The organism is Algoriphagus sp. 4150, from assembly GCF_031457395.1.
Lineage (GTDB): Bacteria > Bacteroidota > Bacteroidia > Cytophagales > Cyclobacteriaceae > Algoriphagus.
Window position 1 is genome coordinate 57,672 of record NZ_JAVDWS010000015.1, and the last position, 57,671, is coordinate 115,342.

At 42.8% G+C, this 57,671-nt stretch carries 46 protein-coding genes (2 of these 46 cut by a window edge); 18 read left to right on the forward strand and 28 right to left on the reverse strand.

Translation table 11 applies throughout. The features are described from left to right. Together J2X69_RS17460 and J2X69_RS17465 are read left to right on the forward strand one after the other, a co-directional pair. Window positions 1–1,383, forward strand: the final stretch of a protein-coding gene (locus tag J2X69_RS17460) for an efflux RND transporter permease subunit (RefSeq protein ID WP_310106194.1). It extends 2,022 nt beyond the left edge of the window; the window shows 1,383 of its 3,405 coding nt (coding positions 2,023–3,405); its start codon lies off the left edge, out of view; its stop codon occupies window positions 1,381–1,383. Between the two features lie 137 nt (window positions 1,384–1,520). After that, the gene (locus tag J2X69_RS17465) at window positions 1,521–2,021 is read left to right on the forward strand and encodes a UpxY family transcription antiterminator (RefSeq protein WP_310106196.1); all 501 of its coding nucleotides are present in this window, start codon (window positions 1,521–1,523) and stop codon (window positions 2,019–2,021) included. Window positions 2,022–2,388: 367 nt separating this feature from the next. On the opposite strand, the gene J2X69_RS17470 is transcribed toward J2X69_RS17465, so the two are convergent. The 7 genes from J2X69_RS17470 to J2X69_RS17500 form a co-directional block, all read right to left on the reverse strand. Further along, window positions 2,389–3,189, reverse strand: coding sequence for a hypothetical protein (locus J2X69_RS17470; protein ID WP_310106198.1), 801 nt, complete (start codon window positions 3,187–3,189; stop codon window positions 2,389–2,391). Window positions 3,190–3,234: 45 nt separating this feature from the next. Then, window positions 3,235–3,423 (reverse strand): exodeoxyribonuclease VII small subunit, encoded by a 189-nt coding sequence (gene xseB, locus J2X69_RS17475; RefSeq protein ID WP_310106200.1) that lies wholly within the window; start codon window positions 3,421–3,423, stop codon window positions 3,235–3,237. Beyond that, a complete protein-coding gene (gene xseA / locus J2X69_RS17480) occupies window positions 3,420–4,730 on the reverse strand; it encodes an exodeoxyribonuclease VII large subunit (protein ID WP_310106202.1) in 1,311 nt (436 codons plus the stop codon). Before xseA ends, xseB begins: the two co-directional genes overlap by 4 nt. A gap of 2 nt (window positions 4,731–4,732) precedes the next feature. After that, the gene (gene dapA, locus J2X69_RS17485; protein ID WP_310106204.1) at window positions 4,733–5,596 is read right to left on the reverse strand and encodes a 4-hydroxy-tetrahydrodipicolinate synthase; all 864 of its coding nucleotides are present in this window, start codon (window positions 5,594–5,596) and stop codon (window positions 4,733–4,735) included. Between the two features lie 144 nt (window positions 5,597–5,740). Beyond that, complete coding sequence (gene ligA, locus J2X69_RS17490) at window positions 5,741–8,191, reverse strand: NAD-dependent DNA ligase LigA (RefSeq protein ID WP_310106206.1); 2,451 nt, start codon at window positions 8,189–8,191, stop codon at window positions 5,741–5,743. A gap of 785 nt (window positions 8,192–8,976) precedes the next feature. Further along, window positions 8,977–9,261 carry an addiction module antidote protein gene (locus J2X69_RS17495; RefSeq protein ID WP_310106209.1) on the reverse strand — a complete coding sequence of 95 codons (285 nt, stop codon included), beginning with the start codon at window positions 9,259–9,261 and terminating at the stop codon, window positions 8,977–8,979. Window positions 9,262–9,265: 4 nt separating this feature from the next. Next, entirely contained in the window at window positions 9,266–9,565 is a 300-nt protein-coding gene (locus J2X69_RS17500) for a type II toxin-antitoxin system RelE/ParE family toxin (RefSeq protein ID WP_310106212.1), read from the reverse strand. A 261-nt stretch (window positions 9,566–9,826) separates the two neighbouring features. On the opposite strand from J2X69_RS17500, the gene J2X69_RS17505 reads away from it, so the two are divergent. The 3 genes from J2X69_RS17505 to metG all read left to right on the forward strand — a co-directional run bounded on the left by J2X69_RS17505 (window position 9,827) and on the right by metG (window position 13,204). Further along, entirely contained in the window at window positions 9,827–10,459 is a 633-nt protein-coding gene (locus tag J2X69_RS17505) for a TetR/AcrR family transcriptional regulator (protein ID WP_310106214.1), read from the forward strand. Window positions 10,460–10,529: 70 nt separating this feature from the next. Then, a complete protein-coding gene (locus tag J2X69_RS17510; RefSeq protein WP_310106216.1) occupies window positions 10,530–11,081 on the forward strand; it encodes a GrpB family protein in 552 nt (183 codons plus the stop codon). Window positions 11,082–11,143: 62 nt separating this feature from the next. Beyond that, the gene (gene metG, locus J2X69_RS17515; protein ID WP_310106218.1) at window positions 11,144–13,204 is read left to right on the forward strand and encodes a methionine--tRNA ligase; all 2,061 of its coding nucleotides are present in this window, start codon (window positions 11,144–11,146) and stop codon (window positions 13,202–13,204) included. 199 nt (window positions 13,205–13,403) lie between these two features. Here the strand turns inward: metG and J2X69_RS17520 are convergent, their stop codons facing one another. Then, window positions 13,404–14,309, reverse strand: coding sequence for a YitT family protein (locus J2X69_RS17520; RefSeq protein ID WP_310106220.1), 906 nt, complete (start codon window positions 14,307–14,309; stop codon window positions 13,404–13,406). Window positions 14,310–14,570: 261 nt separating this feature from the next. Here J2X69_RS17520 and J2X69_RS17525 point away from each other — a divergent pair, with 261 nt between their 5' ends. Beyond that, window positions 14,571–15,995 carry a circularly permuted type 2 ATP-grasp protein gene (locus J2X69_RS17525; RefSeq protein WP_310106222.1) on the forward strand — a complete coding sequence of 475 codons (1,425 nt, stop codon included), beginning with the start codon at window positions 14,571–14,573 and terminating at the stop codon, window positions 15,993–15,995. A gap of 156 nt (window positions 15,996–16,151) precedes the next feature. Continuing rightward, complete coding sequence (locus J2X69_RS17530) at window positions 16,152–17,138, forward strand: alpha-E domain-containing protein (protein WP_310106224.1); 987 nt, start codon at window positions 16,152–16,154, stop codon at window positions 17,136–17,138. A 21-nt stretch (window positions 17,139–17,159) separates the two neighbouring features. On the opposite strand, the gene J2X69_RS17535 is transcribed toward J2X69_RS17530, so the two are convergent. The 8 genes from J2X69_RS17535 to J2X69_RS17570 all read right to left on the reverse strand — a co-directional run bounded on the left by J2X69_RS17535 (window position 17,160) and on the right by J2X69_RS17570 (window position 28,176). Continuing rightward, entirely contained in the window at window positions 17,160–17,930 is a 771-nt protein-coding gene (locus J2X69_RS17535) for a DUF6503 family protein (RefSeq protein WP_310106226.1), read from the reverse strand. 261 nt (window positions 17,931–18,191) lie between these two features. After that, window positions 18,192–19,328 carry a permease gene (locus J2X69_RS17540; protein WP_310106228.1) on the reverse strand — a complete coding sequence of 379 codons (1,137 nt, stop codon included), beginning with the start codon at window positions 19,326–19,328 and terminating at the stop codon, window positions 18,192–18,194. Window positions 19,329–19,341: 13 nt separating this feature from the next. Further along, window positions 19,342–20,511 (reverse strand): aminotransferase class I/II-fold pyridoxal phosphate-dependent enzyme, encoded by a 1,170-nt coding sequence (locus tag J2X69_RS17545; protein WP_310106230.1) that lies wholly within the window; start codon window positions 20,509–20,511, stop codon window positions 19,342–19,344. Window positions 20,512–20,580: 69 nt separating this feature from the next. Further along, window positions 20,581–21,030, reverse strand: coding sequence for a hypothetical protein (locus J2X69_RS17550; RefSeq protein WP_310106232.1), 450 nt, complete (start codon window positions 21,028–21,030; stop codon window positions 20,581–20,583). A 243-nt stretch (window positions 21,031–21,273) separates the two neighbouring features. Beyond that, window positions 21,274–22,734, reverse strand: a complete 1,461-nt coding sequence (locus J2X69_RS17555) for a SusD/RagB family nutrient-binding outer membrane lipoprotein (protein WP_310106234.1) — start codon at window positions 22,732–22,734, stop codon at window positions 21,274–21,276. Between the two features lie 29 nt (window positions 22,735–22,763). After that, complete coding sequence (locus tag J2X69_RS17560; RefSeq protein ID WP_310106236.1) at window positions 22,764–26,237, reverse strand: SusC/RagA family TonB-linked outer membrane protein; 3,474 nt, start codon at window positions 26,235–26,237, stop codon at window positions 22,764–22,766. Window positions 26,238–26,437: 200 nt separating this feature from the next. Beyond that, window positions 26,438–27,364 (reverse strand): FecR domain-containing protein, encoded by a 927-nt coding sequence (locus tag J2X69_RS17565; RefSeq protein WP_310106240.1) that lies wholly within the window; start codon window positions 27,362–27,364, stop codon window positions 26,438–26,440. A 191-nt stretch (window positions 27,365–27,555) separates the two neighbouring features. Beyond that, complete coding sequence (locus tag J2X69_RS17570; RefSeq protein ID WP_310106242.1) at window positions 27,556–28,176, reverse strand: RNA polymerase sigma-70 factor; 621 nt, start codon at window positions 28,174–28,176, stop codon at window positions 27,556–27,558. Between the two features lie 388 nt (window positions 28,177–28,564). Between J2X69_RS17570 and J2X69_RS17575 the strand changes: the two genes are divergently transcribed. Continuing rightward, window positions 28,565–29,812: a PepSY-associated TM helix domain-containing protein gene (locus J2X69_RS17575; RefSeq protein WP_310106244.1), complete on the forward strand. Its 1,248-nt coding sequence runs from the start codon at window positions 28,565–28,567 to the stop codon at window positions 29,810–29,812. Between the two features lie 60 nt (window positions 29,813–29,872). Here J2X69_RS17575 and J2X69_RS17580 read toward each other — a convergent pair whose 3' ends face one another. The 7 genes from J2X69_RS17580 to J2X69_RS17610 all read right to left on the reverse strand — a co-directional run bounded on the left by J2X69_RS17580 (window position 29,873) and on the right by J2X69_RS17610 (window position 36,818). Beyond that, window positions 29,873–30,052: a hypothetical protein gene (locus J2X69_RS17580; RefSeq protein WP_310106246.1), complete on the reverse strand. Its 180-nt coding sequence runs from the start codon at window positions 30,050–30,052 to the stop codon at window positions 29,873–29,875. Window positions 30,053–30,070: 18 nt separating this feature from the next. Continuing rightward, window positions 30,071–32,347 (reverse strand): cation:proton antiporter, encoded by a 2,277-nt coding sequence (locus J2X69_RS17585; protein ID WP_310106249.1) that lies wholly within the window; start codon window positions 32,345–32,347, stop codon window positions 30,071–30,073. 19 nt (window positions 32,348–32,366) lie between these two features. Further along, window positions 32,367–32,648 (reverse strand): hypothetical protein, encoded by a 282-nt coding sequence (locus tag J2X69_RS17590; RefSeq protein WP_310106252.1) that lies wholly within the window; start codon window positions 32,646–32,648, stop codon window positions 32,367–32,369. 187 nt (window positions 32,649–32,835) lie between these two features. Beyond that, window positions 32,836–33,561: a response regulator gene (locus tag J2X69_RS17595; protein ID WP_310106255.1), complete on the reverse strand. Its 726-nt coding sequence runs from the start codon at window positions 33,559–33,561 to the stop codon at window positions 32,836–32,838. Then, window positions 33,527–34,297, reverse strand: a complete 771-nt coding sequence (locus tag J2X69_RS17600; protein WP_310106257.1) for a histidine kinase — start codon at window positions 34,295–34,297, stop codon at window positions 33,527–33,529. Before J2X69_RS17600 ends, J2X69_RS17595 begins: the two co-directional genes overlap by 35 nt. Window positions 34,298–34,356: 59 nt before the next feature. Then, window positions 34,357–34,647, reverse strand: coding sequence for a hypothetical protein (locus J2X69_RS17605; RefSeq protein ID WP_310106259.1), 291 nt, complete (start codon window positions 34,645–34,647; stop codon window positions 34,357–34,359). 23 nt (window positions 34,648–34,670) lie between these two features. Then, window positions 34,671–36,818, reverse strand: coding sequence for a cation:proton antiporter (locus J2X69_RS17610; protein ID WP_310106262.1), 2,148 nt, complete (start codon window positions 36,816–36,818; stop codon window positions 34,671–34,673). 622 nt (window positions 36,819–37,440) lie between these two features. On the opposite strand from J2X69_RS17610, the gene J2X69_RS17615 reads away from it, so the two are divergent. From J2X69_RS17615 to J2X69_RS17630, 4 genes are all read left to right on the forward strand, one after another. Continuing rightward, window positions 37,441–38,109 carry a response regulator transcription factor gene (locus J2X69_RS17615; protein ID WP_310106265.1) on the forward strand — a complete coding sequence of 223 codons (669 nt, stop codon included), beginning with the start codon at window positions 37,441–37,443 and terminating at the stop codon, window positions 38,107–38,109. Further along, the gene (locus tag J2X69_RS17620; protein WP_310106267.1) at window positions 38,106–39,485 is read left to right on the forward strand and encodes an ATP-binding protein; all 1,380 of its coding nucleotides are present in this window, start codon (window positions 38,106–38,108) and stop codon (window positions 39,483–39,485) included. The genes J2X69_RS17615 and J2X69_RS17620 overlap by 4 nt, the downstream gene beginning before the upstream one ends. A 231-nt stretch (window positions 39,486–39,716) precedes the next feature. Beyond that, window positions 39,717–44,039, forward strand: a complete 4,323-nt coding sequence (locus J2X69_RS17625; protein WP_310106270.1) for a CusA/CzcA family heavy metal efflux RND transporter — start codon at window positions 39,717–39,719, stop codon at window positions 44,037–44,039. Further along, entirely contained in the window at window positions 44,039–45,199 is a 1,161-nt protein-coding gene (locus J2X69_RS17630) for an efflux RND transporter periplasmic adaptor subunit (RefSeq protein WP_310106273.1), read from the forward strand. Before J2X69_RS17625 ends, J2X69_RS17630 begins: the two co-directional genes overlap by 1 nt. Before the next feature lie 571 nt (window positions 45,200–45,770). Here J2X69_RS17630 and J2X69_RS17635 read toward each other — a convergent pair. From J2X69_RS17635 to J2X69_RS17645, 3 genes are all read right to left on the reverse strand, one after another. Further along, window positions 45,771–46,241, reverse strand: a complete 471-nt coding sequence (locus tag J2X69_RS17635; protein ID WP_310106276.1) for a DinB family protein — start codon at window positions 46,239–46,241, stop codon at window positions 45,771–45,773. A gap of 67 nt (window positions 46,242–46,308) precedes the next feature. Beyond that, window positions 46,309–46,704, reverse strand: coding sequence for an amino acid-binding ACT domain-containing protein (locus J2X69_RS17640; RefSeq protein WP_310106277.1), 396 nt, complete (start codon window positions 46,702–46,704; stop codon window positions 46,309–46,311). 9 nt (window positions 46,705–46,713) lie between these two features. Beyond that, the gene (locus tag J2X69_RS17645; protein WP_310106280.1) at window positions 46,714–47,058 is read right to left on the reverse strand and encodes an antibiotic biosynthesis monooxygenase; all 345 of its coding nucleotides are present in this window, start codon (window positions 47,056–47,058) and stop codon (window positions 46,714–46,716) included. A gap of 69 nt (window positions 47,059–47,127) precedes the next feature. Here J2X69_RS17645 and J2X69_RS17650 point away from each other — a divergent pair, with 69 nt between their 5' ends. Further along, window positions 47,128–47,814, forward strand: a complete 687-nt coding sequence (locus J2X69_RS17650) for a helix-turn-helix transcriptional regulator (RefSeq protein ID WP_310106285.1) — start codon at window positions 47,128–47,130, stop codon at window positions 47,812–47,814. Between the two features lie 268 nt (window positions 47,815–48,082). On the opposite strand, the gene J2X69_RS17655 is transcribed toward J2X69_RS17650, so the two are convergent. Further along, a complete protein-coding gene (locus tag J2X69_RS17655) occupies window positions 48,083–48,550 on the reverse strand; it encodes a GAF domain-containing protein (protein WP_310106288.1) in 468 nt (155 codons plus the stop codon). Window positions 48,551–48,820: 270 nt separating this feature from the next. Here J2X69_RS17655 and J2X69_RS17660 point away from each other — a divergent pair, with 270 nt between their 5' ends. Continuing rightward, a complete protein-coding gene (locus tag J2X69_RS17660) occupies window positions 48,821–49,363 on the forward strand; it encodes a DsrE family protein (RefSeq protein ID WP_310106291.1) in 543 nt (180 codons plus the stop codon). A 48-nt stretch (window positions 49,364–49,411) separates the two neighbouring features. Beyond that, window positions 49,412–51,925, forward strand: a complete 2,514-nt coding sequence (locus J2X69_RS17665; protein ID WP_310106294.1) for an ATP-binding protein — start codon at window positions 49,412–49,414, stop codon at window positions 51,923–51,925. On the opposite strand, the gene J2X69_RS17670 is transcribed toward J2X69_RS17665, so the two are convergent. Beyond that, complete coding sequence (locus J2X69_RS17670; protein ID WP_310106297.1) at window positions 51,922–53,331, reverse strand: sigma-54 dependent transcriptional regulator; 1,410 nt, start codon at window positions 53,329–53,331, stop codon at window positions 51,922–51,924. The two genes, J2X69_RS17665 and J2X69_RS17670, sit on opposite strands and share 4 nt — an antisense overlap. A 444-nt stretch (window positions 53,332–53,775) precedes the next feature. Between J2X69_RS17670 and J2X69_RS17675 the strand changes: the two genes are divergently transcribed. The 3 genes from J2X69_RS17675 to J2X69_RS17685 all read left to right on the forward strand — a co-directional run. Beyond that, a complete protein-coding gene (locus J2X69_RS17675; protein ID WP_310106300.1) occupies window positions 53,776–55,659 on the forward strand; it encodes an amidophosphoribosyltransferase in 1,884 nt (627 codons plus the stop codon). 137 nt (window positions 55,660–55,796) lie between these two features. Then, window positions 55,797–56,849, forward strand: a complete 1,053-nt coding sequence (locus tag J2X69_RS17680; protein WP_310106305.1) for a M42 family metallopeptidase — start codon at window positions 55,797–55,799, stop codon at window positions 56,847–56,849. A gap of 105 nt (window positions 56,850–56,954) precedes the next feature. Further along, a protein-coding gene (locus J2X69_RS17685; RefSeq protein WP_310106307.1) for an App1 family protein crosses the window boundary here: on the forward strand, window positions 56,955–57,671 show its 5' portion. Its footprint extends 249 nt past the window's final position; 717 of the gene's 966 nt are visible here — the first part of the coding sequence; the start codon lies at window positions 56,955–56,957; its stop codon lies beyond the right edge, outside the window.

Genomic DNA, 57,671 nt, shown 5'->3' on the forward strand with positions numbered 1-57,671 from the left:
GAAGGTCCAAGTAATCAGCCAACTCCGAACAAGGCAAAAATCACGATTGGATTTGTGGATTACATCGATAGACAGGGGATAAACACCAATGGTGCAATGGAAGAAATCCGTCAGTTGGTAGAGAAATATCCCGGCGTGTTAATCACCGTGGATAAGGAAAGAAATGGTCCACCAACGGGACGGGCGGTGAATTTGGAGTTTTCAGGAGAGGATTATGACCAGTTGATTGCCTTTGTCAACAGAACAAGGGAATATATCGCAAATCAAAATATTGGCGGTATAGAGGAGTTAAAATCTGACTTGTCTTTGGGTAATCCGGAGGTGATTCTGGACATAGATCGTGAGAAAGCCAGAAGGTTTGGTCTTTCTACTTCTGAGATCGCGACAGATTTGAGAACGGCTCTTTTTGGGCTTGAAGTATCGAAGTACAAAGAAGGGGAAGATGATTATCCTATCCAGCTGCGTCTGAAAGAAAATTTTAGATACGATATCAATACGCTGGTAAACAAGAAAATCGGGTTCAGGGATAAATTTGGAACCAAGCGGGAAGTTCCGATTTCGGCAGTAGCAGATATAAAATACGGTTCCACCTATGGTTCGGTGAAGAGAAAGGATCTTGAAAAGGCTATTACAGTGTACTCCAATGTCCTGGATGGTTACAATCCTACCGAGGTAAATGCCCAGATCCAACAGGCGTTGCAATCCTGGGACGTTCCTGATGGCATCTCTGTGAAATATACGGGCGAGCAGGAAGAGCAAAACAAATCCATGGAATTTCTTATGAGTGCCTTGGGGGTAGCTGTAGCCATGATATTCTTGATTATAGTCGCTCAATTTAACTCTGTGACTACGCCATTTATCATCATGGCTTCCGTGGTATTGAGTACGATCGGAGTATTTTTGGGACTTGTGATTTTCAATATGGATTTCGTGGTGATCATGACAGGTATTGGAATTATTTCCCTTGCAGGAGTAGTGGTTAACAATGCGATTGTACTTATCGATTATACCAATCTAGTTCGTGAGCGGAAAAGGGATGAATTGGGTATGGGACCAAAAGACCATTTGCCTTTCCCACTACTGATAGCAAGTATAGTAGAATCAGGAAAAACCAGACTGAGACCGGTACTACTTACAGCGATCACTACAGTCCTTGGTTTGATTCCTCTGGCTATTGGAATGAACATTAATTTCGGGACATTATTAAGTTCTTTTGACCCTCAATTTTATGTGGGAGGGGACAATGCGGCTTTCTGGGGGCCGATGGCTTGGACAGTAATATTTGGGTTAACCTTTGCAACCTTCCTTACGTTAGTCATCGTACCAGTCATGTATTTGTTGGCAGATAAACTCTCATTGAGAATCAGCAAACTTAAATCTTGATTGGATTAAGGTTGGTGGTTTTTTTTGTTAAAACCTCTGGGGCAATGTCTCAGAGGTTTTTTGCTTTTAAAAATGGTTATTTTTCTGTTTCCAGTACGGAATTTGTAAGTTCGCCATTCCGAAATCAAACGAGTATAATGGAAGAATTAAAGTGGTTTGTGATGTACACAACTTCACGATCTGAGAAGAAAGTGGCTGACCGGTTGAAAGAAAGAGGCATGGAAGTTTATCTGCCTATGATAGAAGAGTTGCGCCAATGGTCTGATCGGAAGAAGAAAGTGCAACGGGCCATGTTTAACGGATATGTTTTTGTGAAGACCCGCCACAATCAACTTTGGGAGTGTCTTCAGGTTCCCGGCGCAGTTAAGTTCGTGCATTTTTCGGGGCAACATGCTACGATTCGGGAGGAAGATCTTGATATCATCAAGCGGGTAATCGCAACAGGCGTAGGGGTAGAGTCTGATGGATCCACCATAGAGCCCGGTGAAAAAGTACTTGTGATCGGTGGCCCACTTCAGCATATGACAGGGGAAGTGATAGAGAAGGGGAATAAAGACTATTTCCTGATTCGGATCCCCGGGATATATCAAAATTTGCTAATCAATGTCCCTAGAAAGTTTTTGGAGGTAACGGGTTGATTGTTGCTTGCGTTTAGCTTAGGGCATGCTGAAAAACGCCAGTAATAGATCAAAAGCTATCATTTGAATGATTAACCTATTTTTGATGCGAACGGTTTTTTAAGCAAGTGCAAGCTTAGATCCAAGTGTTTAAGCTGCATGGTGTAGTAGCATTCCTATGCCTCGACGCACAAGTATCATGGACTAATCCGCTAAGCCACTGCACACAGGAGCGGCGGGATAAAATTAGACGCTTCCCTACTGTTTTCTTACAATTTTAGCCCTTCCTGAAAGAACCGGGAAGGGCTAAAATGAAGTCTAATGCAAAATCCGGGGTTAAAGACTGGGTCTAGTACTTCCCTGATCTGACGATCTGCTCAATGGATTTTCAATCTGTGAAAGAGGAGAAGAGGTATCTTCTGTATACAATCTGACCTTGGACAAGGTGGTCTCCAAACTTGTTGAAACCTACGTTTCCGTCAAGATTATCGGTGAAAGTAGCAAGCATGGTGCCCTCCAGTGCAATATCTGATAAGGGCCCTAGGGTGCAACTTACTCCGATACGGATAGGGACATAACCTGTGGTGATTTTTTCCCGCTTTGGTACTTCATCTTTGCTGAAGGATTTGGTTTGATCAGTAGTAACATGCATCAGTCCTAATCCTAATCCACCATAAACATTGAACTTACTTCTGTTCATGTGGCTTCCGAAAGGAATGGCATACATACTCGGCATCACATCAAAATAGTAAGCCCTTCCAACGGCAGTAAATGAGGAGTTATTGGCGGTCCATGTGTCTTTGATATCAGAGTTGGGATTCCCTCCACTGGAAATCCACTGTACTCCCCCCGTAGCTCTGAGCTCGAATCGATCAGTTAGTCTTTTGATAAATGAAGCAGAAACAGAGGGTTTTATTTCAAAACTTAATGATTTGTACTGGCCACCGTTGTCAAGATATGCGAAAGATGGACCTACGCCAACGCTAATGATATTGTCTCTAACTTGTTTTTCTTTATGAAAGCTTTGGGCGAACAAATCTATGCTTGCTAGAAGAAAGAAGACTACGGCGGAAAGTTTGAAAATTTTTGACATAATATCGGATCCTATATAAATAAAGAAGCTGATCTTCGAAAGGATGTTTTTTACCAAGTTTTGCAACAAATATGCCAATCTTCTCCCCTGTACCATATGTTTATGGGAGAAGTGCAAATATTAGTATTACAACAGCAAAAATCATGCTTCTTCGAAAGCTTTCCTAATGTCGTCTTCAGTCGTTTTTAATTTGTTTCTACAAGCTTTTACCAGTTCCGATGCTTCCTTCACTAGCTCAGAGAGCTCATCTACACTTTTCTTCCCCTCTTCTAGGTCAGCTAAGATTGTTTCCAAACGCTTTATGGCTTCATTGTACTTTAGGTCGCTCATTTTTCCTCAATTTGTGTAACTGTGCTGCTGATTTTTTGTTTTGTTGTATGGGTGAGTAAGTTGTCTCCCAGTTGGATTTTTGCCGCATTGAGCGGTTTGCCATTGACCTCACTTCGGGTATAGCCTCTGGCTAGGATAGTCTCGGGATTCAATTGGCGCAGGAGAAGTTCTTTAGACTCCAGATTTTGTTTTTGTTTTTGCAAGAAGCTGTCCAATCCCCGTATTGCGTTTTTTTCCAGAGAGTCCAGACTGTTTTCTTGAATCTGGAGGATGGTTTTACCCGAAATACGAATGCGATTTACTGCGGAATTCAGTTTCTCCCCTTCAAGCTTTACACGACTTTCTGCCACGGCTTTTACCTGATGCGCTATCTGATTTATTCTCGTTTGCTCCCAATTGAGTTTTTGGCGTGTCGCCCGATCCAATCTCAGGATAGCTAATCCTAAATTCTCCTCAAATTCCCTAAATCCGGAAAGTAGAAATTCAGCTACTGCCGTAGGGGTCTTCAATCGGGTATGAGCCACCATATCCGCTATACTCTCATCCCGTTCATGTCCTATCCCGGTGAGCAGGGGAAGGGAGAGATTTGCGATTTTGACTGCAAGATTATACTCATCAAAACAGTCCAGATCCAATTGGGCTCCTCCTCCCCGGATCATCACCACCGCCTCAATTCCCAGTTCATCCTTTATCTTTTCGACTTGATCCAAGCTTCTGATCAAGGAAGTAACGGCTTCGTTTCCCTGCATGGAAGAGGGGAAAAGCTTGTGATAAATATGATATTCGAAAGCATTGTTTTCCAGTTGATTGACGAAATCACCATAGCCTGCCGCAGTAGGGCTGCTGATTACCGCAATTTTCTGGATTACTGCAGGAAGTACATGTCTGCCATTCAGTCGCAATAAGCCTTCCCTTGTCAGTCTATCTATGGTTTCTTGGCGGACACGCGCCCTTTCTCCCAAAGAAAATGATGGATCTATGTCCTTCACATTGACGCTCAGCCCATATACGGGATGGAAGTTCACGGCAACTTGTGCAAGGATTTTCATCCCGTTTTTGATGGTGGATCCCGTGATGGATTCAAATTTCGCAGCCACAGTCCGATAAGCAAATGACCATAGATTGGCTTTTATTTTTGCCTGAACCTGATTTCCTTGCTTTTCTACCAATTCAAAATAGGCATGTCCCTGAGGTGCCAGACGGAAATCCGCGATCTCACCGATTACCCAGATTACCGGATCCAGTTCCGTCTCCAAGGCTTGTTGGATCAGCCGGTTGAGTTCGGATATAGATCTGGCATTTTGCATGCTTACTTGAGTTTTTGGAATTCTGCTTTGATCTTTTGGCTTAGACTTAAGCTGGCGCGAAGCATCGGTAGTCTTACCTGGTCATCACATATTCCCATGTGACTAAGCAGGTTTTTGATGCCTACAGGGTTGCTTTCCTCGTACATTAGGCTGTTTATCGGCAGAAGTGAATATGCTGCTTTTAGACTTTCTTCTTCCGAGCCATGGCATAGCGCCTTGAAAGTTGCAGGCAATGCATTTGCCATCACAGAAATAATTCCTGATCCACCTATGCTATACAGAGCTTTAGTCATTAGGTCATCGCCTGACACCAGCAAAAAGTCGGTTGGCATTTTCGCCGCAATCTGCATGCATTGCTCCAAATTTCCGCTAGCCTCTTTCATCCCGATGATATTAGAATGCTCAGCAAGGCTTAGGGTTGTTTCAGCGGTGATATTAGACATGGTTCTGCCGGGAATATTGTACAAAATTACCGGTACAGGGCAAGCATCCGCGATCGCTTTGTAATGAGCGATAATCCCCGTTTGAGTTGGTTTATTGTAATATGGGCTTACCGAAAGAATGGCCGTGATACCCGTGAAATCTGTAGCTGCAATATCACTTAGTACGGACATAGTATTATTTCCGCCAATGCCATACACTACAGGTACCCGTCCGGCATTGTATTCCAAACAGGCATTTAGGACCTGCTTTTTCTCAGAAGATGAAAGAGTCACTGTCTCCCCGGTCGTTCCCAAAACCACCAAATAGTCCACCCCGCCATCGATTACATGGTCGATAAGTCGCTTGAGACCATCGAAATCAATAGAGTAATCATCGTGAAATGGGGTGACAAGGGCTACACCGGTTCCTTTAAGTTGGTTCATTGTTATTAGGTTTGGGAGGCTAAAGATAATGGGATGATAGGAATTGACATTCTGTTTTTGGAAAAAATGGGTTTTCTAGTATTCAGTCACAGTTACCAGTCGCAGTTTTTGGAGATCGCTAACTGCGACTGATGACTGAAAACCCTACAATCCTATCATCTTTAAAAACTCCTCCTCAGAAATCATCGGTACACCGAGCTTCTGGGCTTTTTCTTTTTTGCTGGGGCCCATATCTTCTCCTTCAATGATGAAGTCCAGATTTTTGGAAACGGAAGAAATATACTGTCCCCCATGGGCTATCACGGTATCTTTGATCTCATCCCGCTTGAAATGGGTCAGTTTCCCACTGGCCAAGATCCGCTTGCCTTCAAGTGAATTCCCAAGCTGTTTTGATTCGCTTTCGTCTATCTCAAATTTCAATCCGAAGCCTTTCAGTCTGGCTATAATCTCTTGGTTTTTCGGCTGTGCAAAAAAATCATGAATACTATAAACCAACGTCTCTCCCACACCATTGATGTCTAGCAATTGTTCTGAATTGGCAGCTTCAAGCTTTTCAATAGAACCGAAATGCCTTGCCAATAGCTGAGCGGTATTTTCTCCGATATTTCTAATTCCCAGCCCAAAAAGCACCTTTTCGAAAGGCTGGTTTTTCGATGCTGCGATCCCCTCCATCATATTTTTGATGACGCCATCCTGAAATGTGTTGGCTTTTAGTTTCTTGATTCGATCCGTGATTTCCGGAGTCAAATCCAGATTAAGCTTGAGCAGGATTCCATGTACAGTCCCCTCGGTTTTGCTCGCCTGAAGGATCGTGTCAAAATCAATTCTTCTGCCTAATAAAATCTCCAAAACCACAGCGACGGGCACGTAGTCTTCCAACTTGGGAAGGTTGTGGTCTTTGAGGTGATTAATAAGATATTCGACCATTCCCACATTGGCAGAAGCTTTGGTTTTCCATTTTCTGATTTGATCCTGAAAAGCTTTCAGTGTTTCTGCGAATGGGATTTCGGCTGTTTCGATCAGGAAATCAGAAATCTGTTTGAACTTTAGTCCTTCAGTTAAGGCGTATAATGCTTTTTCCAAGGTGATATAAAGCAATCCATCTCCTTCGGTTTCGTACTGATCTTGGGACATCTCCAAGCCCAAAAGTTCATCCTTCCTAGCCTCCAATTCATAAATGTCAGCCGGATTGGCAATGAATCCCTGATCGATCAATGCCCTGATCCGCTCTGTACCCATGGAATCGATGTCCATAGCCCGCTTATGAACAAAGTGCTCGATTCTTCCCAGCACTTGGGGAGGACAGGATTCTGCATTGGGACAGTAATGCTTGGCTTCGCTTTCTTTTCGTTCCAGTTCTGTTCCACATTCCGGGCAGTGTGTGATATAGGCTAGGGGGGTAGCTTTGGGATTTCTACGTTCCGGGTTTACGGCGGTGATTTTCGGGATGATTTCTCCGCCTTTTTCCACAAACACAAAATCTCCTTCGTGCAGATCCAAGCGCTCGATTTCATTGGCATTGTGTAGGGAAGCCCGTTTCACCGTGGTGCCGGCCAAGCTGACAGGGGAAAGATTTGCCACCGGGGTGATGGCACCGGTCCGCCCTACCTGATATGTCACAGACAGCAATTCCGTTTCTGCACTTTCAGCTTTGTATTTATAGGCAATAGCCCAGCGGGGATTTTTGGCAGTAAAGCCCAGCTCCTCACGCTGATCGTAATTATTGACTTTTAATACCACCCCATCCGTATCTACAGGCAGTGAAAACCGCTTTTCCTTCCAGTCTTCTATGTATTGAATTCCTTCCTGGATACTTCCTGCTTTTTTATAGGTTTGGGAGACGTTGAAGCCCCATGTTTCTAATAGGGACATGGACTCAGAATGTGTGTTGACACTGAGTTCATCTCCCAGCAACTGATAGAAATAGCAATTCAGTCTACGCTTGGCCACAACAGAAGAATCTTGCATTTTCAGAGTTCCCGAAGCTGCATTTCTTGGATTGGCAAGAAGGGCATCACCGGCCTCTTCCCGTGCCGCATTGATTTTCAGGAATTCCCTAAGAGGCAAAAAGATCTCTCCACGAACTTCGAATCTGTCAGGAATACTGTCACCTTTTACTTCCAGGGGGATATTTCGGATTGTTCTCACATTGGCCGTGACATCATCTCCGCGGGTTCCGTCCCCCCGTGTGACTGCCCGTACAAAACGCCCGTTTTCATACACCAAACTGATTGCAACCCCATCGAATTTCATTTCGCAGAAATATTCATAATCCGAATGCCCCAGGCCTTTTGCGACACGCTCATCGAAGGCGATAAGCTCTTCTACAGAATAGGTGTTGCCCAGAGAGAGCATACGGGTAGCATGCTGTACAGTGAGGAATTCCTTGGTGATCGTCCCGCCTACACGCTGGCTTGGACTGTCGGGATCAAGCAAGTCCGGAAATGCGGTTTCCAGTTTGATGAGTTCCTCCAGCAATTGATCGAACTCGTAGTCAGAGATTTCGGGATTGCTTTCCTGATAATACAGGTTGTTGTGACGGTTGATTTCCTGGCTTAGTTGGGCAATTCGCTTTTCGGCTTCCTGTGGGTTCATGATTTGTAGAAAAATTAGGGCCTGTAAAAATAATAGATACTAACCGCAAAGTTGCAGAGATCGCATAGAAAGGCTCCAAGGTTTTTGGAGAAACCGTGGGTTGTCCCATAACTCATAATTGTCACATTGAGCAGCTTGCCTCGCTGGGGCGGGAAGTCGAAATGGGCTTAATTAGCACATAAATAAAAGGCTTCGACTTTCATGCCAAGGCGAGGCAAGCTGCTACCAATGACGGAATTCAAAAAAGCGTGCAAATGTTGTGTCAGTCCGAGCGGAGTCGAGGACCCTTCGTACTTCCCGACTCTCGTCGGTCAGGTGCTCAGGGTGACCCAACTTTATTTCTACATCACTTTCCGTCATTATTCATTTGTAAATTCTAAATTTTTCTTACTCAGCCTGACAAGAAAACATGATTATGAGACAGCCTCATAATTTTCTCGAATAGCTAAATTAAAATCGATTAGGATAATGGGTTGGTTTTTAGATTCGTCTTCCAATTTTTCATATAAAACTGTACCTTAGTCTCTTAGCGGGATCGCTTTTTCCCTTACTGTCCAAATAATCTGCGATATCAAATTTTGAAGCTTTCACGATTTGGTTAGTTCAGTATAACTGTGTTTGCTTGGATACGATAAAGTTGTTTTTTTAAATGTAATTTTCAGCAACTCTGACCGACCTTTTACATAAAACTGCGACTCTGCGCCTTGGCGGGAGTATTAAAACTTCAACTGTTTTCCATACGCGGCACCGCTGCGTTGTGGCAAGAGATTGGATAGCATATATTTTTAACCTGCAACGGGATTCACATGTAGCTGCCCACCTATTGCTTTGAGGACTTTCATGACGGTTGCAAATTGGGGTTTGGCTCCCTCAGAAAGAGCTTTGTACAGGCTTGGTCTACTAAGGCCTGTTTCTTCGGCAATTTTTGTCATTCCTATGGCTTTGGCCACGTGGCCGATGGCATTGATGACATCAGCTTCATTCCCATCTTCCAACACTGTATTCAAGTACTCGGCGATCATTTCCTTACTGTCCAAATAATCTGCGATATCAAATTTTGATGTTCCCATAGAGCTATCCCTTTAATTTATTCCAAATTTCTTTTGCCTTTTTGATGTCATTTTGTTGGGAAGATTTATCTCCGCCAATGAGCAAAATAATTATTCTACCGTCCTTTTCCTTGAAGTAAACTCGATATCCTTTTGCAAAATTTATCCGCATTTCACTGATTCCATCTCCTACAGATTTGCAATCTCCAAAGTGCGCGTCAGTTTCCAGTTTCTGAATTCGGAATAGGATTTTTGCCTTAGCTGTATGATCCCTTAACTTCCTCAGCCACTTATCAAATTCATTGGTTTTTTCAATAAAGAACATTATTAAGTGTATCTAACTGGATACAAATATAAGGAAAATAGTTTGGGGATATTAATTTGCAGAAAAGTCACATAATCTTTATAGTTCAATCTAGACCTGTGCCTTAGCGGGATCGCTTTTAATAGACAAAACTTCGAAGTCAGAAAATGACCTCAACGGTTATCCCATGTTCTATCTTCCGTCTTCGGTCTTCCAGCTAATTTTTCTGGTTTATCCTCCCATTATTTTAAACCTTTGCCTTCCCTATTCCCCTAAATCCCTATGAGTAAAAAAGCGAGTGTTGAAAGCAAGATTCTGGATGCAGCCTACAAACTTTTTCTGGAAAAGGGCTATCGTCATACCACCATGGATGATATTGCCCAAATGCTGGGAATGAGCAAAAAAACGCTGTATAAATATTATCCAGGCAAACTGGAATTGCTTGCTGCTTCTTTTGAGATCACCAAAACCAAGCTTACGGCAAAAATTGAGGCGATTTTGGAAAATCGGTATATTTCTTTTCCGCTCAAACTCAAGTCCACACTGACTGTAATGGCTTCCCTGCTAGGGCCGATCAATCCTGAGCTTTTCGAAGATCTTCGGGAATATGCACCGGAAATATGGGAGGATCTGACACAGTATATAAACGAGTCTGCCCACATCCGATTTAAGAAATTGCTGGAGCAGGGAATAAGTGAGGGTTTGGTCAGGCCGTCGGTGAATATCCACTTGGTGGTGATGCTGTATGCCACAGCCATCCAGTCAATTTTGGATCCTAGGTTTACGGGTCAATTTCCGGAGGAGATCCAAAAAGGTGTAAAAATCCCTCCTTCTGATATTTATGACCAAGCTATCACGATTATATACAATGGGATTCTGACAGATGAGGCGCGCAATGAATTTGCGAATGGCTAAGGTTGGCTTTGGCTGATTTTCCTATCTTTGTGCCCTAGTCACAAAAGAAATGAGCAATCCATTATATGAGTTGAAAAAAGATGATTGGAACCGACTTTTTCCAATTCATCTAGAGAACCACAATCCTCAGTGGAGAGTTGTTTTCCAAAAAGAAAAAGAGCTTATTCTTTCTGAAATAAAAGCTTTTGATCCAATCCTAATTGAGCATGTAGGTAGTACTTCTATTAATGGGATCAAGGCAAAACCTTATATAGATATCCTAATTGTGATAGCAGAAGAATTGCTTTTCAATGAGGATCTGATAGTAAGGCTAGCGGCGCTTGGCTATACTTATTTTTTGGTGCCAAAAAGGGACGATATTGAGGCTTACATGTCTTTTGGAAAAGGATATAATCTAGAAGGAAAACATGAACAAATCTTTCATATCCATATGTGCCCACCGAGCAACCTCACTGTAAAGCAAATAGAGTTTCGTGATTATCTCAGAGCTAATCCTGAGCAAGCGAAAATATATGAAAAGCTAAAAATGGACTCGGCTAAGAAGTTTAAAAATGATAGAGGAGCCTATGTGTTGTCAAAGAATGAGTTTGTCCAGCAAGTATTAGCTTTGGCAAGTAATTAAAAATAATAAGAGAGGTCTGTTGGGGAATCTATTTTCCTGATTTGATACATGAGAAATAAACTATGAGCAACAAGAATTTCAAAAGATATACAATAACTTCTGCATTGCCCTATGCCAATGGACCTTTGCATATTGGTCATTTGGCGGGATGTTATATCCCGTCAGATATTTATGTGCGCTATCTACGCAGTCTAGGCAAGGATGTGGCATACATTTGCGGTTCGGATGAGCATGGAGTAGCGATTACGATCAAAGCCAAAAAGGAAGGTAAAACACCTCAGGAAGTGGTGGACCACTACCATGAGATTATGAAGGGGAGTTTCGGGGAATTTGGGATCAGCTTCGATCATTATTCCCGTACTTCAGCGCCTATCCATCATGAGACAGCCCGGGGATTTTTCAAGGATCTCTATGAAAAAGGGGAATTTTTGGAACAAAGCACTGAGCAATATTTCGATGAGGAAGCGGGACAGTTTTTGGCGGATAGATACATCGAAGGGACTTGCCCTGTTTGTGGCAATGAGCATGCGTATGGGGATCAGTGTGAGAAATGCGGCAGCTCGCTGAGTCCTACAGAACTGATCAATCCCAAGTCAAAACTCAGTGGTAGAACGCCTGTTTTGAAAGAAACAAAGCATTGGTTTTTGGATTTGGCCAAATACCAGAATTTCCTGAAAAAATGGATTCTCGAAGACCATGCAGCTGATTGGAAAAACAACGTGCTGGGACAGTGCCGTTCTTGGCTGGAAGCCGGTGAAGGGCTACAGGCAAGATCGATGACGCGTGACTTGGATTGGGGGATAAAAGTCCCTTTGCAGGATGCGGAAGGCAAAGTTCTTTACGTGTGGTTTGATGCGCCGATAGGTTACATTTCTTCGACTAAAGAATGGGCTGCCGAAAAAGGAATCGACTGGGAGCCGTATTGGAAAGATCAGGACACCAAGCTGGTACATTTTATCGGCAAGGATAATATCGTGTTCCACTGCATTATTTTCCCGGCTATTCTGAAAACCCACGGGGAGTACATACTTCCTGACAATGTGCCTGCCAACGAGTTTTTGAATCTGGAAGGGGACAAGATCTCTACTTCCAGAAATTGGGCGGTCTGGCTTCATGAGTATTTGGAAGAATTTCCGGGCAAGCAGGATGTGCTTCGCTATGTGCTTACGGCAAATGCTCCGGAGACCAAGGATAATGATTTTACCTGGAAGGATTTCCAGACGAGAAATAACTCAGAACTGGTTGCCATTTACGGGAATTTCGTGAATCGTGCAGTGGTTTTGACACATAAATATTATCAAGGCATTATCCCTCAACGGGGCGAATTGACAGGGTATGATCAGGAAGTACTGGACGCCGTGGCAGAGTTTCCTGAGAAAATAGCAGCTTCTATCGAGCGGTACAGGTTCCGCGAAGCGCTGGGAATCGTGATGGATCTGGCCCGTCTGGGAAATAAATACCTGGCAGATACTGAGCCTTGGAAAGTGATCAAAACCGATGAAACCCGTACCGGAACCATTCTGAATATTGCACTGAATATCGCTGCTAATCTTGCAATAGTTTCTGAGCCATTTTTGCCATTCACAGCAGGCAAACTGGTGAATCTTTTTGGTATGGAAAAGATAGATTGGAATGAAGCCGGTCAGAAAGAGCTTATGAAAGCCGGTACTTCACTGGGAGAGATGGGATTGTTGTTTGAGAAAATCGAAGATGAGACCGTTGAAAAACAAGTTCAAAAACTATTGGAAGCCAAGAAAATGAATGAAGCAGAGAATACGCCGGTGCAGGCGATGAAAGAGATCATTACGTACGAGGATTTCGCAAAACTGGATATGCGCGTGGTTACCATTTTGGAAGCTGAGAAAATGCCTAAATCCAAGAAATTACTCAAACTGAAGGTGGATACCGGACTAGGAAACCGTACGGTTTTGAGCGGTGTGGCTGAGCATTTCGAGCCGGAATATTTGATTGGCAAACAGGTGACGATGTTGATCAACTTGGCGCCAAGAAAGATGATGGGAATAGACTCTGAAGGGATGATTCTGATGGCAGAGGACAAGGACGGAAAACTGAAGCTGATCCTACCGCATGAAGGCACTGCGAATGGCTCAGCGATATCTTAGTAGATAGTAACAGGTATCAAGTATCTAGAGTCCAGATTTTAGATTCAAGAGCCAAGATTATAGATATATTAAAGTAAGGGCGAATAGTAGCGTCTAGATTCAAGAGCCAAGAAATTCAGTAGCAATAGCACTGAATTTCTTGGCTCTTATGTCTTTGTTCTTGATTCTGCTCTTGATACTTAGATCTAGCTACTAATGACTAATGAAGCGGTCTTTTCTTGATCATCCCTCCCTTGGTGTCCTTTATCGGATACTGGATCACAAAGGCTTTGGAGTCAATTTTCTCGATTTCGAGCAGCATTTTGGTGACTTCCAGCCGGGTAATCACACAGAATAAGACTTTTCTGTCCGGAAGTAGGTTGGCTTTGTCTCCATAGCCCCCGTCAGATTTCAGCACGGTCACACCCCGCCCGAGATCAAAAGAAATCATTTGCTTAATATCTTCGGCTTGCTGGGACATGATCATCACCCCAAGGTATTCTTCCACTCCATTAATAATGAAATCAACGGTCTTTGAGGCGGAGAAATAGGTTAGCATAGAATACATAGCTGTTTCCAGATCCACAAATATTGCCGCGACGATAAATAAGCAGACGTTGAAAACGGTGATAAAATCACCCACAGTCAAGCTTGATTTTCTGCTGACAGAGATCGCCAACACTTCTGTGCCATCGATCACAGCTCCTCCACGGATGGCAAAACCTATCCCCGACCCCAAGAAAAAACCGCCAAATACCGCGATCAGCAATTTGTCCGCCGTGATAGCGGGAACTTCAATGTAATGTACCAGCAATGCCAATCCAAAAATAGCAAGCGTGCTTTTGATGGCAAATGGTACGGAAACCTGCTTGGCTCCCAACAGGATAAAAGGCAAATTGACCAGAATAATCAGAACAGAAAGATTGACAGGAGTGAGCATTTCCAACAGCAGCGACATTCCCATGGCACCGCCGTCGAAAAATCCATTTGGCAATAAAAAACCCTTCAATCCTATGCTTGCCATTACTACACCTATGGCGATGAAAAGTCCGTCTTTGATTTGCCTCCAAATTGTAATTCGCTTCACTAGTGCGTTATCCTGTAATTTTAATAGTCGCTTCACCATAATTCGAAAATAGAGTTTTTTAACCAACCGATCTGGTAAAAAATATCTACAACCCAAGAATAAATACTTACCTTAAGTCTAAAGGAAGTGCTGACTCAATGATTTTCTTAAATAAAGAATCGGTAATTAATAAGTTCATTTATTGGAAAAATGTGATTGTAATGGAGTTTTTGATAAAAATATGAACCTATTTTATTATTTTTTTTGACAATTACTCTTTTTCAGCTATCTTTTTGAAGCTTCTTTTATTTAGATAAACTTATGAAGACCGAAGGATACAACGCAGGGGAACATTATGACGAGATGATCTCCGCAGATGGGGAGATCAGAGAACATTACAGTGAATTTTATCATCATCTGAAAAAGACTAGCTCCCGGAAGATGAACCATCTTCAGCATTCAGCGAACCAGACACAGCGGTCGATGGGGATGACTTTTAATGTCTACCATGATAATCAGGGGATGGAGAAGATTCTTCATCTGGATATAATCCCCAGGATAATTCCCAATTCAGAATGGCAGAAATTGGAGGCTGGATTAAAGCAGCGAACCCAGGCGCTTAATCTGTTTCTTCAGGATATTTACAATGAACGTAATATTCTAAAAGATGGAATTATCCCTTCGGATTTGATACTTAAGAGCAAGGATTATCTTGAGCCTTGTATAGGACTCACACCGCCAAAAGGCATCTGGTGTCATATTACAGGAACGGATCTGGTGAAAAGTAAAGACGGAGAGTACTATATTCTGGAAGATAATCTTAGGTGTCCTTCCGGTGTGTCCTACATGCTGGAAAGCAGGGAAATCATTAAGCGTGTTTATCCGGATATTTTCAATCAGAAGGGCGTGATGCCGGTGTCCAATTATCCGACTAAGCTGCTGCGAATGCTTCAGAATCTTTCGGACAAACCAAAACCGGTGGTGGGAGTTTTGACGCCTGGGATTTATAATTCCGCATATTATGAGCATTCATATTTGGCTTTACAGATGGGAGTGGAACTGGTGAATGGCGTTGATTTGATTGTGGAGAATAGGAGAGTGTACATGCAGACCACGAAAGGATTGCAGCAAATCGATGTGCTTTACCGCAGGATTGACGATACTTTTCTTGACCCCAAGACCTTCAACCCTGATTCCATGCTTGGTGTGCCCGGTCTTTTTGATGCCTACAAAGCCGGAAACATTGCTCTTGCAAATGCTCCCGGAACCGGCGTGGCAGACGATAAGGCGGTCTATGCCTATGTGCCAAAAATTATCAAGTATTACCTGGACGAGGAACCTATTTTGAACAATGTGCCCACTTACCTGTGTAGGGAGGAGGAGGACAGGCAGTACGTGTTGGACCATATTGAGGAGTTAGTGGTGAAGGAAACTAATGCGGCCGGAGGCTATGGGATGCTTATCGGTCCAAAAGCTACTCCGGAAGAGCATGCTAGATTCAGAGAATTGGTCGCAAACAATCCGACAAACTATATCGCCCAGCCTACGTTGTCACTCTCCACTGTACCTACATTGTGCGAAGAAGGGATCAGCGGAAGGCATGTGGATTTGAGACCTTATATTTTATATGGGCAGGAGATAGAAGTGATTCCGGGAGCATTGACCCGTGTAGCACTGAAGAAGGGTTCGCTGGTGGTAAATAGTTCCCAGGGTGGAGGAAGTAAGGATACTTGGGTTTTATATTAATAGACAATATGATTATCCGCAACGATGCCGTTAGCTTCCTGTTCTTTGGTGTAACGGCAGGAAGAAGTAGCCTAAAAACTATAGTTCACCAAATCCTATGTTGCTTTTGATTCCTTACCGATAGAAAACGGATATACATTAATAAACAGAAAGAATATGCTAAGTAGAGTAGCAAATAGTATTTATTGGTTGGGAAGATACCTGGAGCGTGCTGAGAATTACGCGAGATTTATTGATGTGAATTTCAATCTGATGCAGGATCTGCCTGTAGATCTAAAAGAACAGTGGCACCCGCTGATAGCAGCTACCGGTGATTTGGAGCTTTATGAAGCGAGGTTCAAAGGCTATGAGAGAAATCAGGTATTGTTCTTCTTGGGATTTGATGCGGAAAATCCCAATTCTATGCTTTCGACGATCAAAAATGCTAGAGAAAATGCTCGGATTATCCGTGAAAACCTAAACAAAGAAACTTGGGAGAAAGCCAACGAACTCTACTATATGATGCAGGAGGGCTTGGTGAGGAAAGTTTGGAAGAAGGAGGATCCCAGGCCATTTTTTGAAAAAGTAAAAAACCAGATTTTACTGATCTATGGTATAGCGGATAGCAGTGTGGCAAGGATTGAAGGCTGGTATTTCAGGCAGCTCGGTCAATACCTGGAGCGTGCGGATAAGACTTCGAGGATATTGGACGTGAAATACCACATCTTATTGCCTTCAGATCAGGAAGTGGGGACTCCTCTTGATTTCCTCCACTGGATGGCTTTGCTAAAATCAGTCACCGCATTCAACACTTACCGCAGATTGTATGGGAATATTGACTCAGCGTGTGTGGTGGAGTTTCTGGTGCTGAACAAGTATTTTCCCAGATCTATATATTATTGCATCAAGGAAGCGGAGAAATGCCTTCACAATATCTCGGGCAATATGGGAGGGGGATATATGAATTCTGCCGAAAAGGCTATGGGTGAACTCCGGTCACGGTTGGAGTTTGCGGAAGTAGGTGAAATTATAGGTTTTGGCCTGCATGAATACCTTGATAATCTTCAGCTGAAGATCAATGGGATTTCAAATCTTGTGGATTCTAATTTCTTTACGATCAGGGATAACCATACCGTTCAGACTCAGAGTCAATCCCAGAATTAATCGCTTGGAATTCTTAGCTGATCAGTCAGCGAAAATTCCATTTGCAGGTCTCTTGAAAATCTCTGAATCAAATTCCTCATCCAAAAGTAAAGCATCGGCAAAGGTGACTTGATACTTTAGATTTCCGGTGGAGTCGTTGTCAAAAGTGTATCCTGTAAGAATTCTCGGGAAGTAAACCCCGCCGGCATTGCGGTAATCTTCATACTTCAGGGCGCTTAGTGGCGGGTTTTCATCCCCAAAATAGGTGACGTTGTAGAGTAGGTATTCAAGTCTGTTGGTTTCGGGATTGATCAGCATGAAGTATTGATCCTTAGGACTGGAACCTGTGCTTGAATCAAATTTGGCTTGAAAGGTCGGATATTTTTTACCGTTGAGAGATTTGTCGGCTACTTTCTCCACTGTCACACCTTGATCCGTGAACACATAGGGAATGTTGAAAAAGTAGAAATACAAATTGTGGTAAAATTTAACTGATTTTCCTTTGTATGCTTCTCTGCTCGGGCTAATCCAGGTTTGGCTTCCATCAAATCCAATCTCAAATTCTGTATTTGAAAGTCGTATTTTTCTGCTGTCCAGATTGATTAATGCATTTTCCTCAGTCATCACTCCCTCATGGATCATGGCATAGCTTTCAGCTTTGGAGTTGTACCATTTTTGCCAGTCACCGTGAGCATCCAGAATTGTCGTAAATTCCGGAGAAAGCTCAGGCAGGGATTTTTCCACTTTGCTTTGGCAAGAAACAATAGAGAAAAGGAGGATTAAATTGGTGACAGCCAGGCTGATTTTGTGCATAGTATGGTGTGTTTGGGAATTCAATTTAAGAGGAAATTGAGATATACCCAATCGGATAATTTCAATACATAGTTAATATGCGGAAGAATCATCCGAAAACTCCTAGTGGTAAGAATAATTGCAAGTTTCGGAACCTGCAGAAGTTTTTTGTCCACATCCTTTTCTCCTGAGTAAGAGTGACTTTCATCAAAAAAGCCCGAGCAGAGCTCGGGCATTTTCATTTGATCAGACCTATAGATTGTTCTGTTAACCTAACTTGTGTTATTCTGCAGAGCTGTCTTTCAGCTCCTTTTCTCTCAATGAGTCCAAACTGAAATCTGAGCTTTTGATCAATTGTATGGCTTTTGGCAGTAAGGCTGCTACTACTAACAGTCCACCGATTGATAGGACATGAAGTGGTGAAGTGAAATAGCTGCCGGAAGTAAATACCCCTAAGATCAACAAGGTGCTGAAGGGCATGGATACAGCTAAAGCGTTAATCCCCAATTCAAGATCGAAGGTTGGATTGTCCTTCTGAGCCTTGTTGTCATACTCAAACTTTCTGATGGCGGACATATGTGCAAATGGCCAGAAGCTCACCGCACTCTGTGGGAATACTACCGCAAGCAGTACCGCAGCTTCCGAAGGCATAGGAACCAGCCAGATGAAAAGTCCACTTAGCAGAAATGTAACCCCCGCCCTGAACGTAAGTATGGAAGTGATCACACGCAGTTGATCCCATTTGAAGATCACGGCTATTCCGATGAAAAGCAAGACCAACGGTGTCATCATGTCCTTCATCATAAGGATGGATTCGCTAAGAAATGCCGGCATACTTTCCATATTGAATCCGAAGCTGAGTAAAACTATAGCAACTAGAATTACCAGATTGATCGGCTCACTTACCATGGCTATCAACAGTTCTTTGACTTTCTGGCCATTTGATCTGGCTTCCAGCTTTTGGTTTTTGTAGTACCAAGACATAGCCAGCAGATAGGCCAGCACCAATACAAACAACTTATTTCCAATGTCTGCGAGCGCCGCCCAAGCCAGAACATCATCGCCCAGATATTCTACTATAAATGGAAAGCAGGTCAATCCGGGAGCCAGAGAAGGGAGGAGCAACATCAGTGTTCGCATAGCCGGAGTATTCGCTTTGATTCCAAAAAATGGAAGAGAATACCTGGTGAGGAAAATCATCACGATATTGAAGATCAAAGCCAAAACCGGAAGAATCAGTAGATCCGGATTGATTTCGATTTTCAACAAAGCAACAAAGATCATTGCCGGCAAGGCGATGTTTAGAATTATAGTTTTTAACCCCTTTTTCTGATCCTCATTTTGTAGTTTTTTCTGGAGGAATATCCCGATAACTATCAATAGGAGCAGTGAAAGGGTCTTCTGAAGTGCAATACTCATAGTGTTTTAATCTCTAGGCTGTCACCTTTTTGAATGCGTCGACGAAAATTTCCATTTCATCCATTGTGCCCATACTTACCCGGCACCAAGGTTTGTTGTCAATATTGAATACACGGATACCCACTCCACTGTCATACATTCCCTTCATAAAAGGTTGACCTTCCATTCGTAGAGGGAAAATCAGAAAGCTTGTTTCAGAAGGGATTATGTCATATCCGAGTGCGGCGATTTCACCTTTGGTATATTCTCTGCATTCAGTGTTCATTGATCTGCAGCTGGCTAGGAATTTTTCTTCCTGCATACTTGCAATAGCCCCGTTTAGTGAAGTGACACAAAGTCCCATAGTGCTCCTCACCATGGAAGTGATGCTTTCAATCCGCTCAGGAAGCGCTATCATATAGCCGATTCTCAGCCCTGCCATTCCGTGGATTTTGGAGAATGTTCTGGCTACGATTACATCTTTGCCTTCAGCTACTAATCCCGCCATGGAGCTTTCTTCAGGTTTTTCCAGAAATTCCAAATAGGCTTCATCTACAAACACCGGCGTTTTCTCCGATACTTTTGAGCAGAATGTTTTTAGTTTGGCGGCGTCAGTAATAGATCCGGTAGGGTTGTTAGGGTTACAGATATACACTAAGTTGGTCTCCGCGTCTACCGCAGCAGCCATTCCGTCTAGATCATGTTGATAATCCCCTGTCAGTAGCACCGGTTTCCAGGTGGCTCCAAGTTTTTGTGCGGTGTTCATCAGCGACATATAAGAAGGATCTGCAGATACTACATTGCCACCGTTCATGAATTGTACAAACGCCACTTTCTCCAGGATATCTGAAGATCCCGGTGATAGCATGATGTGATCGGGAGATACGCCTTCTTTTTCGGCGATCATGTCGAGTAGCACCTTTGCCTCTCCATGTCCATATCTGTTGCCCAATGAGACAGAGTCTGAAATGGCTTTAATGACTTTGGGCGATGGACCATAGGGGTTTTCATTGGCATTTAGTTTTGCTACAATACGCGCTTCATCGTATCTGAAAGCAGGGATGTGCTCATGCAGGATAGAGTCAGGCTGATAGACGGCCAGTGCTTTGTTTTTTGGTAGGGCAAAAGCTGGGGCTACTGCCATCGTTCCCACAGCCATAAGGCTGGATTTGATCCAATTTCTTCTGTTAATAGAGTGGTTCATAGCGACTTTAATAAGATTGTTGAGAATTTTAGAAGGATATTTTTTTTGGTTTTATAAATACTTGTGGTGTTAATCAACTTTTTCAACTATTACTGTGTGGTATTTTCTGAAAGCTGTGTTTTTGTGAGTGCCTGCAAATTCCAATCGAATCTGGTTGCCCCCTGTCGCTTCCGCTAAGCCAAGATCAGCCCAGGATACAACCAATTCGGCACTGCCGCCGGCGTCTGTCACCAGTTTGGCTACTTCGGTGGTATTGTTGATGAAGACAGTGATGTTTAGATTAGGCACCGGAATGGAATCTATTCCTTTGGTATGATCCAGAATATTGGTCTTGTCAAGTTCCAAAAATCTGGAACCTACAGTGACTAGAGATAATGAATCGAAGGAGCTTCCTTCGAGTAAAACCAAAACAGGCGATGCCACATTTGGTGTCACCAGATCTTCGCCTTCCACACAGGATTGGGTGAAAGCAATAGTGGCAAAAGCTGCCAGAACTAAGTATATATTGAATGATTTCATGTGTTTATAATTTGATTTTTAGCGGTCACATGGAATCTCGCATGGCTGATAATCATCCCAGTGTGTGACTTTTGAGTCATGCTCGATTTCATATGATTATAATTTGTTTTTTCAGTGGCCATATGGAATCTCGCATATGGGGTAATCACCCCTCTCCCGAAACAAGTTCGGGACAAGTTGTGTGACGCTTGAGTCATGCTCGATTTCATATAGATTTCAGTTGAATTATTGGATCGATTTTCGTTATTCTACCCACCAGAGTGGAGTTCTCATATTGTCGGAGCCGCCAAGTTTGCTGACACCCTCATCCAGATTGGCTTTGTTTAGAGAGTATTCTGATGTGGGGTATTCTATTCTGGTGGGAAGTACTCCGTTATTTGAAAACGCAGAACTTGGATGAGGGGCAGGCATGACGGGATATCCTGTGCGACGATATTCATTCCAGGCTTCCACTCCCTGTCCGAAAAGGGCAATCCATTTTTGAGTCATGATGGTCTCCTTGGTGACACCGCCTATCCTGCTCATGTAGTCACTTGGCATTGTAAGTCCTTGTTGATTGAAGGAGGCTCTGATGGCGCTTTCCAGAAATTCTGTAGCATCACCATCTATATCTCCGTCCAATGCAGCCTCGGCTTTGATGAATTCTACTTCTGCATATGTCATCAGCACGCTGGGAGCAGTTGGGGTTATGTATTTAACCCCAATTCTGGAAGCGTTGATTTTATCGGCTGCTGCATCAGTCAGCCCGTTGGGAAGTCCCAAGTAGCTGCCATCTCCTATAGGCTGAGCGTAAACTGTGATTCTCTCATCATCAAGAGCGAGTAGTTTGTCGATTAGTGTGGTACTGATATTCCAGTCTGACCGGGTGGAGAATACGTCAAACATCTTGTTTCTGCTGCCGATTGCGTCAGAGTGAATTAGCTCCGCTGCTTGGGAATTATTTTCTATAATCGGATATTTCGCCGGATCAGCGAGGATACGAGTCATGATTTCCCTTGACTCTGCGGGCTTTTTGACCGCTTGTCTATTGGCAATTCTTAGTGCAAGGGAATTTGCGAAGCGTTTCCAGTCCATGATTTCGCCGTTAAACAAAATATCTCCAACTACCGCAGGACCGGAAGTAGAGAGGAGGTCGTTTGCTTCTGCCAAATCGGCCAAAATACCTGCATATACTTCCTCCATCGAATCATATTTTGGAGAGTTTATGGCTTCTTCTGCTGTGCCTTTCAGTGCTTCGGAGTAAGGGATAGGTCCAAATACATCAGTCAGATACGCGTACGTAAATGACTGCATGACCATTGCAATCCCCACATAGTTGGCGTTTTCGTAGGCTCCTCCAGGTGCAGACAAGATCTTGACCCTTTCAAAGTTGATGAGGGCTTCATTGTAGAGATTGTTCCAAGTTCCTGAAGAGATAGTGAGCGGTATCTCATAGCTATCTCCTTCAGCATTGATGTATATATTTCTTGAAAGATGCTGGATCCAGCACATAGCGGCATCGATATTTAGTCTTTCGAATCTAGTGCTATGACCCCAGTACCTGTCGGCCACGACTTGAATCGCATTAGGTAAAAGCAAGGATGGGGGAACAGAAAGCGGGTCGTTTGGATTTGTGTTGATTTCTTCAAAATCCCCGGTACAGGAAGTCATTGTACCGAAGGTCAAAAGAAGTATTGCTATGGAGGAGATGTATAGTCTTTTCATGATAAGTTCTTAGTAGGTAGGTGATTTGATCAGAATGTCACGTTAAGATTGAATCCCAGATTCCGTGTAGTGGGTAATTGTCCGTAGGCAAACCCTTGTCCATTGCCACCTTTCATATCCACTTCGGGATCCATGTGAGGATGGTTTTTATAAAGAATCGCCAGGTTTCGCCCCACAAAGGACAGCTTCATGGTTTGGATGAACTTATTGCCCATAAATCTTTTTGGAAATACATATCCCAAAGACAGCTCGCGGAGTTTTATAAAGGTGCCGTCAAAAATGCCTGCTTCATGGTAGGTGCGTGGATTCTGGGCATTCCAGAATGTAGTGGCATCTACCACCACATCGTTTGGTGTATAGACCGGTTCTTCCGACGTGCCAATGTTTACTACACCTTGACCTATAACTCCTTCTTCCCGTCCTATGGCTGTTTCGGCATATTGACCTGTTTTTCTGGCTAGTCCCGTTCCTACGTCGAATATGTCTCCGCCCATTTTCACATCGATCAGTGTGCTGAGCTCAAGACCTTTGTATGCAAATGAGTTGGTCCATCCGCCTATCCAGTCAGGTTGAATATTGCCTAAAACATAGGTGCCTTCTTCTAATATTGGAAGTCCATTTGTGTAGACGAGTTCGCCTTCAGGGCTTCTTAGATATCTTCTTCCGTATAGCGAGCCATATGGCTGGCCTACCCGTGCTTCAGACGTGAGAGAGTTTTGGGTTCCCAAAATGTAGTTCTCCAGACCTTCGGCTAATTCTACCACCTTATTTCGGTTTCTTGCAAAATTCAATGCGGTGTACCAGCTGAATCCCGATGCGGAGTTAATAGGTGTGGCATTGATTGTCAGTTCGATCCCTTGATTTGTTATTTTACCTGCATTTAGTATTTGACTGCTATACCCGGATGCGGTTGAAATAGATACTGGAAGTATTTGGTTTACAGTGGATTGGTGGTAGTAAGTAAAATCCAATCCAACTCTTCCTTCAAAGAACCTTAAGTCCAGTCCTACTTCCTTACCGGTAGTTATTTCCGGTTTTAGCGTTCTATTGGCGATTTCATTGGATTCTGCGTAAGTAGGGGTAGTGCCGGCCCAAAGTCCTTTTGATTCAAATACTTGTTCAAGCTTATAAGGGTCAGCATCATTGCCTACCTGTGCTATGCTTCCTCTGACTTTTGCAAATGAAAGAACGCCGGACTGAATGTCGAAAATATCAGTAAGTACAGCACTCACCGCCACTGAAGGGTAGAAGAATGAGTTGTTTGAAGCGGGAAGTGTACTCGACCAGTCATTTCTTCCTGTTACATCCAGAAATAAGTAATTGTTGTATCCGAATTGCGCTGAGCCAAAAACACTGTTAACTTCCTGTTTTCTTATTAGGCTTGACGGGAATACGGGGCTTGCAAAATTTCCCAAGTTATATAGTCGGTCTATTGTCAGTTCGGTGACATTTACCGAAGTACTTTTGTAGTTGTTTACTCTGTTTATTGCCCCTGCTTGTATTTTTAAGGAAAGTCTGGAACTGACGTCTTTGGAATAAGTCAGTATAACATCATTGTTTGTCTCCTGACTGCTCATAACTGTTTCTGAATAGGAGCCAAGTATCTTAGTGTCGTTTTTTTCCCGTTCTACCCCATTAATGTTTATTCGGGTATCGGTCCAATAATCCGTTCCTGATCGGGCCAGGATGCTGAAGTGCTCCGATATATCGTAGTTAAGTGCAAAGCTTCCTACTAAGCGGTCTTTCTCATTTGAATTGGGTAAATACTTCTGGTTGAAAAAGGGGTTGGAAAAATATTCATGTTGCCAGTTGGCGTAGGGGTAATCGTCACCCGGTCGGAATGTTTGCCTTTGAATGTCGTAATAATCCTCCCAGTTTTTAAGTTTGGTGTAGTCTGTGTGTCTGTGTGCCCAAATAAAATCCTGACTTCCTGTAAAACTTCTGTTTTCAGACCCTGATTTGACATATTCGGCATTCACACTCATTTGAAGCTTTGGGACGAATTTATAAGAGGTGTTTATCTTAAAGTTGTTACGATAATAATCGTTGTCAGCCATGATACTTGTCTGATCCAGTCTGCCGATTGCTACCCGGAAGCTGCCTTGTTCATTTCCTCCGGAAAGTGCCACGGTATTGGAAAAGCTTTGTCCCGTTTCCCAGAAGTCATTGTAGTTATTGGGCTGCGGGAGAAGAGCGACTCTATTGGGGGCAGAATACCAAAGCGGTACCATTCGGCCATCCATTGGGGCTCCCCAGCTTTCATCGACTCCGGCTGTTCCCCGAATACCGTCTGCATCAAACCCATTTCTACCATCGACATACCAGGTTCTGTAGCCGGATCCGCCGCCATAAATGTCTTGGAAATCCGGCTTTACCAGTGGATTGTCAAAAGTCATGTTACTGTTGAATTCAATTCCAATACCTTTTGTCCCGGATCCGTTTTTGGTGGTGACCATAATGACTCCGTTGGCAGCACGTGATCCATATAAGGCAGCAGCTGTAGGGCCTTTGAGGATGCTCATTTCCTTGATATTGTCCGGGCTAATCTCTGAGAGGCCATTTCCATATTGTCTGCTGGATGTCTGCTCTAAGGGTACTCCGTCCACCACCACCAAGGGTTCGTTGTTTCCGGCTACTGAAGATGAGCCGCGGATTACGATGTGAGCTCCGCTGCCCGGCATGGAGTTGCCTGTGACCTGTACTCCGGCTACCCTTCCCGAAAGGCTGTTTGCGACATTGGTAGGACGGGATTCTGTAAGGGCGTTTCCATCTATGCTTTGTGTGGAATATCCCAGAGCCTTTTTGTCACGTTCTAGACCGAATGCCGTGACCACTACTTCGTTCAGTGCAAGATCGGATGAGGCTAATTCGATCGTGAAGACCGAAGCTGTCCCTACCTTGATTTCTTTGGTGGTAAATCCTATAAAGGAGACTGTCAGGATTGCGTCGGAACTGTCATCGGCTAGCGTGAGGGAAAATTTCCCGTCGATGTCGGTTACTACACCGTTCATGGTTCCTTTGATCAGGATACTTGCACCGGGAATAGGTACTTGGTCATCATCTAGGACAACTCCCTGGATAGTGCGCTCAGCTTTCAGAGCAGCGGGAGTTGGTAGTTGAAAGGTTGGGCTGGCTGTAGGAGGGATTATTGCATCCTTGGTTTCTGATTGCTCAAGCATGTAGAAATCTCCGGCACCTTTTCTGAAATGGATATGGCTTCCTTTGAGGATTCGATGCAGATTTTCCTCGGCGGTAAGCTTGGAGTTGATGGCGGCAGGTATTTGTGTTTCCGGGTCTAGCAAAGAAGAAGGATATGCAATGGATATAGCATATAAATCTTCCAGTTCTTTTAAGGATGATTCCAGATTTTTTTTATCCAACTTCTGGTCGAAAGCTGGGCCTTTAGCAGATTGGGTGGGGTTTTGGCCTTTTGCGGAGATTGGGAGTGCGAGCACTCCGGTCACCCCGACAACCAACAGGTAACGGGTAAATTTGATGAGCATAGATTAACAGGTTAGTGGTTAGAATGATAACTCGTGTTTGTTTTGGGTCAATTGCTAATCATTCATAGACCGGGGTCGGATAGATGCCCAAGTCTCACTAGTGTAATTGTCGCTGCAGGTTTCTCTGTAGCTTTTGCTCGAACTAATTTTATTGCTGTTAAAGTTGTTGCTTGCGGTCCGGCCGAAGGGCAAGCTGTAATCTATTGTATTCTTAATGAGTTTTGTTCTAGGGTGATTTTAGTATCGAAGAGCACTTGGATATTTTCGATCACCTCATTTGGATTGTCGGTTAATGGTAAGCTTCCTGAAATAAGTTGGGTGGTTGGTGGTATTTTTTGAACTTGAAATTCTATGTCGTAAAGCTCTGTCACTATGCTGAGCACATCTTCGAGGCTTTCATTTTGCATCCGTAGTTTTCTGTTTTGCCATGCCAGAAGCCTTATTGGGTCGGCTACTTTTTTCGTTTCAATCTGATGGTTTTCTACGTTCAGTTTTATTGTTTCTCCCGGGACTACCATGCGACTCGTATTTCCTTCTTCACTTTGGTAGCCTAGTTTTACACTCCCCTCTATAAGTGTCAGTTTATGCACGGGGTGTTGATTTTTGAAATTGAATTCGGTCCCATAAACCTCTACTTCCATCATTTCTCCTTCATTGATCACAAATCGTTTGGAGTTCGTGTCTTTGGCTATGTCAAAGTAAGCTTCTCCTGTCAGCTCCACTTTTCTGTCAAAACCCAAAGCCCACGTATAGGAGTAGGTTAATGAAGAGTTGGAGTTCATTAAGACAATAGATCCATCAGGGAGTTTGATCTCCAAAGTCTCATTTGCTCCTGTTTGATAGGTTTGGGTTTTTGATTTCAGGGTTTGCCAAAGCCCAATGTTGGCAGCGACTAACAGCACAATTGAGGCGGCTATTTTCGCACGATGGAGGATTCTCTTTTTACTTTTGAGCTTTTCCTCATGTTGCCGGATCCCGGACTTGATTCCTTTGAAGATTTTCTTCTTCAAAGCCTGTTGTTCTTCCATCTTCAATTGATCTACAAAGTCAGAATTGCCGGCCTCCACAAACTCCGGCAGTGGCTCCTCATTCCCATCTTGATACAAATTGAAATTGTCTTTGGTCATAACATCTGTGTTATACTGTATATGTCAATTCAAACAGAGTTTACCTCCATTGTTTGTCGAAAAAAAACCGATTTTTTTTATTTTTATATATTTTGGGTCTCATTGATTCATTTTTAGACCCTATTGTTTCAATTTCTTCAAAAGAAATGATTCGGGCTATCCGTAAAATAAAGCCTATGTAAAAGCCCGGATTAATTTAGATAGGATGTCCCTTCCAGTAGTTGTAAGAGACGATCTGACCCAATGCACGTAAGTGTAGAAAGCGTGAGTTCTCTCAGGCTGACCCGTATATCTTTGAGTGCCCGCATCAGGTGTTTTTCCACCGTGCTTACAGAGATTTCCAGAGTTTGGGAGATTTCTGTATAGCTCAGCCCTTTGTTGAAACGGAGCTGATATACTTTTTTGCGCTGAGAGGGGAATTCCCGGACGACTTTCTTGATGTTTGACTTCAGGTCGTTGAAGAGGATCTGTTCTTCGGTGGAAGGGCTGTTCTGTTCACCCTTGGATTTTTCCTTCTCCGAATATTTGTCCCGGATGGACTGGGATTTGTATTGGTTGATGATTCTATAATTCACTGACGTGAAGAGATAGGAGGAGAGTGATGTGTGGATTTCTAGTTTGGCTCTTTTGGCCCAAAAATCAATAAAGACCTCTTGGACAATCCCTTCTACAATCTCTTTTTTGCCGAGTTTTTTGTAGCCAAAATTGAACAGGCTCTTCCAGTAAAGGTCATAGGCTTCAATAAATGCTGACTCATCGCCATTTTTGATCCTTTCTATGATTTCTTGTTGGGTTGACACTTTTACAGGCATGGGTCTTTCACTTGATAATTTGGTAAATGATTTCGTAGAATTTTGAAAAATTGGTTTAATATTGAAGTTCAAATAGAATATTTTCTGTTAAACTATCAAATAGTGGTTATAAATGAAATATAAATCTTGAAAATTTGTTTCAAAATTTATTGATGGGGGTAAAAAACAAATATTACGATGAGTGTGCCTTGAAGGACGTTGTTAACCATTTGATCCCTAGTTGGATGTAGGTGGTTTTTTGAAATCACGAACCCTCTGGATTTAATTGCTAGCCGAAGTTGACTTAAAAGGATTTTTCAATTCTTTATTAGATTAAATCTAAATAATTAAATTCTTCCTTATTTTTGCGGTCTGGATTATTTCTCATTTCCTTTAAACTGACCATTTTATGCAGCCAAAAAGTTCTTTCACTTGGAAAAGTATCCGAAATATTTTTGACCAAATACACTTGTATGCAGGCTTGATTTCGGGTTTGGTGGTTATTGCTGTTTGTTTGAGTGGAACTATCTACGTGTACAATACAGAGATCAGAGAATTTATGGATTCTGAGCTGTACTTCGTAGAGGAAGGCGGACAACGTATGTCAGCTGATGAATTAAAAAAATCGTTGGAAAGCGTAAATGATGCTAATGTAGTTGGTGTGATGTGGAACGAAGAGGCTAATCGCACGGTACAGTTCACCTTGAAAAAAAAGGACGAAGAGGGTAGGGGAAATACCTATTTCGTCAACCCGTATTCCGGTGAGCTGGTAGGAAACACAGCTGACCGCACGGCAACAGCGGAATTTATGGGCTATATGTTCAGTCTTCATAGATGGCTACTGCTCGACAGAATAGAAGAGCCAATTCTGGAAAGCATGGGAAATCGTGATTTGGGAAGATTTATCAATGGAGTGGCTACGCTTCTGTTTCTTTTGGGAGTGATTACGGGAATTGTGATCTGGGTACCCAATAAGGTAAAAAGTTGGAAACAGGGGTTGAAGATAAAATGGTCTGCCAACTGGAAGCGGGTGAATCATGACCTGCATAATACATTGGCTTTTTACTCTTTGATCTTCCTCTTTATAATGGCGGCAACAGGACCTTTCTGGTCTTATACTTGGTACAGAGAAGGATGGCAAAAAACATGGGATATCTATCAAGAACCAAGTCCTAGAGCCGGGAATGCAGAAGGGCCTGGAAGAGGGCCGAAGCCTGAGAAAGTTGATTCAGAAGTTCCTCTTCCGATAGTTTCTCTGGATGAGGTTTTTGCAAAAACCAATGCGGAACTTCCATATGTGGGTAATATTAGAGTTTCTCTTCCTTCCAAAGCTTCAGATCCGGTGGGAGTTAGTAAATATAGAACGGGTTTTTTCGCTAGAGCCGGTGCTGATCAATTAACGTTGTCATCTTCGGATCTATCGGTAACTGAGGCTAATTTGTTTTCGGACTTACCTTTCCGTCAGCAAATTGGCAGATCGGTGAAGTCTTTGCATGTGGGAGATATTTTTGGTCAGTTTTCCAAATTTCTGTGGTTTGTAGCCTGCTTGATAGCGACTTCATTGCCCATTACCGGAACGTTGATCTGGTGGAATAAGCGTAAGAAAAAACCAGGCAAGAAAAAGCCGGTCGCCCGTAAAGTGGCGGAAATGGCTTAGAACATATAAGAGATCTTCCGATTTCATATGATTATAATTTGTTTTAAAAGGCCATCCCGATTAGTCAGGTAAGGCGATGGAATCCCTGCCTGCGGCAGTCAGGTCGCAGGCATTATAATCATCCCTGCCACAGGCAGGCTCGATTTCAGGAGGTGTTCTTTTGGACATCTTTTTACTACGGCAGGCATAGAGATTTCCGTACGCTGATTTACGGTTGTCCTGCTTCTCAGGTACTAGCATCTAAAGCTTTGTAGTTCCTTAAATACTGTCTTTCAAGATCAATGTGGAAGGAATATCAGACAGCCACAGACTCTTCGAATCCACCAGTTTTTTCCAACTTTCTATGCTTACAATCATCAGTCTTTGATCAGCCAAAAATTCTTTGTCAATAATTCTTTCTGTCAATAGGCTGATATGATTGGGGGCTTTTTGCTCGATAGCCCTGATTTTTTCTTTTAATTCAGCATTGTTTTTTAATTGTCCCGCTACATCCAAAATTGTGATTTGGGACTCTGAATTGTTTATGAGTTTTTGGGCAAATTGAATCAAAAATGTGTCATGCTCAGAAAATACAGGTATAAAGACTGTTTCAGTATCTGAAAAGTCCTTGTCAATCAGAACACCTACCGGTACTTTGCTTTTGTTTAAAATATTTCTGGTTCTTTCATCAAAAGGGGAATTTTCAAATAAACTTTCTTTCCCGGTCACCTGATTGAATAATTTTTCCGGATTGATAAAACGGGTGGTGAAGCCCAAAACTTTTCCGAGTATACTTCCCTCGAAGATGGATTGTCCCAAACCTATTAGCAGTAAATCATACTCACCCTTGTTGGCAACCTCCGTGATGTCTGAATCAATGTCATTCGAGGCTTTAAACAACGTGGTGATTTTCTGATTCAATCTTTCCGATTCCTCAATGATTGGTGTAAAACTCTCCTTTTCATATTCCTCCACGTTATAATGATGCAATTCGTTAGTGGGTGAGAGATGCATTGCCGTTACCAGAGCATTTCCATTTAGTTTTCTGACGAAACTGTTGGCCAATCTCAAAAGTGACTTTCCACGCTCAGGATTTGCAAATGAAACCAGCATGCGAAACTTATTGCCTTGGCTTATTTCCAATGGGATTTCTGCTCCCTTGGATTTGAAAACCCAATTGAATAGATCCAAAGCAGGGCCTGTCATGAAGGTGGTGACCAAAGCCATAATTACCATCATTGCGAAAATTTCGGGAGTCAGAACCCCAAGATCGTAGCCAATGTTTAAAACCACCAGTTCCATCAGACCCCTGGTATTCATCAATGCACCAATGACTAAGCTATCCTTCCAGTTCTGGCCTACAAACTTGGCCGCTATGGCACTGCCGAGGAATTTACCGACTACAGCAATAAGAATAATCAAACTGGTGACTTTCCATAGATAAGGGTCATTTAGAAGACCGATTTCTGTCCGTAAACCTGTAAAAACAAAAAACAATGGAAGAAGTAAAACCAATGCAACATCTTCTACTTTTTCAATGAATATGTTTCTGAATTTAATGTTTTCGGGCATGATTGCACCTGCCATAAACGCTCCGAAAAGTGCATGAATGCCAATTACCTCGGTCGCGTAGGATGAAATGATCAGCGTCAGAAAGAAAATTGCGACAATGGGTTTGCTCAAGCTTTCTTTGGTTTGATGCAGATTCCCGATTCTGGTTAGAAATGGGCGGACCACTTTTATCATCAACAAAACATAGAGCGCAGCCATGGCAATAATATACAAAGCACTCACAAATGACCCTGCCTTTACGATAGCAATCACAGCTGCCAATAAACACCATGCCGTAATATCGTCAGCAGCAGCACAGGTGATTACCAGCGTTCCTAACCGGGTCTTGTGCAGGCTCCTTTCTTGGACGATTCTTGCCAAAACCGGAAAAGCGGTGATGCTCATGGCAATCCCCAAAAACAACGCAAACGAACTAAACTGCACGCCGGTAGGAGCAAACGACTGATAGATGTAATAGGCCAACCCCATCCCCAAAGCAAACGGGATAATGATGCTTGCGTGGCTGATTACCACTGCATCGTGGGCCTTGTTTTTTAGGACTTTCAAGTCCAATTCCATTCCAATGACGAACATAAACAGTATCAAGCCTATCTGGCTCAAAAACTGGAGATTACCCAACGAATCAGGGGGGAATAATGTGGTGGAAAATTCAGGGAAATGCAGTCCTATAAATGAAGGACCTAGGACAATCCCTGCAATTATTTCCCCTATTACAGTTGGCTGGCCTATCTTTTTGCATATCCAGCCAAAGAAACGTGCTACTAAAATGATGGTGACAATTTGCGCCAAAAGAATAGCCAGGGGATGTCCCAAATTATGGGCAAGGGAGTCGATAAATTCCTGCCATTGGGTTCTTCCTGTATTCGGAATGATGATATCTCTGCCTTGTTCTAACTTTGCGCCCAGCAGCACAATCCAGTACATCAATGCGGTGAAGCCTCCAATTACGCCTACGTAAAAGAAGCTGTTTTTAAATTTGCTCATTTATAAAAAATAGATTGGTTTAGATGACCTTGTGGATTCTTTTGTTTGGGATAATTAGTCCTTGCTTCAGGATCACGCTTTCATCTGTAACCCCCCAAATAGTGGTGTCTACAAACAGTTTTTCATTGCTGTCTTCAAAGTAAATTTTGACCTTGATCTGTTCCAAATTGCCCAATGCCATTGCACGTTCTAAGTTATGCTGACGTTGGCTTTTTTTCTTATCTGTTCTTAGGACATCAGAGTTGGGGAAATTTAAGCTCCCAACGATTCCTTTATCTATTTCTTTGAAACTCGTTTTCATGATTTTACCAGTTAATTGGAGCCAAGTATTTTGTCGGCGTATAGGATCCTGAGATGCGGCAGAGCTTTTTGCCACCCTATTCAATGTCGTTTTACCTTACAAAGATGCAGGTTAATCAGGAGTAAGAATTCGGCAATGGACTGAAAAGGAGTCGGAATGTAATAAGGCGGAAAAAATATGTAATGAATTAGATCTTGACCTTTTGCAGAAATTCATTTCTGTAATTTTCGCTTAGGGAAAGTTTGACGTTTTTCCCTTGATCATTCATTAAATTGGTAGTGATTTCATCAAAGGAAAAGACATGAACAGCCTTTATCGAAAGCAGTTCTTTTTTATTGATTCTGCAAAAATCAGGTGATGGAAGTAATTCGTTCAGTTTATCGAACGTGATGTTTTTCAGAATAAAATCTTCACCGTCAAACAGCCGGCAGACCTTGTCGCGACTATCACTTTCTGAGGTTTTGATGTAGGCGATTTTGTCAAAAAACAGAATAGCCTTTCCTTTATTTGTGTTTAATTGGATGTATGTTTTTGGAAGTTGATTTTCCGAATTGCCAATGTATTTTTTCGCTTTTTCAATAGCCTGCTTTAACCGGTCTAGTTTGATGGGTTTTCTGATATAATCCAATGCGTTAAGGTCAAATGCTTCTGCTGCATATTCTTTGTAGGCGGTGGCAAAGATTACAGGTTTTCCATTCAATAAATTGGCAATCTGCAAGCCATTCATCTCCGGCATCTCAATGTCTAAAATACAAAAGTCGAATTCCAGATTGGATGCTTCGTTCACAAAAGTTATGGGATTATTATAGGCTTTCACGACCTCCAGGTCAGGAAGTTGTTCGCATAGCATTTTCAAGTAAGTCAGTCCCGGCAGCTCGTCATCTAGCAGCAAGCATTTTAGCTTTGTGTTCAAGTAGATTGATTTTTAAATGTGCTATGTAAACATCTCCCTCGATAAACCGGTTGAGTTTGAAATTGTCGGGATAAATGATTTTCAACCGCTGTTCTAAAACTTCTATGCCAATGCCGCTTTTTTCTTTTTTCATCGGTTTTTTGCCCGACATTTTATTGGATACGGTTAGTGAAAAAGTGTTTTCCTTAAACTCAAATATTACCGAAACAAAAGCATCGGAACTTTGTAAATCGGCGTGCTTAAATGCATTTTCGATGAGATCTATTGAGATAAGCGGGGCCAATAGTCGCTGTTCAAATAAAGGTTCTGATTCATTGATTTTTGTCTTTACTTTTAACTCAAACAGCGGACTAATCTTTATTTTGTTAATTTCAATTAGGTTTAGGGCAAAATCAATCTCTTCCTTTGGCGTTACAAATTTGTTTCTGCTTTCGTACAGAATGTAATCCAGTACATTGGCTAATTTGTCTAAAGCAAAATAGGTTTGATAAGCATGTGATTGTATAGAATTAAGAATATTCTTGAAAAGATGCGGATTGAGTTTCGATTCTAGGGTTTGTAATTCCAGTGTATTGATTTTGCTTTCCAGTTGCTGGAACCTGTCCTCAGATTCCTTTCTTTTTTTTTCTGATCTGGCAAGTCTAAGGAGCAGGTAGACACTGGTCAAAAGGAAGCTAAACCCAATTACTGCAATTGAGATAAAAACTTCATTTGATATGTCTGCTATGCTTACCATTCAATTGCAAAGTTGGTTTGGCTGATAGATTTTGGGGTTTTTCCTAGTTCGGATTATTGTTAATGCTTGTGACTATTTCCATGTTTTCGGTGGTGGAGAAAGTCTTTTACGCCAATTATAAATGTCAACAAGCCTATAATTGCCCATAAAAATGCCAGCATGGGATGGTGTAGCATGTTGTCCAGCATGCTGTTGGAGCTGTGATCCGGTTTTTCAGTAGAATAGGCAATCAGCATAATTGACTGAAGGAACTGAATTACATGGAGCGTGCCGTGTACCAAATTTAATAATCCAACCGAAATAAGGGCGATTGTACTTTTTTTTACTTTCGGAGAAGTAGTTGCACTCATTAGAAATGTATTTACTGTCAGGCTTATTTTCGTCTGAACATTTTGGCAATCGTTTTTCCTATTTCATCCAATTTTTCGAGCGGTTCTATAATTGTGGGGTTTGTGAGGTCAATTTCGGACGTGTTTTTTACTCCTGCCTGCATAGGATAGATTAGAATGTAACTTGTGTTCTTAAAGTATTTATTTAGATACGAGGGTATTTTTGTCATATTAGTAAGGTATGAGGGCTTATCTTTTCTGCTAAGTACAATTATGAGATTGTCATCTTGATGGAAGTCCCGGGCAAGAATTAAGAAGTCATCCCAATCATTGAATTCTACAAACTCACATTCTATTGGATGTTTCGATTGAATTTCCTGGATAAATTTCAGCGTTTCCTTAGTAGCATAGAACAGTAGTTTGGCACCTGAGTTCCTCGCTATGTTCCATACTTTTATAATCCAGAATGGGAAGCCAATTTCTTTTTCCGCGTTTTTGGGAACGATGATGATATGTCTTTTGATTGTTCCGAAAGGTTGGGCGGGTTTATAAATCAATGTGGTAGTCCTGCATTTTGTCAAAATACCCTCTGTAAGATGTCCCAAAAAGGAATCTGAAATGCCTTTGTTGATATGAAGCCCCAAGATGATATCTGTGATTTTATGCTCTTTGGCTACACTTGTGATGCCGTTCACGATGTTTAGGTCGTACCGGAGTAATTCGTGCAGCACATTGTCTGTTGCTGAAGCGGTGACAGCCGCTTTGCTTAAAATTTTCTTGGCTTTTTTGTCGGCGGATCCATCCATTGTATTATTGTCCACAATACTGAGCGCATAAAGTCCGTCTTTGTTTTTCTTTGATTTTATGGTGACCCCTAAATTTATCAATTCATCAGTTGTCTCAATGTTACTGATAGGGATTAAGATTTTTTCCTGATTTTCATCATCCTCAATGGCGGTATCCGAACTTTCCAACAATGCAATGTTTTTGGCTCCTTTTTGGGCTACAAATGAGGCAATAGTACAAGTGAAAAGTATCATTAAAATCGTGCCGTTCAAGATACTTTCGTTTAGCAAACGGATAGGATCTCCTGTTTCTGTTTCCCCGATGATGATATTGTAACCAACCAAAACCGCTGCCAAAGTTGCTGCTGCCTGGGCGTTGCTCAATCCGAAAATAAGCCTCCGTTCGTCAATTGAAAATTTGTAGGTTTTTTGAGTGATCCACGCCGCAAGGAATTTGGCCGTGGTGGCCACCACGATCATGACAAAAGCAACCTTGATTGTTTCTATATCTTTGAAAAATGCGCGGTAATCAATGAGCATCCCTACACCAATAAGAAAAAATGGGATAAAAATGGCATTCCCGACAAATTCAATCCGATTCATCAATGGGGAGGTATGGGGAATCAGCCTATTAAGAGCAAGTCCCGCCAAGAACGCTCCAATAATGGCCTCAATCCCTGCCATCTCTGCGAGAACGGCACCAAGGAAAACCATTACCAGCACGAAAATGTACTGGGAAACATTGTCGTCAAACCGCTTGAAAAACCAACGTCCGATTATCGGAAAAAGCAGCATTACAATCAAGCCAAACACAAGAATGGAAGTCGATAGCCTCACCCAAAATTCGGTGTTTACTTCTCCTGCAGTCATTCCGACGATTATTGCAAGAACCAACAGGGCCAATGTGTCCGTGATCATAGTGCCGCCGACGGTGATATTGACCGCTTTGTTTTTTGCCACACCCATTTTACTTATTAATGGGTATGCTATCAGTGTATGGGAGGCAAACATACTTGCCAATAAAACAGAAGTCGGTAATGAGAATTCCAAGACGTAGAGTCCTGCTAATGTTCCCAGAATCATTGGGATAATGAAGGTAAACAAACCAAATACCAAGCTTTTCTTGCTGTTTTTCTTAAAGTCAGCTAAGTCTATCTCCAAGCCTGCAAGGAACATGATGTATAGAAGTCCGGCCGTGCCTGAAAGGATGATACTGCTGTCCCTTACCATGAGATTAATGCCATTTGGACCAATGACCGCGCCTGCTATAATCAGCCCGAGAAGATGAGGGATCTTTATTTTGTTTAGAATTATTGGGGCAAACAGGATTATCACCAATATCAAAAGGAATTTCAATACCGGATTAGTCAGAGGTAAGGTTGTCTCAAATATGTTCAGTAATATCATTTATTTTCGTTTCTATATCGGGTTTCCAGGCCTTGATAGCAAGGGTTATCCTGTGCGATATGGGGTTTTAGGCTGATCACCTTGGCCATTACAATGCACATGGTGAAGAATTAAATAGCTGGTCAATTGACCGGTTAAAGGGAATGTACGCCTGTTGATGTTGAAGGTAATTTATTTATCTCCGAATATTTTTTGTGTTGTTACTTAATCTATCACTCAAGTTAGTCCATTCCCTTCTGAAAAAATGAGTTCATATTGCTTTTCCAACGGGAAGTCTTACTTTTTGTTAAAGATATGCGTCATCTTTTAATTCCCTTTATCTTCAATTGTCAATTATTCAATTGTTCATTCTGCTGACCCGTTTATCTAAGCGCTTGGCTTGAATGTTTTCAATCCTCAATCGGGCAGTTAACATATCAGCATCCACAAAACTTTAAGAGAATCTTAAGCTTTAGGATTATAGGACTTGGATTGAATTGCTAACTTTTGGGCAGCAAAAATCAATTACAACTGAGACCTTTAGGGCAATGAGAAAAAATGTACAACTTTTCTTTACAGTTAGGCAACGTAACAGCGGCCTTTGCGTGACCTTTGTGCTCTCTGTGGTTAAAAAAGAGCAATCATGCGAATTCTAGTCGTAGAAGATGAACCGGGGATTTCCGGATTTTTAAAGCAAGGATTGGAAGAGGAATCCTATCAGGTGGATATCGCTGAAAATGGTCAAACAGGTCTTCAGATGTCGCTTAGCGGTGTGTATGATCTTTTGCTACTGGATTGGATGCTTCCGGTCATAAGTGGATTGGAGTTATGCATGGATTTCCGAAAGCAATTTCCGAGTACTCCGGTCATTTTTCTTACTGCAAAAGACACTGTAGAAGAAACAATCACGGGACTACAGTCCGGCGCAAATGATTACATCAAAAAGCCTTTTCACTTTGAAGAATTATTGGAGCGGATCCGGGTGCAGTTGCGGGCCAAGGATATTTCGGAAGAGAAATATACTCTTGGGCCTATTACCCTCTACACGGGCAGGCATCTGGTACTTAAGGGAGAGGAAGAAGTTCAGCTAACCCAAAAGGAGTTTGCGCTGTTGGAATACCTGATGAAAAATAAGAATCAGGTATGCCGCCGCACCAAGATCATAGAGGAAGTTTGGGATATACACTTTGAGTATAATACAGGGGTGATTGACGTTTTCATGAATTCACTCAGGAAAAAGTTAAACTTCAATACCAATGAAGATTACATACAGACGGTGAGGGGAATAGGCTATATCGCCAAAGATCTATGAATGTTTCGTACAAAGAACGGATAGCGCGAAGGCTTACACTGGTGACGGCATTGATCGTGCTGGTAGTGTTTGCCATTATTTATCTGGTGGTGGACTATACGGTGGTTCAGAGCATAGACCGGGAGCTGAAACTGGAGACTGATAAGCATGTGGGGCAGATTTTTTTGGTACATGGGGAAATAAGATTTGTGCATAAGGATGAGTGGCAAGAGCAGGAGCATAGCCAGATCCAGCTCAATCCTATCTTTATAGAAATCGTGGATATGCAGGGGAATTCCATGGATAGGTCCCCAAACCTTGGAGAGCATCACTTGAGTTTTTATCCCGGACGGGGAGAAAACAACGAGGCCTGGACACTGAAGGCCGGCGACAGAGAAGTGCGCCAAATGCAGATTCCGCTGAATCATGCCGGAAAGCAAGAGGGATATATGCTGGTAGCGAAGTCATTTGAAGATGCCAGAGAACTGCTGACCAATCTGAGGAATATCTTGATGATTCTCTATCCGGGAATTCTTATATCCTTGTTTTTGGCAATGCGGTATTTGGCAGGCCAAAGTATTCAGCCTATTCAGAAGATTATTCAGAAAACCAACCTGATCTCCCAAAGAAACCTCAATGAACGGATTCCGGTAGCCGATCCAAACGATGAAATCGCCCAGCTCACCCGCTCGATTAATGAGCTGCTGGCCCGGTTGGAGCAGGCGTTGACCCGGGAGAAGCAGTTCACCTCTGATGCCTCCCATGAGCTGAGAACTCCACTGGCTGTATTGCGGGGCACGCTCGAAGTCTTAATACGTAAGCCGAGAACTTCGGAGGAGTATGTGGAAAAGATCAAAATGTCCTTGGGGAGTATAGACCGTATGTCAGAGATGATTGATCAGTTACTTTCCCTGGCAAGAGTGGGTAAAGGAAAAATGAGCCGGGAAGAAGTGGAGTTGGTTTCTTTTACGAAGGATTTTGTGCAGCAGGCAAGATTGGATTCGGGTAGGGAAATTGTAGTGGAGGCCAACCTGTCCACGCCGCTTTTTACGCTTACCAATGAGAAGTCCCTTCAGATGATATTGACTAACCTCACCCAAAACGCCATCAAATACTCTCCTCCGGCTACCAAAATCCAGTTTAGGGTAGGGATGCGTGAAGGATTACCTTACCTATCGGTCAGAGATGAGGGAAAGGGAATATCCGGCGAAGCATTGGGTAAAATTTTTGATCCATTTTATAGAGAGGCTAATGAATCTGGAAACCCTATTCAGGGTACCGGACTTGGACTTGCTATCGTGAAGAAACTCGCGACGGAATCCGGAATCCGGGTGGAGGTAGAAAGTGAAAAAGGTAAAGGGAGTACATTTCGATTGATTTTTAGCACTGAGATTTAAGACAATCTTAAGGGAGTTTTTCAGGCGATGAGAAGGCTTTGGGCCAATTTTGTAATTCAATTTGTATTTCCTCTCAATTGCCGGTTAAAAGATTAAAGCGTCGTAAGTTTTGCTAAACCTTAGTGATGAGGCTACTTCGGTCACCTGTCATCGGTCTTCCGTCTGCTTAAACAAAGAAGGTAGAACTACTGGGATGAATGAGGGAAATCATATTCAATTACTACCTCTCGCATGTTAGATAGAATTATACAATGGAGTATTGCCCATAAGCTGATCATCTTCATTTTTATTGCAGCCTGGATAGGTTTTGGTTTTTTTGCTTTGGGCAATCTGCCTATAGGCGCTGTGCCTGACGTCACCACCAACCAAGTGCAGGTGATCACCACTTCCAGAAATCTCGCAACGGAAGATGTGGAAAAATACCTGACTTATCCGGTAGAACTGGAAATGGCGAATCTCCCCGGGGTGATCGAAATCCGCTCTGTTTCCAAATTTGGGCTTTCGGTAGTTACGATTGTTTTTGAAGATAAAATGGGGACCTATCTTCCACGGCAGTTAATAGCGGAGCGCATCAAAATAGCCGAAGAAAGAATCCCCGCAGGATTCGGTTCGCCCGTAATGGGGCCGATTTCCACCGGTCTGGGAGAGATCTTTCAGTATGTGATCGATGTAAAGCCGGGCTATGAAAGCAACTATGACATTACTGATCTGCGCACTATTCAGGATTGGGTAGTCAGGAGACAGCTTTCGGGAATAGAAGGTGTAGTGGAAGTGAATACTTGGGGTGGTTTTCTGAAGCAATATGAGGTAGCCATCAATCCGGAGCGACTGAAGGGGATGCAAATTGATATTGCTGAGGTATATCACGCCTTGGAAAAGAATAATTCCATTGCAGGCGGAGGATATATAGAAAAGACTAACGAAAGCTTTTTTATCCGTGGAGAGGGATTGGTAACCAGCTTGGAGGATATTGGGAATATAGTCGTAGAAGTAAGAAATGGAGCTCCTGTTTATGTTCGTGATATTGCTGAAGTAGGCTTTGGGCATGCAAATAGATTTGGGGCGATCACCGCAAACGGCGAAGGTGAAAAAGTGCTGGGACAGGTGATGATGCTGAAAGGAGCCGATTCCAAAGGAACGATAGACCGGGTGAAGGAGCGATTGGAAGAGATGAAAACTTCCCTTCCGGAAGGGATTGTCATCAACGGATTTCTGGACAGATCTGAATTGATTGGTAAAACAACCTTCACGATTGCCGAAAACCTGATTTTGGGTTGCCTGATCGTGGTTTTTGTGGTGGTGTTACTCCTGGGGAACTTACGGTCGGGATTGGTGGTGGCCTCAGTGATTCCACTGAGTTTGCTTTTTGCGCTCTCCATGATGTACATCTTTGGAGTCGATGCCAATCTGATGAGTTTGGGAGCCATTGATTTTGGGATCATCATCGATGGAGCGGTGATTATTGTAGAATTCATTGCCTTCCAATTCACCAGAACTGATCATCAGTTGGCAGGATTGTCCAAGTCTCAAAGACAGGCTAAGAAGGATGAAATTTCTTTTACCGGAGCGTCCAAAATGATGCACTCGGCAATTTTTGGACAGCTTATTATCATCATTGTTTTTATCCCGATTTTATCCCTGACAGGTGTTGAGGGAAAGATGTTTCGCCCTATGGCTGAAGTATTTTCCTTTGCCTTGATCGGGGCAATGATTCTGGGATTGACCTACGTCCCGGTAGTTTCAGCACTTTTTCTCAAGACCACTCCTCCGGGGCCAAAAAATATTTCCACCAGAATCATCAATGGGCTGAACAAGATTTACGGACCGGCGATTACCTGGGCTTTGGATCATACCAGAGCTGTGCTGATTTCAGCTTTTGGGTTGTTGGGTGGGGCGATCCTGATTTTCTCTACCATGGGATCCGAGTTTGTGCCCACGCTGGATGAGGGGGATTTTGTGATTCAGCCTTTTTTGAAAACGGGTACTACACTTACCAACACAGTGGCAACTGTCACGGAGATAGAGAAAATCCTAAAAGAATTCCCGGAAGTAAACCAGGTAGTAACCCGAATCGGTGCTGCCGAGATCCCCACAGATCCCATGTCCATGGAGGAAAGTGATGTGATCGTAACGCTGAAACCCCGCTCGGAGTGGACCACCGTCGAAACCAAGGATGAGCTTGCAGATAAATTCAAGGAAGCACTGGAAGTCATTCCCGGGATGGAATATGAATTTACCCAACCGATAGAAATGCGATTCAATGAACTGATTACGGGTGTGCGTGCCGATTTGGCAATAAAGGTATTCGGTGAGGACTTAGATGTGCTGCTGAAAACAGCCCAGGAAATCGAAGCGGCAATCCGTGGAGTGGAAGGTGCAGCGGATATTGTGTTAGAAAAAGTGGACGGTTTGCCGCAGATGAAAATTGAGTACAACCGGAGCAAAATTGCCAAGTTCGGATTGAATATTTCTGATCTGAATGAGGTGGTGACGATGGGCTTTGCCGGAATGACTGCAGGAACGGTCTTCGAAGGTGAGAAGCAATTTGATTTGGTGGTGAGATTTGCGGAGCCTTTCCGCAAGGATATCAGACATCTGGAGCAGGCCTCGATTCAGCTCCCCAACGGAGGCTCAGTACCGCTTTCGGAGTTGGCAACAATCAGCTATACCAAAGGACCTGCAAAGATCTCCCGTGACAATACCAACCGAAGAGTAGTGATCGGGGTGAATGTGAGAAATCGTGATTTACAGTCTGTGGTCGATGATATTCAGGGAATCATCGCTAGCCAAATTGATCTTCCCGAAGGCTATAGAGTAGATTATGGAGGGCAGTTTGAGAATCTCCAAAAGGCCAGAAACAGGCTGATGGTCGCCGTTCCGATCGCCTTATTTCTGATTTTCGTGCTGCTTTATTTTGCATTTTCCTCTACCCGTGATGCACTGATGATTTACTCCGCGATTCCACTTTCGGCAATAGGAGGGATCGTGCTGCTGTGGGCTAGGGGCATGCCATTCAGTATTTCTGCGGGAGTGGGATTCATTGCGCTTTTCGGCATAGCCGTGCTGAACGGTATCGTATTGATCGAGCATTTCAAATCTATGGAGTCCCATTACACCAACATCAAAGACTTAGTGATAAAAGGAGCAAAAGAGCGCTTGAGACCTGTATTGCTTACTGCTTCAGCCGCCGCATTGGGCTTTTTGCCTATGGCAATCTCTAATTCAGCTGGAGCGGAAGTGCAGCGACCACTTGCTACGGTAGTAGTGGGAGGATTGATTTCCGCCACTTTCCTGACCTTGATCGTGCTTCCGGTATTGTATGTTTTGTTTAAGAGTAAATCAGGCCCGTCTTCAATTGGCAAGAAGATCTCTGTCTCCTTGGTGTTGATCTCAATGTGCACTTTTGCTGTGCAGGCACAGGAGTCTCCGCTTACATTGGAGCAGGCTGTGGAGCTGGGATTGGAGAGAAATCTCACAATAAAGGCAGCCGACAAGTCGCTTGAGATGGCCAATGCCACAATTGGCCAAGGCTGGAATCCTGACAAGACGAATATTTATTATGCGGAAGACAAAAATGACATCGCCGAAAACGGAATCTATAATAGGGTATGGGGACTGAGCCAAAGTTTTGCCTTTCCTACACTTTATGGAGCACAGAAAAATGTTTTGCAAGCCGGGGCAGCAATGCAACTCAGTCAGTTTGAACTGCAAAAGAGAGCGCTGGAGGGACAGATCAGCAAAAGCTTTATTGAAGTAAAATATTGGCAGGAACTGATAGGGAACTATGGATATCTCGATTCACTCTATACAGAATTTACCCGGGCGGCTTCGAGAAAATTTGAAACAGGGGAAAGTAATTACCTGGAAAAACTCACAGCCGAAGGCAAACGTCAGGAAATCAGTCTCAAGAGTAGTGAGGCCAACGAAAACTACCTGATAGCTCTTGATCAACTGAAATTATTGCTGAATTGGGAAGGAGAACTCATGCTTGCGGAGGAAGATATTTCATTGGACTCTTCTTTGCCGGAAGATTGGTCAGCGCATCCCGGTGTGGAATATTATGAAAATGCTGTCAGTCAGTCTGAATATCAGATTCAGGCGGAAAAGAGAAAACTCCTCCCGGATATCAAGGTGGATGTATTTCGCGGGACTAATCCAGGAGCAAATGCGAAGGTTTACCCGGGATTTCAGGCGGGAATAGCGGTTCCTCTTTTCTTCGGAGCACAAAAGTCCCATATCAAAACAAGCGAATATCAGCAGCAAAAAATCCAGCTTGAAGCAGAGTATTATCGAAATCAGCTGGGAAGTCGTGCCCGGCAATTGCGTCGGCAGCTGGATCAGAATATCCGGGTCATAAATTATTATGAAGCAGAGGGCAAAACGCTTTCGATTCAAATCCTCGAACAGGCCCGAAGATCCTATCAGGAAGGAGAAATTGATTTTCTCCAGTACGTGCAACTGATGGAGAATTCCAGGACGATCACGCTACAATACCTGCAGAGCAAATTTGCCTATCAACAAACTATTTTGGACATCAACTACCTTCTAAACTGATGAAGATTTCCCGTATAAAATCAATCCTTAACGTCTCACTTTTGGCAGGCTGTCTGTTGTTTTTTCAATGCAAGGGATCAGACAGTCCTGAAAGTGATGGCGTAGAAGTGGAGGAAGGAACATCCTCAGGTTCTTTTATGAAGGTTTCCCATAAGCAGTTTGAAACGATGAAGATGACTTGGGGAAGTCCAAAGCTGGAGGAATTCTCGGAAGGCTTGTCCGTGCAGGGGATGGTGAAAGTTCCTGTGGAGGGGATTCAGGAGATTTCAGCTTTCTTTGGAGGATATGTAAGTGGGCTAAACAAACTGGAAGGTGAGCCGGTACGGAAGGGTGAAGTGCTTTTTTACTTAGAAAATCCTGATTTCATCCGGCTACAGCAGGATTTCTTGGAGACAAGTAGCCAGTTGAGTTACTTGAAGGCTGAATTTGAGCGTCAGAAGACTTTGTATGGGGAACAGATTTCCGCACAAAAAGTCTACCTGAAAGCAGAGGCCGATTATCAGGGGACCAAGGCCAAGGCAGAGAGTTTGAAGCGTCAGTTGGCGATGATCAATATCAATGCAGATCAGTTAAAGCCGGAAAATATTCGGTCAAAAGTTCCTGTGCTGTCGCCCATTGCGGGTTTTGTAGATGGAATTCACTTGGTGCAGGGATCGTTTTTGGCAGTTGGAGGGAAGGCTATGACTATCATTAGCAAGGAACACTTGCATATTGAGTTGGTGATATTCGAGAAGGACGCAGCGAATATCCACAAGGGACAGAAAGTGCAGGTCTCCATTCCTGATCTGCCCGGAAGAACGTTTGCGGCTGAGGTGTTTGTAATAGGTCAGTCGATCAATAATGAGCGTCAGATCAATGTACATGCACATATGCAGAATGAAGAAGAGGGGGAGATGCTTGTTCCGGGGATGTTTTTGGAAGCCAAACTGATCAAAGACCCGAAAGAGGCTTGGATAGTCCCGGTAACTTCAGTGGTAGTATCGGAAGGTGAAAGCTATGTGTTGGTGCAGCGGGAAAAAGCCGAGACTGGGTTCAAATTGGAGAAAGTCTCGGTACAAACGGGGTTGGAAAGTGATGGGATGATAGAGCTCATGCCAAATGAAGCTTTGGACGAGAATTCCGTAATCTTAACCCATGGGGGCTTTAATCTGCTGCCTTAGGTTGTTTTAATTGCTGAGAGTCGTTCGTGGTGACACGAACGACGGCGAAAGCTTATTTTTATTGCCGCTCTTATCGCTGTGCTGCTTCTCCAGAAGCTGCACTTAGCAAGACTTGCGTCATTTCCAGTATTTAACCACAAAGTGCGCAGAGGTTTTCACAGAGGGCACGACTAGTTTATCGTTGTTCGTTGTACTGCTTAGCACTTAGCCAGTTCAGTCCTGCCTCTCTTCAGGCAGGTCTCCTGACTTGGATCCAACACAATGCCGTCTCCCGATTGCTGTTTTATAAGTAAGAAGTCGTTCGTGGAGACACGAACGACGGCGGAAGATTGAAGACACGAACGGCGGCGGAAAAAGATACGAATGGCGGCGCATACGGATGGATTTGTTAGTCAATCAGGCTAATAACACCTCTGCCGGTATTTTTAATCCTTTGTAGAGTGATTTGATCATCCCCAGAGTTAAGCTTTTCTTTCTGTTAAGAATCTCACATACTCTACTCCGGCTGCCAAGATATTTTACCATATCAGCTTTAGTCATTCCCATTTGCTCCGTACGGAATTTTATACCATCAATCCCATATGTTGGGTAGTTCAATTCCGATTGTTCGTAAATAACCCAACATTTGTCCCGTGTGAACAGCTTCGTGATAAGCGATTCGGTTCAGGTAATCTCCGAGCTTTTTGTTTTGTCCTACTTCTTTTCTCTCAATTGTTATATTCTCTAAATCAGATTCGTTCAGTCCATTTATCATACCCAGGAATTCCACCCAGTATTTCCCGGAAAATTCCAGCTCGTTTTTCAAATCCGAGTATTTTAATTCGACCCAGGGTGATTGGTAATCCCCTAAATTCCCTCGGAGTTCTACAATTCTATGGAAGAGGTGCTCACCTTCCAATACATGTCTTATCATCTCGATAACTGTAAACGCTTTTTCGTCAGGTTTCCAATTCAGGTATTCATCTGGAATTCCGTTCCATAATTTTATGCTCCGTCTTCTGATTTCGGAGAAGTTTAGTAAAATTAGTTCAATTGAATTCATTGATTATATGCTGCTTTTGCTTTTGCCTTTTCTTTGATTAAAGTAGTTGGGTTATACTGCACTGGAATTAGCTCCACCAGACTTGCATCCATTTGTCAGATATTTCCTTCGCTTTCTCGTAATTATCAACCACTACGATCAATTGATTTGAATGGTCGCTGTATTGTGTCAAGATGTTTACATGGGCATTTGCTAGTTCTCTGCAAAATGTGCCTAATTGCCCGGGTACATCTTGTTGTAACTTTTGAACGATTACGTCATTTATTTTTGTGACGGTGATTCCGACTTGAGCTAAAACTTCTTTTGCTCTATCTGCTTCTTCCACTAGAAAATGTGCAATTGAGTGTTCGCCATTACCGAAAACACCACCGCCTTCAAGGCTGATGCTATGTTTTCCTAATGTCTCACCCAGAAGGGCTAATGTGCCTGCTTTGTTTTCTATAGTAATTTCTAAATCCTTCATTAGTACGTTTTACTTGTGAAATACTGTACTGTCACCGGGAGCCTGCTCTCTGTCCATCATTCCGTAATCCCTCTGTACACTCGCTACCCTAAGTCTATAATCGCTGAAAATTAAACTTCTGCCTTTTTTTTGAGCCGTTCTGTGCAATTCAATGGTTCGCCATTGCTTTATACTTTCTTCGTCTTTCCAAAACGACAATGACAACACCTTTTCAGGGTTGGTTATACTCTGAAATCTTTCAATAGAAATGAAGCCTTTTATTTTGCTTAATTCCGGCCGTAGTCCGGCTGCGATGTCAAGATACTCATCCCATTTCCCTTCGGAAGGCAATGCTTCAAATAGTACTGCTACCATATTTCTTGTTTTAATGATTGTCCAAATTTAGGGCAATGCCTACTTTTACATTTCATTTTATACTGAAGTATGGAGGTTGAAGAAACATTTGTAGCAATTTCTGCTTTGATATGTGAGCCTGTAAGAGCAAAAATGCTTTGGAATTTGCTTGACGGAAGGGCATATACAGCAAGCGAATTGGCAATAGCTGCAGATGTATCGGCTACTTCGGCAAGCAATCATTTGTCAAAGTTGCTTGAAGCTGACATCATCAAGGTTGAAGTTCAAGGAAGGCATAGGTACTTTTCGTTCTCGACTCCGGAAGTGGCTTATGCTATTGAGGCATTGGCAAACCTTGCAAGTGATCAGATGTCCCAGAAGCGTAGCAGGCAGGTTTTAAGGAATGGGGTCAACTATTGCAGAACATGTTACGACCATTTGGCAGGCTATGTAGGAGTCTCCATTGTAGAAGCAATGGAAGCGAAAGGGTATTTAGTGAAATGTGAAAAAGAGTATTTTGTCACAGAAAAGGGCTGGAAGTGGTTTGGTCAATTTGATATTGTACAAAAAGAGTTTAAGAATAGCCGTCGCCCATTGACCCGTCAATGTCTTGATTGGTCTGAACGGAGACCTCATTTAGCAGGCCGGCTAGGTTCGGTTTTTTTGGAAAAAGTAATTCATAGACAGTGGTTTAAACGAGTGGATTTTTCAAGAGAGTTGATTGTTACTGCCAAGGGGCGTCAGGAACTTTATGAGTTGCTGGGTATCGATTTATAATGAATACTGCGCCATTTCCGGTTTTTTAACCACAAAGTGCGCAGAGGTTTTCACAGAGGGCACGGCTAGTTTATCGTTGTTCGTTGTACTGCTTTTCCTGAAGCAGCACTTAGCACTTAGCCGGTTCAAGCCTGCCTCCTCAAAAAAAACTCTTTGTATACACTTTGACTGTTTTATGACCCAATGTTGGCAGTCAGGAGACTGCAGTTAACAAGGCACAAGTCTGAAGACTTGCGCCATTTCCTATCGAATAAATTATAGTGATAGACTACTGGCTAATGCTTCTGACAATTTCCTCGCCTATAGCTAACAATGCATCACTTTCTGACTTGGTGAAGTCATAGGGTTCCGACTTGGCGATGCCCAAGGTTCCATACAATTCCCCTTCCAGCATCATGGGAACGGCGATGGATCCTTCCACTTTGGTTTCTTTTGCTGCCGGACGTGCTACACCGGAATCATCGGTCTGCAGATTGCACATTTCTACAGGTGCCTTCCGCTCAGCTGCAATTCCTGCCATTCCCTTACCGATAGGAATGGAAGACATTTTCGGCAATAGGAAGTCAGGTATTCCTTTTTGGGATTTGAGTACCAATAGATTGGTGGTAGGATCAAGTGTGTGGATAGTCCCTGTAGTGCAATCAAAGGCTGAAATAATGGTTTCCAGCAATTCTTGCCAGTTGGGTTCTCCGGATGTATTTCTGATGGAATTGACGATGAAGTCTGTATTGTTCATGGGTGCAATTGAATATATAATGGTTTTATCAATCGGTTTCAGTTTTCAAAGATAGCTTTTTGTGCTTCTTCAGCAGCAGAACTGCACACTGTTATTCGTTATTAAGGAGAAGGAGACAGTCTCCACCGCACGGTTATCTTTACTTGGATTCTTCTATACAGATATCGTGTATTCTCCTTCCTGTTTTTAAGGGCTATTCAACTACTATTTGACTAAAACTCTCCCTTCTCCCCAATATTTTCCTTACATTTTCAGCCTAATCATGAACCTATGAATCGTTTCTTAGCCTCGTCTATCTTTTGTTTTGCGCTTTTTGCTGCCCGGTTTACTTTTGCCCAAACTACCCAATTTCCTTTAGTAAAAGGGTTTGGGGGAATTTATGAAGTTCCTGACGCAACAGAGAGACCTGATGGCAGTCTGGAATATCATATCTTAGTGGATATGTCTACCGGTGGTGCAGAAAACACTGAGATTAGCCGCTGGGTCGACAATGTAGCCAGAATGATGAATCTTCACGGTTTGGCAGGAGTCCCTGCTGAACGCATGCACGTGAAAGTAGTGGTTCATGGCGGGGCGATCTTTACTTTGCTGAACAATAAGGAGTACAATAAACGTTTCAGTATAGACAACCCGAATCTTCCGGTGTATGAGGCATTGGAAGCTGCGGGTGTAGAGGTGCTGGTTTGTGGGCAATCCCTACATGCCAGAGATTTGAAAAAAGGTGATTTATATCCCGGCGTGCATGTGGCACTTTCGGCTTTGACTACTGTGACTACGTATGTTCCGAAAGGCTACACTGTCATGAAGTTTTAATCCCCACTTGGAATAATTATTGGTTCCCGGGGTAATGTGTTTTTGAAGATGAGAAAATCCCCAAGTTCCAGTACCGCAGGGAAAGTCGTTACCGGCTTTTTCATAGCCGCTATTTTCCTGATCGGGATGGCTGGATTGACCTACTATACCCAGAATAGACTCCTTGCTACGATGAAGGAGCTAGCTGAGCCAAATCAGAAACTCAATCTCCTGAATGAACTTCAATCCGAGATTATTCAGATCACCCAACTGGACCATTCCGGGATAGACGCGGATTTCAGAGTACAGGACTCAAGTGTGATTTCTCTCAAGAATAAGCTGCAGGAATTAGGTTCCCTTGCCGAGGATTCTCTTGAGAGCACTTATATACATAGTATACAAACCAATCTGGATACGCTTATTATTGGCTATGTCAACCTGTACGATGTAAAGACAAACTTAGTCAACAAGAATTTTACCCAAGAAGCGCTAAACAAAGTAGAGTTGGGAATCCGCAGGCGTGCTGCTACGTTGGAGCTACGCCCTATTGGCAAGATCAACCCGAAAGATTACCTTTTCAATGAACTGGAGCAGGAAATTACTTTGCGTAAAGAAGCCAAGACCAATCAGGCTATCATAGCCAAGGAAGATGATAGGTCTATTGCTTATCTACGGGATTTGCAAAAACAGAATCTCCGGGATCCCAATTTACCACCAAGTCAGACATTGGACAGTGTACTCTACAATATCAAGGGAGTAATCAACAGAGTGAATAGGGAAGAGTCTTTTCAGAGACAGAGACTGGCTAAAATGGAAGCTGATATTTCTATTAGCCAAAGTAAGGTTATCAGTACCATTCAAAATCTGGTAAGTACACTGCAACAGAGGGCATTGGAGAAATCAAACAGTCAGAATGATTCGGCATATAAGCTGACATATGACATGACGTATTTCTTGATTATGATTGTAATCTTGGCTGTAATAGGTGCGGCGATCATGGTTTATTCGATTTTGAAGGAAATCAAAGTCACAAAGAAATATCAGGAGAACCTTGAGGCTTCCAGGCTGAAGTCCGAGCAATTGGCGAGATCCAAACAGGAGTTTTTAGCCAATATGAGTCATGAGATTCGAAATCCGCTCCACGTGATTCAGGGATACAGGTCGGTACTGGAGAAGTCGGAACTGGATTCCAGTCAGCAATCTCACCTGAGGATGATAGGTTTTGCATCGGATACACTAATGGAAATAGTAGATGAGGTGCTGGACTTCTCCAAATTGGAAGCAGGTAAATTAAAGTTAGAAGCACGTCCCTTTGATCCGGAATCACTTTTTTCCTCCCTCCAGAATTTCTTCGAATTACAGGCTGCAGAGAAGAAGATAGGTTTTGAATGGTTCTTGGATCTTCCGGAAAACAGATGGCTGATCGGGGACCAGCTAAGACTTAAGCAAATACTGAACAACCTGCTGAGTAATGCATTCAAGTTTACTTCTGAAGGCTCAATCCGGGTAAATGTGGGGTGGGGTAAAGGTGTGCTAACTGTGGAAATAAAGGACACGGGTATAGGAATGTCTGCGGAGGTGTTAGAGAAAGTTTTCAGGGAATTTGATCAGGCAGACACTTCGATTTCTAGAAAATATGGTGGTACCGGGCTTGGATTGGCGATTGTGCAACGCTTAGTGTCCTTGATGGATGGCGAGATTACTGCGTCTAGTGTAGAGCATGAGGGGACTACAATGCTGGTGAGTTTGCCCATGACAGCGACAGAAGCTCAGGTGGTAGAATTCAACCCGGATGAAATTGTTTCCCTTGATCTTTCGGGGGTGAAAATACTACTTGTAGATGATGATAAAGTTGGGATCAGGTATTTGGAGACTATTCTAAGCTACTTTGGGGCTTCTATTATTGCTTATACAGGAGGAACCAACTTTCGGGATGAGTTTGTGGCTATTGATTTTGATCTGGCTATTTTGGATATACAGATGCCGGAGTTTTCAGGTTTTGATGTGGTGAAAAAATTACGGTCTATAGACATGTACATGGATATGCCGATTCTGGCAATGACTGCAAATGTCTTCGTGGAAGAACGGGAAAAAATGATGGAAAGCGGTTTTACAGAGATTATTTTTAAACCCTTCCAAGAACGTGTATTGATTGAATGCCTAGGTAAATTTTTTCCAAACCATATAGTGAAAGACACGCCGGTAACTCAGACAATAAGCGAAACTGAGAGCGAATTATTTCAGCTGAAGGACTTGGCTAGGTTCTGTATGGGGGATGAATTATTGCTTCAGGATATCGTTAGGGAATTGATATCCGAAACCCGAAAAGATCTTGAAAAAATGAAAAAAGCCCGCATGAACGATGACTTTGACCAAATCTTGGAGATTTGTCATCAGCTTGGGAGCCGTCTTGGGCAAATCAAAAGCTCAGCCGGGCATATCGCCAGAAAAGTGGAAAACAGTCTGAAAATAGGGAATAAAAATGGTCTCGGCAATACACTGAACCAGCTGGATGAGGAGATCCGCATCTTGCTGACAGCACTTACCGAGACCATCGAAAAAACTGCAAACGTAACAAATTAGTCCAATCCGTATTTCTCCATCTTACTATACAGCGTCTTGCGATCCATATTTAGGATTCGGGCTGTTTTGGACTTGTTGAATTTGGTGTCCATCAGGACTTTTTGAATCAATTCTTTTTCCTGTTCCACCCATTGCGATTTATAATCTTTCGGAGAAGGCAGGTCGGGTGTACGGGAAGTTGAATTTATATTTCCCTTAGTTCCCACTATGCCGGCCGAAGGTTCATACAAATCCGCAGGCAATGCTTCTTTTTCTACATGAAACTCAGAAGAAAGTAAAACTGCGCGCTTGATTATATTTCTCAATTCCCGCAAATTGCCGGGCCAATCGTAAGCAAGGAATATCTCCCATACTTCCGGAGAAAATCCTTTTACATTTTTTCCAAGTCTCTCATTACTTTCTTCGAGGAACTGATCTGCAAAATCTTCCAAATCTTCTTTTCTGCTTCGAAGAGGAATAGCACTCAGCGTAAATTCATTTAATCTATGGTACAGATCTTCACGGAAATGACCATCACCTGCCTGTATCAATAAGTTGTCATTCGTAGCAGCAATAATCCTTACATCGATTTGAATTTCCTTATTTCCCCCGATTTTGCGAATTGTTCTTTCCTGAATTGCCCGGAGAAGCTGTATTTGAACTTCGTAGCTTAAGTTTCCGATTTCATCCAGAAATATTGTGCCGCCATTTGCCATTTCGAAGTGGCCGGTTTTATTTTCCAGAGCTCCTGTAAATGCTCCTTTTACATGACCAAAGAGTTCGCTGCCGGCTAGTTCTTTGGGTAAAGCTCCACAATCTATCGCGATAAATGGGCCGTCTTTTCGTGTGGATAAATCATGGATTCTTCTGGAAATAAATTCTTTACCGGTGCCTGTTTCTCCAAGAACAAGCACGCTCAAGTCTGTGGGAGCGACGAGTTGGATGTGTTTTTCCAGTTTTTCCGCTTCTGTAGAGCTACCTACCACATAGCTGCTTTTGAAGTTTTTCTTAGGCGCTGCAGAGGATGTTCCGACTTCGGAAGAGGCTGCCGGAGCGTGTTCCGTTATTTTGGCAGAAAGAGACTCCTTGACGGTGGCCAAAAGCTCATCAGGATTGATAGGCTTAGTGATGTATTCAAAAGCTCCCAGCTTCATGGCTTTGATCGCAATCCGTATATCCGAGTAATGGGTGATCAGGATCACCTGAGTGTGTGGATAGTTGCTTTTTGACCATTGAAGTAGTTCCATCCCTGTACCATCAGGAAGCCTGAAATCCGCAATGATCAAATCAAATTTTGAGTTGCTAAAAAATTGCTGTGCTTCTTTTACTTTGACGGCCGTCTGGACAGTAAAACCATTTTTCTCAAGAAAGGTTTTAACGATTCTTGAATAGGTCAGGTCATCCTCAACTAATAATATATGCTTCATGAATAACTTTCTTTATAAGGCTAATTAACAAAAAAAGCACCAGACAAGTGTCCGATGCATTTTTACTTAGGTGATTGAGCAACTAATATTGAGCTTTCGGCCATAAATAATAAAAAATTATTCAAGCCGTAGGAGTCGGGGTTAAAGGGAATCCATTGATTGGTTAAGAGGATTCCGACACTACATTTCAAGCCGCTATCATTGTGCCAACTACGATTGGGAAGAGATAGCAATGATTTGAAGGAAAATCACCGACTGCACCTGTGGAATGACCGGCCAAATTGTACTAATAACTAAGCATGGATTGGTTGGAGGTGAATTTGAGATAGATCAAATTAAGATCGGATTGCCAAATTTATAGGAGGCAAAGAGAACTTATTTTGCCGAATATATCTTCAAAAAACAATTACCTTTGATTCTTCAAAATAACATTTGCCAGACTCTATGAGTGACGCTATCAAACACGAATGCGGCATAGCAATGATTAGATTGCGAAAACCTGCCCAGTATTACATTGATAAATATGGGACAGCAGCTTTTGCCTCTAATCGGCTCTATGTCCTGATGCAAAAACAAATCAATAGAGGTCAGGATGGTGCAGGTGTCGCCAACGTCAAAATAGACACCAAGCCAGGGACTCGATATATCAGTAGATATAGGTCAATAGAGCCTTCAGCAGTCAATTATATCTTTGACAAAATCAACAGAAAATACAAGAAAGCCAAGAAAATCGGAGGGCATGATGCTCTTTCTGATGGAAATTGGCTGAAGGAGAATATTGCTTTCACGGGGGAAGTTTGGCTGGGACACCTGAGATACGGGACACATGGCGAAAACTCCATAGAGACTTGTCACCCTTTCCTAAAGCAAAACAATTGGAGAAGCCGTAACCTGGTAATGGCGGGTAACTTCAATATGACCAATGTGGAGGAGCTTTTTGATAAGCTGGTGCAGCTGGGGCAACACCCGAAGGAAAAAACCGATACTGTCACGGTGATGGAGAAAATCGGTCATTTTCTCGATGAAGAGAACCAACGTATTTTTGACAAATACAAGCACCAGTTTTCCAATGAGCAGATCACCCATGTGATCGAAAATGAGTTGGATATGGCCAGAATCCTAAGAAGGTCATGTAGGGATTTTGACGGTGGCTATGCGATGGCCGGTATTGTAGGCAACGGGTCCGCTTTCGTAGTTAGAGATCCTTCCGGTATTCGTCCTGCATATTATTATGCCGATGATGAGGTGATAGTAGTCGCTTCTGAAAAGCCGGCTATTAAATCTGCATTCGATATTAATTTTAATTCCATCAAAGAGATTCAGCCTGGGCATGCGTTGGTCATCAATAAGGATGGTTCTTATGCAGAATCTGAAATAATGCCTGCAAGGGAGAAAAAATCATGTTCATTTGAGCGGATTTATTTCTCTAGAGGAACTGACCCCAATATCTATCAAGAGCGAAAAAATCTCGGCAAAGCGTTGATACCGCAGATTTTGAAGGCGATTGATTTTGATCTGAAGAATACGGTATTCTCCTACATTCCAAACACAGCAGAGACGGCGTTTTTGGGCATGATCGAAGGCCTAGAGGATTATTTGGCAGCAAAAAGAAGAGAAGTGTTTGTGGATGGCAAGCCGCACATGGGCGATTTGGATGAATTGCTGAATTTCCGTCCGAGGGTTGAGAAACTTGTAAGCAAGGATGTGAAATTGCGTACGTTCATTACCAATGACGAAGACCGTGATACGATAGTGGCCAATGTGTACGACACTACCTATGAGGTGATCAAGTCTGGAATAGATACTTTGGTAGTGATAGATGATAGTATTGTCAGAGGTACCACGCTTGAGAAAAGTATTCTGACCACACTCGATAAGCTAAATCCCAAGCGGATTATCATCGTTTCTTCAGCTCCTCAGATTAGATTTCCGGATTGTTATGGCATTGATATGTCCAAGATGAAGGAATTCATTGCTTTCAGAGCTGCTTTGGCATTGATCAAAGAAAGAAAGATCGATAACGTATTGGATGAGGTGTATGAGTCTTGCGTGGAACATCCATATTCTACAGAGAATTTTGTGAAAGGAGTATACAGCTCGTTCACCGACGATGAAATATCCGATAAGATCTCTGAGATTGTTACCAATGAAGATATAAAAGCTGAAGTAAAGGTGATCTACCAGACAGTGGACAGCCTACATAAATGTTGTCCGGATCATCTGGGTGATTGGTATTTTACAGGGAATTACCCTACCACGGGCGGGATGCGGGTGGTAAATAAATCATTTGTCAATTTCATGGAAGGCAAGACTGTCAGAGCATATTAACGCCCTTTTGGAGTATGATTCCATACTCCTTTTAAGGCTCAAAAATTCAATAAAAAGGCACTTGGAAGTTATTCTTTGTGCCTTTTTACATTCAGGACTTTTCTAATTATTAATTTCACCCAATTAAAAAAAAGAAAATGGACATAAACGTAGCCCTTTTAAAAGAAATCTGTGAAATCGCCGGAGCACCCGGTTTTGAGAAAAGAGTTCGTGATCTCGTAGTTGATTTGGTGACTCCACTGGCGGATGAAATCAAAATAGATAATATAGGTAATGTGATTGCCGTCAAAAAAGGCAAGAGAAATCCTGACGGGAAGCGGGTGATGGTCGCTGCCCATATGGATGAGATCGGGTTTATTGTTACGCATATTGATGATAATGGATTTTTAAGGTTTCATACTTTGGGCGGTTTTGATCCTAAGACACTTACTGCTCAGCGTGTGATAGTACATGGTAAAAAAGACCTTGTAGGGGTGATGGGAAGTAAGCCTATCCATGTGATGTCGGCAGAGGAGAAGACTAAGCTTCCGAAGACTACGGACTTTTTCATCGACTTGGGAATGAGCAAGGAGGAAGTGGAAAAGCACATTACAATAGGGGATCCGGTAACCCGGGATCGGGAGTTGATCGAAATGGGAGATTGTGTGAATTGCAAATCAATAGACAACAGGGTGGCTGTATTTATCCTGATCGAGACGCTGAAACAACTCGAAAATCCGGCTTATGATGTCTATGCGACCTTTACTGTGCAGGAAGAAGTCGGGCTTCGTGGTGCGAATGTAGCTGCACACGGAATTAATCCGGATTTCGGTATTGCTTTGGACACTACGATAGCGTTTGACGTGCCGGGGGCACAGGCTCATGAGAAAGTAACGGAACTAGGTAAAGGTACAGCCATCAAAATCATGGATGCTATGACAATATGTGATTACAGGATGGTGGATTTCATGAAGCAGACTGCCGATAAATCCCAGATCACTTGGCAGCCGGAGATTTTGGTAGCCGGCGGTACAGATACGGCCGGAGTACAGCGTATGGGTAAGCAGGGCGCGATAGCAGGAGCGATTTCTATCCCCACCAGACATCTACATCAGGTGATAGAAATGGCCCATAAGAAAGATATTGCCGATTCAATTTCATTGCTGAAGAATTGTCTTGAGCAGATTGACGGATATGACTGGAAGCATTGAGTGATGTGGTATTGGCGATCTAATTCTTGTTAAATGAGAAATGTACTCATTACTATCTGCGTGATTTTTGCGTTACTACTGGTATACCAACTATTAGATTGTTTGATGAGTATCAGTAAAAAGGATAAAATCAAAGTGGAACCTTTTTTAGCCTTTGGAAACGAAACAGATGTTTTTTTCAAAGGAAGAGTAATCAAGGTTTATACACAGAAAAGACCATCTTCCCGTAATAATTGGCTCTCCAATATTGTCGCAGCAGTGAAAAGGTATTCCGGATCATCTGTTCCTCTGGCTAAGGTGGAAATCACTTTTCAGGGAAAAAGCTACGTGGTGTCTACCGATGAGGATGGGGTATTTGAGTTACAGATCGGGGATTCCCAACCCAAAACAGGAGAGGTGGAGCAGGTTACTTTTCAGGTCTTGGAGCCCGCGACAAAAAAATCCCTTCTCGCCTATATGAATGTGACAAGGTATTCGGGGAATAGGGGGGTGATTTCGGATATTGATGATACTATAATCATCTCACATTCCACGGAGATCGGAAAGAAATTTTGGTTATCTATCTCCAAGAATGCCTACACGAGAAGACCTTTGCCCGGAGTGTCAAGATTCTATAGGAAGATTACAGAGGATAAGGCTTTGCCTATATTCTATGTTTCCAGCAGTGATTGGTCGTTGTATGATCTTATCAAAGATTTTCTACGTTACAGGCACATTCCTGATGGACCTATTTTGCTTAAGGATAAGCATATAAATCTCAGGAACATATGGAAATCAGGAGGAGGAGACCATTCTCATAAATTGGAGAAAATAGAGCTGCTG

Bases quoted from the DNA above. Each gene is read 5' to 3' on its own strand.
- J2X69_RS17665 (WP_310106294.1), top strand. From the start codon at position 49,412: ATGAGAAAATCCCCAAGTTCCAGTACCGCAGGGAAAGTCGTTACCGGC.
- J2X69_RS17555 (WP_310106234.1), bottom strand. From the start codon at position 22,734: ATGAAAAGACTATACATCTCCTCCATAGCAATACTTCTTTTGACCTTC.
- J2X69_RS17590 (WP_310106252.1), bottom strand. From the start codon at position 32,648: ATGAAAACGAGTTTCAAAGAAATAGATAAAGGAATCGTTGGGAGCTTA.
- J2X69_RS17565 (WP_310106240.1), bottom strand. From the start codon at position 27,364: ATGACCAAAGACAATTTCAATTTGTATCAAGATGGGAATGAGGAGCCA.
- J2X69_RS17645 (WP_310106280.1), bottom strand. From the start codon at position 47,058: ATGGTAGCAGTACTATTTGAAGCATTGCCTTCCGAAGGGAAATGGGAT.
- J2X69_RS17520 (WP_310106220.1), bottom strand. From the start codon at position 14,309: ATGGTGAAGCGACTATTAAAATTACAGGATAACGCACTAGTGAAGCGA.
- J2X69_RS17545 (WP_310106230.1), bottom strand. From the start codon at position 20,511: ATGAACCACTCTATTAACAGAAGAAATTGGATCAAATCCAGCCTTATG.
- J2X69_RS17630 (WP_310106273.1), top strand. From the start codon at position 44,039: ATGAAGATTTCCCGTATAAAATCAATCCTTAACGTCTCACTTTTGGCA.
- J2X69_RS17610 (WP_310106262.1), bottom strand. From the start codon at position 36,818: ATGATATTACTGAACATATTTGAGACAACCTTACCTCTGACTAATCCG.
- J2X69_RS17670 (WP_310106297.1), bottom strand. From the start codon at position 53,331: ATGAAGCATATATTATTAGTTGAGGATGACCTGACCTATTCAAGAATC.
- J2X69_RS17635 (WP_310106276.1), bottom strand. From the start codon at position 46,241: ATGAATTCAATTGAACTAATTTTACTAAACTTCTCCGAAATCAGAAGA.
- J2X69_RS17625 (WP_310106270.1), top strand. From the start codon at position 39,717: ATGTTAGATAGAATTATACAATGGAGTATTGCCCATAAGCTGATCATC.
- J2X69_RS17505 (WP_310106214.1), top strand. From the start codon at position 9,827: ATGAGTAAAAAAGCGAGTGTTGAAAGCAAGATTCTGGATGCAGCCTAC.
- J2X69_RS17530 (WP_310106224.1), top strand. From the start codon at position 16,152: ATGCTAAGTAGAGTAGCAAATAGTATTTATTGGTTGGGAAGATACCTG.
- J2X69_RS17680 (WP_310106305.1), top strand. From the start codon at position 55,797: ATGGACATAAACGTAGCCCTTTTAAAAGAAATCTGTGAAATCGCCGGA.
- J2X69_RS17575 (WP_310106244.1), top strand. From the start codon at position 28,565: ATGCAGCCAAAAAGTTCTTTCACTTGGAAAAGTATCCGAAATATTTTT.
- ligA (WP_310106206.1), bottom strand. From the start codon at position 8,191: ATGAACCCACAGGAAGCCGAAAAGCGAATTGCCCAACTAAGCCAGGAA.
- J2X69_RS17540 (WP_310106228.1), bottom strand. From the start codon at position 19,328: ATGAGTATTGCACTTCAGAAGACCCTTTCACTGCTCCTATTGATAGTT.
- J2X69_RS17550 (WP_310106232.1), bottom strand. From the start codon at position 21,030: ATGAAATCATTCAATATATACTTAGTTCTGGCAGCTTTTGCCACTATT.
- J2X69_RS17650 (WP_310106285.1), top strand. From the start codon at position 47,128: ATGGAGGTTGAAGAAACATTTGTAGCAATTTCTGCTTTGATATGTGAG.
- J2X69_RS17500 (WP_310106212.1), bottom strand. From the start codon at position 9,565: ATGTTCTTTATTGAAAAAACCAATGAATTTGATAAGTGGCTGAGGAAG.
- dapA (WP_310106204.1), bottom strand. From the start codon at position 5,596: ATGAACCAACTTAAAGGAACCGGTGTAGCCCTTGTCACCCCATTTCAC.
- J2X69_RS17640 (WP_310106277.1), bottom strand. From the start codon at position 46,704: ATGAAGGATTTAGAAATTACTATAGAAAACAAAGCAGGCACATTAGCC.
- J2X69_RS17655 (WP_310106288.1), bottom strand. From the start codon at position 48,550: ATGAACAATACAGACTTCATCGTCAATTCCATCAGAAATACATCCGGA.
- J2X69_RS17470 (WP_310106198.1), bottom strand. From the start codon at position 3,189: ATGGTACAGGGGAGAAGATTGGCATATTTGTTGCAAAACTTGGTAAAA.
- metG (WP_310106218.1), top strand. From the start codon at position 11,144: ATGAGCAACAAGAATTTCAAAAGATATACAATAACTTCTGCATTGCCC.
- J2X69_RS17600 (WP_310106257.1), bottom strand. From the start codon at position 34,297: ATGGTAAGCATAGCAGACATATCAAATGAAGTTTTTATCTCAATTGCA.
- J2X69_RS17585 (WP_310106249.1), bottom strand. From the start codon at position 32,347: ATGAGCAAATTTAAAAACAGCTTCTTTTACGTAGGCGTAATTGGAGGC.
- J2X69_RS17495 (WP_310106209.1), bottom strand. From the start codon at position 9,261: ATGGGAACATCAAAATTTGATATCGCAGATTATTTGGACAGTAAGGAA.
- xseA (WP_310106202.1), bottom strand. From the start codon at position 4,730: ATGCAAAATGCCAGATCTATATCCGAACTCAACCGGCTGATCCAACAA.
- J2X69_RS17535 (WP_310106226.1), bottom strand. From the start codon at position 17,930: ATGCACAAAATCAGCCTGGCTGTCACCAATTTAATCCTCCTTTTCTCT.
- J2X69_RS17620 (WP_310106267.1), top strand. From the start codon at position 38,106: ATGAATGTTTCGTACAAAGAACGGATAGCGCGAAGGCTTACACTGGTG.
- J2X69_RS17465 (WP_310106196.1), top strand. From the start codon at position 1,521: ATGGAAGAATTAAAGTGGTTTGTGATGTACACAACTTCACGATCTGAG.
- J2X69_RS17605 (WP_310106259.1), bottom strand. From the start codon at position 34,647: ATGAGTGCAACTACTTCTCCGAAAGTAAAAAAAAGTACAATCGCCCTT.
- J2X69_RS17525 (WP_310106222.1), top strand. From the start codon at position 14,571: ATGAAGACCGAAGGATACAACGCAGGGGAACATTATGACGAGATGATC.
- xseB (WP_310106200.1), bottom strand. From the start codon at position 3,423: ATGAGCGACCTAAAGTACAATGAAGCCATAAAGCGTTTGGAAACAATC.
- J2X69_RS17615 (WP_310106265.1), top strand. From the start codon at position 37,441: ATGCGAATTCTAGTCGTAGAAGATGAACCGGGGATTTCCGGATTTTTA.
- J2X69_RS17570 (WP_310106242.1), bottom strand. From the start codon at position 28,176: ATGCCTGTAAAAGTGTCAACCCAACAAGAAATCATAGAAAGGATCAAA.
- J2X69_RS17675 (WP_310106300.1), top strand. From the start codon at position 53,776: ATGAGTGACGCTATCAAACACGAATGCGGCATAGCAATGATTAGATTG.
- J2X69_RS17580 (WP_310106246.1), bottom strand. From the start codon at position 30,052: ATGCTAGTACCTGAGAAGCAGGACAACCGTAAATCAGCGTACGGAAAT.
- J2X69_RS17560 (WP_310106236.1), bottom strand. From the start codon at position 26,237: ATGCTCATCAAATTTACCCGTTACCTGTTGGTTGTCGGGGTGACCGGA.
- J2X69_RS17660 (WP_310106291.1), top strand. From the start codon at position 48,821: ATGAATCGTTTCTTAGCCTCGTCTATCTTTTGTTTTGCGCTTTTTGCT.